This window comes from Cellulomonas composti (assembly GCF_007990245.1).
Taxonomy (GTDB): Bacteria; Actinomycetota; Actinomycetes; order Actinomycetales; family Cellulomonadaceae; genus Cellulomonas; species Cellulomonas composti.
The window spans coordinates 171763-228737 of record NZ_BJWG01000005.1; the positions used below are offsets into that span (position 1 = coordinate 171763).

The following is a 56975-nucleotide window of genomic DNA, read 5'->3' on the forward strand; positions in this document are numbered from 1 at the left end:
CCAGCACGACGACGAGCGCGGCACCGACCGCCGCGGGCCAGGCGCGGCGCCGGGGTTCTGCGCGGCGTCGCCGCACCGCGAGCACGACGAGCAGGACCGCGAGCAGCGCGAGCGCGACGACCGTCCACCAGGAGGTGAGCGGCGCGTCGACGACCCCGACCTCGAGGCCCAGCAGGTCAGCCGGGACCACGCGAACGACCGGAGGGCCGCAGGAACGGGAACGCGAGCGTGTCGCGGATCGAGCCTCCGACGAGCATCATCACGACCCGGTCGACACCGATCCCCACACCGCCGCTGGGCGGCATCGCGAACTCGAGCGCGTCGAGGAACTCCTCGTCGACCTCCATCGCCTCGGGGTCGCCCGCGGCGGCGAGGATCGACTGCTCGGTGAGCCTGCGGCGTTGCTCGACGGGGTCGACGAGCTCGGAGTACGCGGTGCCCAGTTCGGCGCCGAACGCCACCAGGTCCCACCGCTCCGCGAGCCGCGGGTCCACGCGGTGCGCGCGGGTCAGCGGCGAGGTCTCGACCGGGAAGTCGGTGTAGAAGGTCGGCGCGGTCGTCTCGGCCTCCACGAACCTGTCGTACAGCTCGGTGACCAGCGCACCGTGGGTCTCGGTCGCCTCGAACGCGATCCCGTTGACCCGGCACACCTCGCGCAGATCGGCGAGCGGCACGTCGGGCGAGATCTCGCGGTCGAGCGCGCGCGAGACCGCCTCGTGCACGGGGATCGTCGGCCAGGCACCGTCGAGCCTGACGACCTGTCCCCCGGGGCGGTGCGCGACCGGTTCGCCGTGCACCGCGATCGCCGCCGCGACGATGAGCTCACGCGTCATCTCGCGCATCGTCGTGTAGTCGCCGAACGCCTCGTACGCCTCGAGCGACGTGAACTCGGGGTTGTGCGTCGAGTCGGCACCCTCGTTGCGGAAGTTGCGGCCCAGCTCGAAGACCTTGCCGACGCCACCGACCATGAGCCGCTTGAGGAACAGCTCGGGCGCGATGCGCAGGTACAGGTCCAGGTCGTACGCGTTGATGTGGGTGGTGAACGGTCGCGCGTTGGCGCCGCCGTGGATGCGCTGCAGGATCGGCGTCTCGACCTCGATGAAGCCCCGTCCGACGAGCGAGGTGCGCAGCGACCAGACCGCCGCCGCCCGCGCGCGCAGGAGCTGTTCGGGGCGGTCCGCGAGCGCGAGGTCCATGTGCCGCAGCCGCGCGCGCGCCTCGGCGTCGACGAGGCCGCGGTGCTTGTCCGGCGGCGGCGTGAGCGCCTTGGCGGCCATGCACCAGGACGTCACCGCGATGCTGAGCTCGCCCGAACGGCTGTGGGTCAGCGCGCCCGTGACGCCGACATGGTCGGCGAGGTCCACCGCGGCCCGCCACAGCGCGATGTCGGCCGTGGTGTCGGCGGACAGCAGCGCCTGCACCTGCGCACCGCCCTCGCGCAGCACCGCGAACACGACGCCGCCGAGGTCGCGCAGCCGCACCACGCGTCCGACGACCGAGACCACCGGACCCGAGGCGTCGGGCGTCGCCGGGACGTCGAGCGCGACCGCGATCGTGTGCGTGCGCGGCACAGAGACCGGGTAGGGGTCCATCCCGGCGGCGCGCAGCACGTCGAGCTTCGCGTGCCGCGCCCGCTGCTGCTGCGTGAGTACCCGCGGCGGGGCAGTGACCGCGAGGACCTCCTGCTCCTGCGCGGCGACGGCCACGGCGAGCACCGCAGCCTCGTCGGGAGCGAGGGGCGTCACGGGCGCCTGCTGCGGCCACCAGCGCGGCCTGTTGAGGAACCCCTCGGCCTCGCCGAGCGCCGCTGTGATGCGCGTGAGCTGCGCCGCGGACTCGAAGCACAGGAGCCGCGGCTGCCAGTGCGGCAGGTACTTCTCGTTCGACCGGTACAGGGACTCGAGCTGCCAGAACCGGGACGCGAACAGCAGCACGCGCCGGTTGAACCGCTGCATCGGCGTCGCGCCGATGCGCTCGCCGAGCTCGAACACCTGGCGGAACATCGCGAAGTTCAGCGAGATGCGCTCGACGCCGAGGTCGCCGGATCGCCCGGCGAGGCTCGCGACCATGAACTCGGTGACGCCGGGAACGGCGTCCGGCGAGCGGCGCATCACGTCGAGCGAGAGCCCGCGGCGCTCCCACGGCACGAACGAGAGCAGCCCGCGCACCTCACCGCCCGCGTCGTGCGCGGTCACGACGACCTCGCGCGGGTCCTGCGGCGCCCCGAGCCGGTCGAGCGCCATCGAGTAGCCGCGCTCCTCGCCGTGCCGCCACGCCTCGGCGAACCCGACGAGCGTCGCGAGCTCGTCGGGCTCGATCGTCTCCTGACGCCGCACCTGCACGGTGTAGCCCGCCGCGGTGACCCGGTCGACCGAGCGACGCACGCCGTGCAGAGCGGGGTTGGCCAGGTCGAACGACCGAGTGACGATGACGGCCTCGTCGCCCATCGACATGGGGTGCAGGCCCGCGGCCTGGTACGCGCGAGCTCCCGCCTCGGTCGTCGAGGTCGCGGCGGGGACCCAGCCGTACTCGCGAGCCTCGGCGAGCCAGCGCTCGATCGCGTCGCCCCACGCCGCGGGGTCGCCTACCGGGTCGCCGGCCGCGAGGCTCACGCCGGCGATCTCGCGGTAGGACACCGCGGCGCGGCGGTTCGCGGAGAACCGGGCCGAGCGGTCGTCGCGGGTCGCGAAGTACCCGAGCGAGTCGTCGGACGGGAACTCGAGCAGCAGCCGGCGCACCAGGAGGCGGTCGTCGACCGACTCCTCGCTGACGCGCTCGCGCGAGCGCAGGAACAGCAGCAGGCCGAGGAGCAGCGCGACGCCGGAGATCACCGCGACGACGAACCCGACCCACCACGGCGCCGTCCCGTCGGCCGCCACGAGCCACGGCATGCCGATCGCGTGCGCGAGCGACCAGCGCACCCTGTCGGCCGCGGTCTGCAGCGTGTCGTCGACCAGCCGCAGCAGCACGAGCCCAACCGCCGTCGCCACGACGATGCCGCCCGCGATCACCAGCCCGGCCCGCCACCACGCGCCGCGCTGCAGGCGCGCACGGAACGCGCCGCGGGCCGCGACGAGCAGCACGACGGCGACGATCGCGACCACGCCCGCGGCGACGTCCAGCGGTGCCAGGCCCAGCTCCGTACGCGCCGCGTCGTCCCCGACCAGCCAGACGACCCCTGCGGCAAGCGTCGCCAGCGCGACCGGAAGCTGCCACACGAGCACGACGAACCACAGCGCGAACCGCAGCCCGCGCCGCAGCCCCGCTGCGACCGCCGCGACGAGCACGAGGCCGAAGAACTCCGGCTCGCTGGGCACGTTGAGCACCTCGAGCACGGTCGCGACGTCGTGCACGAACCCGGGCGCGACGAGCAGGAGCAGCAGCCCGACGAGCTGCCACACCGCCATCGCGGTGACGACGACCGTCGCGACCGCTGCGGTCCGCCGCGTGAACGGTGTCAGCCGCGCCCCGACCGGCGGCGCGGGCTCGTCGGGCGCCCGACCTGGCTCGACGGGTGCCGACACGCGCTCCTGCATGGTCGCCACGGTCGTGACGCCTCCTTCCGGCGGTTCGGTGCGTCCGGCGGACGCACCGCGGGCGCTCCCGAGCCTGCTCCCCCGGCGCGCGTGTCGCATGACCCGCCAGGGGTGACCTGTGAGGATGCTCCCATGCCGCTACCCGTGCCCGTCGACGCGCGCGAGCTCACCCGGCCCGTCGACCTCCAGCTCCCCGACGGGCGGCTGAACCCCGACGCGGTCGGCTGGTCGCGCTCGCCGCTGCACGACACCGCGCTCGTCGGACGCGTGCCCCGGCGCTGGGGCCGCGCCAAGCGCTGGGAGTACTGGGCGCTCCTGACCCCGACGCACGTCGTCGGGCTGACCGTGTCCTCGCTCGACTACCTCGGGCTGACCCAGGTGTGGGTGCTCGACCGCGCGACCGGCGAGGACGTCGACGCCGTCGTCGTCGCGCCGTTCGCACGCGGCACCACGCTGCCCGGCTCGCTCGGCGACGGTCCCGCGACGGCCTCGACCCGCCGCGTGCACGTCAGCTTCGACGAGACCGCGACCGGGACCCGGCTGCGCGCCCGCACCCCGCGCGTGCGGCTCGACGTCGAGGCGGCGCTGCCGCCGGGGCGCGAGCGGCTCGGCGTCGTCGTGCCGTGGGACGAGCGCACCTTCCAGTACACCGTCAAGGACGTCGGCCGTCCGGCGCTCGGCCGCCTGCGCGTGGACGACGTCGACGTCGAGGTCGGCCCCGGCTCGTGGGCCGTGCTCGACCACGGCCGCGGGTACTGGCCCCGCTCGCTCGCGTGGAACTGGGGGTTCGGCGCCGGCAAGGCCGGGGTGGGCGGGGTCGACGGGCGCGACGTCGCGCTCCAGCTCGGCGGTCGGTGGACCGACGGGACCGGGTCCGCCGAGAACGCCGTCGTCGTCGACGGGCGGCTGCACAAGCTGCGCACCGAGCTCACGTGGACCTGGCCGCCGGGCCGGTGGACCGACCCGTGGCACGTGACCGGCGACGGTGTGGACCTCACGTTCGTCCCGTTCCACGACCGCGTCGCGCTCACCGACGCGTGGGTCGTGCGCTCCTCGACGCACCAGTGCTTCGGGCACTGGTCGGGGTCGGTGATGCTCGACGACGGCGAGCGGCTCGTCCTCGACGGGTTGCTGGGCTCCGCGGAGGACGTCGAACAGCGCTGGTAGTCGCCTCAACCTGCTTCGGCGGGCAGCGCCGCGCGATCGACCACGAGCGCGACCTGGACGCGGTTCGTCGCGCCGAGCTTGCCCATCACCTGGGTCAGGTGCGACTTCACGGTCGCTTCGCTGACGAACGACCGGCGCGCGATCTCGGCGTTGGACAGCCCGTCCGCGACCCCGCGTGCGATCTCGAGCTCACGCTCCGTGAGGGCCTCCAGCATCGCGCGCGACTCACGCCGCCCGCGGCCCGTGGCGTCGGTCGCGACGCGCTCGACCATCGTCCGCGCGGCGCGCGGCGAGAGCGCACCCTCCCCCGCGGCCACCGCGCGCACGGCCGCGACGAGCTCGGCCGGCTCGGCGTCCTTCGCCAGGAACCCAGCTGCGCCGGCGTGCACGGCGGCGAGGATCGCCTCCTCCGTGTCGAAAGACGTCATCGCCAGGACGCCGGGCGGCTCCCGCATCGCGCGCACCGCCGCGGTCGCGCGGATGCCGTCGACGCGGGCCATCCGCAGGTCCATCAGCACGACGTCCGGGTGGTGCGCCTGGATCGCGCCCACCACCTCGTCGCCGTCGGCCGCCTCCGCCACGACGTCGATCCCCGCGGCGCCCAGGATGGTGCGCAGCAGTCGTCGGACCATCGCGTCGTCGTCGACGACCATCACCCTGACCACGGCAGCGACCCTAGCGCCGCGCACCCACACGTCAGTCGCCCGGCCCCGCCAGTCGCCCGGCCCCGCCAGCCACCCGGCCCCGCCAGCCACCCGGCCCCGCCAGCCACCCGGCCCCGCCAGCCACCCGGCCCCGCCAGTCACCCGGCCCCGCCAGTCACCCGGCCCCGTCAGTCACCCGGCCCCGTCAGGCGCTCGGCCGCTCCCAGGGCAGGTGCACGCGCACGACGAAGTCCTCACGCTCGATGCCGGCGTCGAACCGCCCGCCGAGCGCCTCGGCCCGCTCCCGCATCCCGGCCAGCCCCGCGCGCGCACCCGTCGCGTCGGCCGGGGCCGCCCGCAGGCGGTTGCGCACCACGAGGTCCACACCGGCGCCGGGCGCGGCTGTGAGCGACACGTCGGCCCGCGCACCGGGCGCGTGCTTGATGACGTTCGTCAGCGCCTCCTGCACGATCCGGTACACGGCACGCGTCAACGCCGGCGGCGCCTGCACCGCGTCGGAGACGAAGAACGTCGGCGCCACGTCGAGCCCGGCGGTCCGCGCCTCGTCGAGCAACCGCGCCAGGTCCGCGAGCGTGGGCACCGGGCCGTCGAACGTCTCACCCTGCGTGCGCAGCGACGCGATGAGGGCGCGCATCTCGTCGAGCGCGCGCCGTGCGGACGACCGCATCGACCGTGCGGCCTCACCGACCTCGGGATCGGGTGCCGTGACCTCGAGCGCCGAGGCGTGCAGCGAGACGAGCGAGAGGTGGTGGGCCACCGTGTCGTGCATCTCGCGCGCGATGAGCTCGCGCTCGTCCTGCCGCGAGAGCTCCGTGCGCAGCTCGTCGGCCTGCGTGCGCAGCTCGTCCGCGCGCCGCGAGGCGACCTGCGCGACAGAACGCTCGTACGTCAGCGTGCGCCGCACCATCCCGGCCGCGACCGCGACCACCAGGAACGTCACCCCGAGGGCCACGTAGCCGGCGGGCAGGAGGTAGGAGCGCTCGTCGGTCGTCGACGAGGTCACCGCGAAGACCACCGCCTCGCCCTCGCGCGCCGCGTCCCGCGCCAGCGAGACCCCGACGGCCGCGGCGGTCGCGAGGCCGCACAGCACTGCGGTGCGCGCCCGGCGCGTCGCGATCACCCAGCTCAGCGCGATCAGCGGCGCGAGCGCGTCCACGGGCACGACGACCGCCGCGGCCGCGGTCGCGGCGCAGATCACGACCGGGAAGCGCGCCCGCCACACCATCGCGGTCGCGTTGGCCCCGACCACCGCGAAGGCGATCACCCCGACGAGCGCGGCCCACGCCCCGTCGCCGCGCCCGAGCGAGTCGAACGCGACCGCGACGAGCCCCGAGAACGCGACCGCCGACACGGCCCCGACCGTCCCGGCCCGCGACCACGTCCGCCGGTTGTCCCGCGCCGGCCGCGCCGGCCCGTGCGGCGGCGGCAGCGGACCCTGCCGAGGCGGCCCGTAGGCGTACCCGGGTGCGGGACGCGCGGCACCCGGTGCCGATGGTGCGTGGCCGTACCCGGGCGGCGGGGGCCACGGCCGCGGGTGCCCCACCGGTGGCGGGTACGGACCCGGAGGCGGGGACGGCGAGCTCATGCCCGGACAGTACGCGCGCGCACCCACACGTCTCGCCGTCCAAAGGTCTCGACCCGGCGCCCACGACCTCGACCTTCGTCTACTGCGATCGAGCCGATCGACCGATCCGGCGCGCCCGGCCCGGTCAGGAGCATCGACACCGCAACGATCCCCGTCCCGTCAGGAGGACACCATGAGCACCACCGACCCGAGCGGCCAGCCGCTCCCCCCGCCCGCCGCCGCGCCCGAGCCGAAGCGCTCCTGGTTCGCCCGGCACAAGATCCTCACGGCGATCGGCGTCGTCGCCGTCGTGGCGATCGCGGTGAACGTCGCCCAGGGAGGCGGCGACGCGGCCGACGACGCCGCACCGGGCGCGACCACGTCGGCGCCGGCCCAGGACCCGACCGAGGCACCCGCCGACGACGCCACCGAGCCCGCCGACGACGCCACCGAGGACGCGCCCAAGGAGCCCGAGGAGCAGCCGGCCGGCGACTCCGCCGGCATCGGCACGCCCGTTCGTGACGGGAAGTTCGAGTTCACCGTCACGGCGGTCGAGACGGGTGTGCCGAGCGTCGGCGACGACATCCTCAGCCTCGACGCGCAGGGGCAGTTCGTCCTGGTGCACGTGACCGTCACCAACATCGGCGACGAGGCCCAGTACTTCGACGGCTCGAGCCAGGAGCTCGTCGACACCGAGGGCCGCACGCACTCCGCCTCGACCGAGGCGGCGATCTACCTCGACGACGCGAACAGCATCCTCGACCAGATCAACCCGGGCGTCAGTGTCGAGGGCACCGTCGTCTTCGACATCCCGGCGGACGCCACGCCGGCGACGCTCGTCCTCCACGACTCCGCCTTCTCCGGCGGCGTCGAGGTGGCCGTGTCCTGAGGCGGCCAGCGGGCGGGTGCGGTCGTTCAGGGGCGACCGTGCCCGTCCGCCCGCCCGCCTGTCGACGCACCGCACGACGAGGACGCTCGGCCTGGTCCACAATCGTCTCGACGCGTCACGACGAGCGGGAGGCACGCATGGCAGAGGAGCCATCGACGGTCCGGGTGGACGATCCCGGGCCGTTCTTCCACGGTACGAAGGCGGACCTGCGGCCGGGCGACCTGCTCGAGCCCGGGCGCTCCTCCAACTACGGCAGCGGTCGCGCGGCGAAGTTCGTCTACCTCACGGCGACGACCGACGCGGCGGTCTGGGGCGCCGAGCTCGCCGCCGGCACCGGACCGGGCCGCGTGTACCGCGTCGAGCCGCTCGGCGAGATCGAGAACGACCCGAATCTCACCGACAAGCGGTTCGAGGGCAACCCGACCCGCTCGTACCGCACGCTCTCCCCCGTGCGCGTGCTCGGCGAGGTCACGTGGCAAGCCCACCCGCCCGAGGTCCTGCAGACCATGCTCGACCACCTGCGCCGGCTCGCAGACGAGGGCGTCGAGGCGATCGAGGACTGATCTGAAGGCGTGCCCCCCGAGCACACGCCCCACAGCCTCCCCCGCGCGCCCTTCCCGTTCCCGCCGCCCCGCCGCGCCGACCTTCCCGCTCACGTCACCGCTCCCCACCCCCGCCCCGCCAGCCCCTCACCCATCCACGGACCCCCCGCCGCCTCCTGCCCGCTCGCGCCGGCCCCTGCCCGCACTGTCCCGCCCCGCCAGCCCCTCACCCATCCACGGACCCCGTGCACGTCCACGGACCCCGCGGACGCCTGCGGACCCCTCGTCGGCGAGGTCCGGCGACGCTCCAGCGGTCCGTAGACGACGAGCAAGTCCGCAGACGGCACGGACCCACGCACGCACGACCGCGCCAGCCACCGCCCACCGCCCCTCACGCGTCCACGCACCCGGGCGCCAGCCGCCCCATGACACCTCCACCACGCGCTGTGCCCCTCACCCATCCACGGACCCCGCGCGCGTCCACGGACCCCGCGGACGCCTGCGGACCCCTCGTCGGCGAGGTCCAGCGACGCTCCAGCGGTCCGTAGACGACGAGCAAGTCCGCAGACGGCACGGACCCACGCACGCACGACCGCGCCAGCCACCGTCCACCATCCCGCCGCGCACCCGCCCGGTCACCCGCCCCGCCCGGTAACCCGCCCCGCCCGGTCGCCGACCCCTCCCGTCCACAGCCGCCACGCCGCGTGTCAGTGGCCACTCGTACACTTGTTCGAGTGCTCGTGAGAGAGGGGGCGAGATGAGCGCAATGACAGACGGGGCGACGCCCGACGACGAACCGCGCCGAGCGCTCGTCGCGGTCTCCGACGAGACCTCGGGCGTCGGGCCGATCCCCGAGGTGGCGGCCCTGCAGCTCGCGATCGATGCGCTGGCGGGCCTGGTGCCGGGCGCGAGCACGAGCCTCGACGGGCAGTCCGCGACGGAGACGATGGTCGCGCTCGCCACTGCCGCGGGACGGCTCACGGCGATCGCGGCGGCGCTGCTGCCGGTCGTCGAGGCGGACGGATGGTGGGCGCTGCGCGGGGCGCGCACGGTCACGACGTGGCTCGCAGGTGCCGCACGCATGCCCTGGGCACGGGCGGCGGGGATAGTGCGCATGGGTCGGGCCTTCGCGTCCGATCTGCCTGAGACTGCCGCGGGCGCGGTGGCCGGCGAGATCCCCGTGGACAACGCGCTCACGCTCGCCCGGCTCGCGCCGACCACGAAGCTCCGACGAGAGGCGCTCGCCCAGCCTGCGGACGCGTGCGGCGAGCCCTTCCTCGCCGAGCACGCGCGCGGACTCGCGCCCGAGACGTTCACGCGACTGGTGCGGCGCTGGGCCGCCGCGGCGGACACCGGTGCCGATGAGCGCGGGTACCGCAAGGCCACCGACCGCGAGTTCTTCACGATCTCGCCGACCACCAACGGCATGCACCTGTCCGGGTTCCTGACCACCGAGCACGGCGCGAGCCTGCGAGCGGCGCTCGACTCGCTGATGGGCACACCCGCACCCGACGACCGCCGCACGACGACGCAGCGCCGAGCCCAGGCCCTGGCCGACCTGTCCCGGCTCGGTCTCGACCACGGGCTCGTCGGTACCGGCGCGGGCGCGCGGATCCGTCCGCACGTCTCCTGCGTCGTCGACCACGACACGTTCAGGCGCCTCGTCGAGGACGAGAGCACCCGTGACCCGTTCGACGCCAGACTCGACGACCCACCCGACGACCCCCCGGACAGTCGGCACAACGACCCACCCGACCGTCGACACGTCGACCCACCCGGCAGTCCGCACAACGACCCACCCGACCGCCGGCACAACGACGACCCGCCTAGGTGCCACCACGACGACCCGCTCGACCACCCGCTCGAGGACCCGCTCGACGACCCGCTCGATCACCCGCTCGAGGACCCGCTCGACGACCCGCTCGAGGACCCGCTCGAGGACCCGCTCGACGACCCGCTCGAGGGCCCGCTCGAGGGCCCGCTCGACGACCTGCTCGAGGGCCCGCTCGACGAGCGTCTCTACGAGCGCCTCGGCGCGAATCTCGACCAGCGCCTCGACGAGACGGCCGACGCCGACCCCGAGGATCTCGCGCGCCCGCGCGGCGTCCGGCTCGGGCGCCTGCGGCCGGTGTCCGACGAGGAACGTTTCGCCGTCACCGAGATCGTGGGCGCCGGACCCGTCCCCGGTCACGTGCTGCAGCGCCTCGCGTGCGACGGCGCGATCGGCAGACTCGTCTTCGGGCCGGCCTCCGAGCTCATCGACGTCGGGCGCTCGGAGCGGCGGTTCACGGCCGCCCGGCGGCGCGCGATCGTCGCGCGGGACCAGACCTGCCGCTACCCGAGCTGCGGTGCACCTGCCTCGCTCGGCGAGCTCCACCATGTCGTGCCGTGGAGCCAGGGCGGCAGCACCGACGCCAACGCCGGGATCCTGCTGTGCTACCACCACCACGACGTGGTCCACCGACTGCACCTGCAGATCCGGCGCCGCAAGTCGGGCGGCTGGCGGTTCACCACTGCCACCGGCCACCGCCTCGACGCCGGCTCCTGACACACGGCGCACCACGCCGGTGTGAGCAGCAGCGCCTGACGTCGTCAGGCCTCGTCGCTAGCGTGGTGCGGTGGCATCCGATCCGCGCACGGTCGACTGGCTGCTCGACTCCGACCCGGCGCTGCGCTGGCAGGTCGAACGCGACCTCGTCGGAACCCCGGACGAGACGTGGCAGGCGACGCGCGCCCGCGTCGCGACCGAGGGCTTCGGCGCGAGGCTGCTCGCGCGGCAGGACCCGGACGGCAGGTGGGCCGGCGGCGCGTTCTTCCCGGCCGGCTTCTTCGGCAGTCCCGAGGCCGACGAACCCGGGCAGCCGTGGATCGCGACGACGTGGGTCCTCAAGGACCTTCGCGAGTGGGGTCTGGACGCCGCGGTGCTCGCCGGCACCGCGGACCGGCTCGCGGCGAGCTGCCGCTGGGAGTACGACGACCTGCCCTACTGGGGCGGCGAGGTCGACGTCTGCATCAACTCGTACACGCTCGCGAGCGGCGCCTGGCTCGGCGCCGACGTCGCCGCCCTGGCCGCGTGGTTCCCGGCCCACCGGCTCGCCGACGGCGGCTGGAACTGCGAGGCGGAGGAGGGCCGCTCGACGCGGTCGTCGTTCCACTCCACGCTCAACGCGGTGCGCGGCATGCTGGCCTACGAGCGGCTCACCGGAGACTCCGCGCTGCGGGCCGCGCGGCACGGCGGCGAGGAGTACCTGCTCTCGCGTCGACTGCTCTACCGGGCGTCCACGGGCACTCTCGTCGGCGACTTCGCGACGAGGTTCGTCTACCCGAACCGCCACCGCTACAGCGCGCTCGCGGCGCTCGACCACTTCCGCGACGCGTCGCTGCTCGACGGGACCCCGCCCGACGAACGGCTCGCCGGCGCCATCGACGTCGTGCGAGCCGCGCGCCGACCGGACGGCACGTGGCTGCAGGGAGCACCGCTGCCCGGCCGCACCTGGTTCGAGGTCGACGCCCCGGAGGGTGAGCCGTCGAGGTGGCTCACCCTGATCGGCACCCGCGTGCTGACCTGGTGGGACGCCGCGCGGGCGTGAGCCGGGCGCGGCAGGACGACGTCACGGGACGCGGACGATGTCCTTGCCCAGCGGTGCCAGCGAGATCGGCACCATCTTGAAGTCGGCGATGCCGAGCGGGATCCCGATGATCGTCAGGCACAGCAGCACACCCGAGACGATGTGCCCGAGCGCGAGCCACCACCCCGCGAGGATCACCCACACGACGTTCCCGAGGAACGACCACGCACCCGCGCCCGGCTTGGGGACCACCGTGCGGCCGAACGGCCACAGCGCGTAGCTCGCCATCCGGAACGACGCGATGCCCCACGGGATCGTGAAGATCAGGATGCACAGCAGCACGCCGGCGAATGCGTAGCCGACGGCCAGCCAGAACCCGGCGAGCACGAGCCAGATGATGTTGAGCAGGGTGCGCACGCCGTCATCCTCGCGTGGGCCGGGCCGCGTTGTCGACGAACCGCTGCCAGCGCCAGTCGAGCAGGTCTCGATCCGGGTGGTCGGCGCGGCGGCGCGGCAACGTGATCTTTCGCCCGTGCATGTCCTGCAGACCGTGCCGGAGCATCGGCCCGTCGACCTCGTCGAGCAGATCGCGGTCGATCTGCACCACGTAGTCCGGGCTGACGCCCAGGAGGTCCTGGTCATAGGCCGCATGGTGGATCTTGCACAGCGCCAGCCCGTTCGTCGTCGTCGGAAGCCCGTGCTCCTCGCTGTCAGGGACGATGTGCGCGCCGTCCAGCAACGACCCGTGAGCGAGCCGGCAGATCGCGCACCGTGTCTCGTAGGCCAGCAGCACCCTGGTGCGGAACGCGGGCTGGTGCAGCCGCTGCTTGGCGAGCCGTCGCGCGTAGGCCCGCTGCTCGGCACCCAGCTCACGCAGGTCGCCCATGTACCGGAACGCCTCGTCGAGCGCGATGAGGAACGTCCGCTCCTCGGGGTAGTCGTCGACGACGTACACCGGGAGCACCGGCGTGTAGACGTTCGCGACCTCCTTGCGGAACAGGATCAGCGGCATCCCCGTGGTGATCGCGTTGCGCAGCTTGGCGTTGTCGCCCCCGAACGGGTCGCCGTCGCGGTACGCGTAGTGCAGCAAGCCGTCGTCCGGGTCCTCGGTGTCGTCGTAGGGACCGTCGACCGACGAGACGATCGCGAGCGTCGAGCCGAAGTCCGCCGGGTTCCGGATGCCGCGCGAGTAGTCGATGATCGGCAGTTTTCGCTCCCCGACCCGGAAGCCGAGCAGCTCGTCACGCCGCAGGAACCCCCCGTTGGCCTCGGCGCGCTCTCGCACCCACGCGAGGACGTGCGCTCGCAGCGCGGCTTCGGCGACGGTGTCCACGCCACCAGCTCACCAGCCCCGCCGGCCGCCGGGCAAGGGCCGTACGAGCGACCCGACGGTCAGCGCACGCGCGCGCGGGCCGCCGCGCGGCGCAGGACGGTGATCTCGACGCGTGAGGTGAGCTGTTCCTCCGGGAGCACGCGGGCCAGGTCGGCGAGCACGTCGTGGCAGGCACCGATCACGTCCGCCAGGTCGGCGTCGGGGTACGCGGTCACCCGCAGGCGCACGACGAGCCGCCCGCGCTCGGTCAGCACGGCGCCGCGCACGGACAGGATGCGCGGATCGTCGGAGAGCACGTCTGCCGCCGTCGCGACGGCCGGTCCGGGTTCGACCGTGAGCACGCCGGGCAGCGGACCCGCAGGCAGGCGCAGGGGTGCGACCCCGCGTCTCGGCAGGTGCGCGAGCAGCCACCACAGACCGAGCCCGACGAGCACGACGCCGACCGCCAGCGCGATCGCGACGAACGACGACGACCCCGTGACCCGCGACGAGTCGACGTCGACGGAGTCCGGCACGTCCGGCCAGACGTCAGCCAGGAACCCGGTCTGCCAGCCGATCGCCGCGACCCCGAGCACGACGAGCACGAGCCCGAGCAGGAGCACGAGCACGCGGTCGAGGCCGAGCACGCCGCGCCTCATCGCAACCCCGCCACGTGCCGGTTCTCGACCCGGACGGTCATGGGCGTCGCCAGCCGCGCGAGACGCTGCTCGACGAGCGCGCGCACCTCGTCGGCCACGTCGTCGCCCTCGAGCGAGGTGACGGTGACCTTCACTGACGTGCGCCGCGCCGACGACTCGGCGGAGAGCACGTACGGCACCGACTCGGCCGCCGCGGCGGCCAGGCGCGCCACGTCGGCGATGCCGATGCTCGCGCCGGGCACGTCCAGCGGCAGCCGGTTGCGCACGCGACGTCCGAGCGCGACGACGACGAGCCAGAGCCCGAGCAGCGCTACGACGCACCCGATCGCGGTGAGCGCGGGCGACGGCTCCACGCCGTCCGTCGAGTCGACGAGCGGCACCAGCCAGGTGCTCCCGTCGATCCGACCGTCGATCACCAGCGCGTCCCGGATCACCAGCACACCGAGCGCGACGACGAGCGCCGCGAGCACGACCCCGACCCAGCCGACCCGCCCGGCGCGCGTGGCCGGCGGCGCCGGAGCGATGCTCATCGGACCCTCGGCGCGGGGGCCGCCCGCGGCGGCCGCTCGACGTCGCGCACGGCGACGCTCACCGCGTCCAGCTCCTGCGCGGCCTGCCGCACCAGCTCGCGACCGACGGCCTCCTGCACCTCGCGGGTCACCACCGCGGCCGACGCGGGCCAGACGAGCGAGACCTCGAGCGACACCCGCGCGCGCAGGCCCAGGCGCTGCCAGTCGACCCTCGGGCTCGTCGGAGCCACGCCCGGCACGCCCAGCGCGACCTGACCGGCGATCCGGCGCAGCGCGTGGTCCGTGATCGTCAGCGACCCGCGGTCCGGCCGCACGTCGGCGACGCCCTCGTCGACGACCTCGGGCTCGACCTGGGGCTCGGGCTCGGGCTCGACGATGGTTTCGTTCTCGGCCACGGTCTCAGCCACGGCGTCGGCCGGAGACGACCCCGCTCAGGTCGAGGCGGCCGTCGAGCACGAGGGCGACGAGCACCCCGAGCGCACCGAGCACGAGGGCCAGCAGGAACATCGAGAACCCCCCGACCGCGGCGACCAGGGCAAGCAGGATGCCGGCGAACAGCCCCGTGGCGACAGACGACATGGTCAGCTCCTTCTCATGACACGTCGATGTCCTCGACGTGGACGTGCACGGGCATGGGGGCGATCGCCGACACGGCGCGCTGCACGCGCCCGACGGTGACCGGGACGGGGGCGACGCCCGAGACGACGACGTGCACCTCGGTGCCGGCCTCGTCGATGCGGACGCCCGTGACCCGCCGTCCCGGCAGGTAGGTGCCGAGCCCGCCGAACCGCCCGCCGTGGAGCCGGACCACGCCCGGCACCGCGAGCACGGCCGCTGCGACCTCCTCGGCGGGATCGCGCGGCTCGGGTCCGACGACGATGAGGGGCTCGGTCGGTGCCGTCCCGAGCGGAGGGCCGAGCGAGGGATCGCGCGGAGGATCGAGCGCGCCGCGCAGCGGCGCGACGCCCGGATCGGTCACTGGACCCGAGCCTCCACCGGCTCGACGACGACGTCCTCCTGCGGCAGGTGCACGTCGTTCACGACGACGTTGACCTCGACGACGTGCAGGCCGGTCATCCTCTCGACCGCCGAGATGACGTTGCGCCGGATACCGGACGCCAGGTCCGCGATCGACACCCCGTACTCGGCGACGAGGTCCAGGTCGACGGCCGCCTCGGTCTCCCCGACCTCGACCGACACCCCCTGCGCGCTGTTGGTCCGGGCGCCCGGGATGCGCTCGCGGATCGCGCCGAGCCCACGCCCGCCGCCCCCGCCGAGCGCGTAGACGCCGGTGACCTCCTTCGCAGCGATGCCGGCGATCTTGCTGACGACGGTGTCGGCGATCGTCGTGGTGCCCTCGGCGCTCACCAGGGCGCTGGCCGGCCGTGCCGTCGCGCTCTTGGCTGGCGTGCTGTCGTTCATGATGTCCTCGTTCTGGTCTGGGGTTCGGGACTCGGGTGCGGGCCGACGGGCGGTTCCCGTCGATCCCACCCTGCTCCCCGCGGCCTCCCCCCGCACCCCCAACCGACGGACTCTCGCCCGACGCTCCCGACCGATGTCGGAGGTCGCCCGTAGCGTCGCTGATCGCCGGAGCGGGCTGATCGCGGCACGCAAGGAAGGGTCGGAAATGGGATCGCGGGCGGGGATCGTCGTCATCGACGCCGACGGCGGCGTGGAGCTGTTCTACGACCACTGGGCCGCGCAGCGGCTGGCTCAGGATGCAGCGCTCGCCGGGTTCAGGTCGACGCTCGAGCGGGTGCGCTCCATGAGCCCGATGGGAGAGCCGAGCGTCGCGGAGTGGTCGAGCGCGACCTGGATGGAGGGCTCGATGCTGATCGACGTCCCGAACCATCGCCTGGTCTGGGCCGAGGAGGGTGACGGCCTCGTGCTCCCGCGCATCGCGAACCACCTGATCGAGCGGACCTGGCCGGGCTGGACCGCCATCTGGTCGCCTGCGGGAGTCGCCGGCATCATCCACCTCGCTGGGGCCGACCCGGCGCCGCTCTTCGCGCAGCTACGCACGCTGGAGCGTGAGCACGTCGCGGACAACCCCTGGTTCACGCCGCGCTCCGACCACATGTGTCCCGTACCGCTCTCTGTTCGCCTCGAGGACGGCGACGTCGTCCTGTGGGGTGCGGACACCGACCTGTCCGATATCGCGTGCTACGGCCCCGACGAGATCGTGGCCGTGGCACGCCGGGCTCGCGACGACGGCTCGGTCGGCGACGGATGGGGCAAGCACTGGCTCCCGGCCGAGATGATCGCGGACGACGACTGGCCGGGCTGGGGGCTGCACCTCGACACCCAGAAGCGCGAGCTGTTCTGGTGGGCGACCTGGGAGCACAGCCCGCGTTCGCGCGAGTTCGCGACCTACTGGCCTGGTTGGGACGTGCACACCATCGGCGACGCATGGGAGCAGCACGAGAGTGAGCTCGATGGGGTCCAGCTCGAGCAACCGTGGGCCGGCCACGTCGCTGAGGCCCGCCGCAACCTCCTGCAGCTCCACGCGGAGGGTGTGCGTGAGAACCCGTTCACTCGCGTGGCACGCGGTCTCACCGCACAGGGGCACGACGCCGCCCCGCTCCCGGCCGTCCTCGAGTTCGTTCCGAACCGCGGGTTCGCGGGGCTGGACCTGGTCCTCTCCGCTCTCGACGATCTGGCGGCGGGTCCGCCGCTCCGTCCCGCGCGCTTCGTCGACCTCCAGGGCGTGATCCACGATCCATAGTCGGAGCACCCGGGCCGCGTGGAGCGCGTCGGACTGAACGACGAAAGCCGGGCACCGCTTGCCGGGCTCGCTCCCTCGCGGATCGCCGGAGCTCACCCAGCACACGTCGCCGCGCTGCGTCACCAGTCGTCCTCTGAGACAACCGCGCCGGCCGCGCGCCGGAACTCCTCGGCTTCCTCGCCCGGCCCGGCGAGCGCGAGCGCGATCGCGTCGTCGATCCGCCGCGTCAGGTTCGCGCCCTCGAGCTCGTCCACGTACCGCTCGGCAGCGATGCGATCGGACTCCGACCGGGTCATACCGCGTCGGTCCGACGCTCACGATCACTCTGCGAGCAGTGCGCGCACGTCGTCGGAACTGATCGCGCGGGAGAACGCGTGCTCGTCGTCGCCGAGCACCGCATCGAACACGGCGCGCTTGCGCCGGGCGAGCGCCATCACCTTCTCCTCGATCGTCCCGCGGGACACCATCCGGTTCACCATGACCTTGCGCGTCTGCCCGATGCGGTGCGTGCGGTCGATCGCCTGCTGCTCGACGGCCGGGTTCCACCACGGGTCGAGCAGGTACACGTAGTCGGCCTCGGTCAGGTTCAGCCCGAACCCGCCCGCGCGCAGGCTGACGAGGAACAACGGGGCGGACCCGCTTCGGAACCGGTCCACGACGTCCGCGCGTCGCCGCGTGCTCCCGTCCAGGTACTCGAACGCCAGCCCGGCCGCCCGGCACCGGTCCGCGACGAGCCCGAGATAGCTCGTGAACTGCGAGAACACCAGCGCCCGGTGCCCCTCGGCCGCCACGGGTTCGAGCTGCTCCATGAGCGCGTCGAGCTTGCTGGACGGCACGGACGCGTACTTCTCGTCGACGAGCGAGGCGTCCAGGGCCAGCCGCCGCAGGATGTTGAGCGAGCGGAAGATCGCGAGCCGGTTCGCGTCGAAGTCGTCCAGCAGCCCCAGCAGCCGCGAGCGCTCGCGGTGCAGGTGCGTGTCGTACGCGCGCCGGTGCGCCGGCTCCAGGTCCACCAGGTGCACCTGCTCCTGGCGGTCCGGCAGCTCCGGCGCCACCTGCTCCTTGGTGCGCCGCAGCAGCACGGGCCGCAGCCGCCGGCGCAGGCGCTCCAGCACCTGCCCGGCGTGGGTGCGCGCGTCGTCGTCGGCGGACGGCCGCGCGGCGGCCTCGATCGGCCGCGCGACGTCGTCGCGGAACCTCGTCGCCGACGGGTACAGGCCGGGCGCGACGATCGCGAGCGTCGACCACAGCTCCATGACGTCGTTCTCCAGCGGCGTGCCGGTGATCGCGAGCTTGAACGGCGTGCGCAGCGCGCGTGCGTGCTGGTTGGCACGCGTCGCATGGTTCTTGACGAACTGCGCCTCGTCGAGCACGAGGCCCGCCCAGTCCAGCGCGCTCACGTCGTCGTGCTCGATGCGGAACAGCGCGTACGACGTCACGACGACGTCGGCGCCCGCTGCCGCCTGCTCCCACGGCACGCCCGAGCGCCGCGCGGTCTCGGTCACGGCGACCACCTTCAGGTCCGGCGTGAACCGTACGGCCTCGGACTGCCAGTTCCCGACGACGGACGCGGGCGCGACGACGAGGAACGGCGCAGCCCCCGGCTCCCGCTCACGCGCGTGCGCGACGAGGGCCAGCGTCTGCAGCGTCTTGCCCAGGCCCATGTCGTCGGCCAGCACGCCGCCGAGCCCGTGCTCCCAGCACATGACGAGCCACGCCAGCCCCTCGCGCTGGTAGGGCCGCAGCTCCGCGTGCAGCCCCGCGGGCGGCGGGCGGTCCGCATCCGGCGCCGCGCCCTCGCGCAGCAGTCGGACGAACCCGTCCACCTTGCGCTGCCACGACTGGGACTGCTCCACCTCGTCGGCCAGGTCCTCGAGGTCCGCCCACAGGCTGGTCCGGTACGGGTTGATCCGCAGCCGCCCGGGCCGGTCCTCGAGCCTCGCGGCCTCCTCGATGAGGCGCCGCAGCTCGTCGAACACCGGCTGGTCCAGCCGCAGCCAGCCCCCGTCCGCGAGCAGCAGCCGCTCGTGACCGACCGCGAGCGCCCGGAACAGCTCCGCGAACGGCACGTCCCGGCCCTCGACGCTCACCGTCACCGCGAGGTCGAACCAGTCGGCGTCCTCGGTGTCCCGCGCGGCGACACTGATCCGCGGCGCCTCCTCGAGCGCCACGTAGTCCGGGACGTCACCCGTCTCGACCCGGACACCGTCCAGCTCCGCGAGCCGGGGCAGGAGCACCTGTGCGACGTCGAGCGCCGCGATCCCCGCGAACTCCCGCTGCCCGTCGACGCGGAAGGCCTCGAAGCCCGGCACCCGACGCACGTCGTGCTCGAGGCGCGCCACCGTGGCGCGCTCGGCCTCCAGGTCACGCACTCCCGCGTCCTGCGCCGTCGCGACGAGCGGGCGGCGTGCGCGCGCCTCGCCCGTGGCGTACTCCCAGTCCCACGCCAGGCGCACCAGGTTCACGGCGGCGAAGTCGGCGGTGGCGACGAACACCGGCCGCTCCGGCTCGGGCAGCCGCACGCTCGCGTCGCTGCTGGTCACCGGCACGGCGCGGCGTAGCCGCGGGTACTCGTCGGCCATCAGGTCAGGCACGTCCCGCGCCGGGACCACGACCGCCGGGAGGTCCAGCAGCGCCCGCACCGGCTCGGTCAGCGGCGCCGACTGGCCCAGCGTCAACGTGCGCGGCGAGCGCTCGTCCCAGGCGAACAGTCCGCTGCCACCCACCGCCCCGACGACCGGCGTGCCCGCCACCGCGCCGCCGAGCTCGAGCCGCGGCCCTACCCGCACCGAGCCGTCCGGCAGCTCGACGAGGTCGAGCTGCAACGTCGCCTGGTCCACCAGGCGCACCTCGTCGGACTTCGCGCCTCCGACGAACGCGATCCCCGACTCCGCCGCGGACCCGAGGTGCGGCCACAGCCACCGCGAGCAGTCGTTCAGGTCGAGCCACGCGGTGCCCCCGTAGTACCGCTCCGCGCTGCGCAGCGAGTACAGGTCGCGGAACCAGGCCCGCTCCTGCGGCCGCAGCGTCGTCCGCCGCCAGCTGTACTCGTACCGGATCGCCTCCCACGACACGTCCTGCCCGCCCGTCCACGCACCCTTGGTGTTGCGCTTCGCGGGCCGCACGGACAGCGACAGCCCCGACGGCGACCACCCCGCACCCGGCTGCTTGGGCAGCCCGTTCACGCGGAACTGCAGCGCCACGTTCGCAGGCTCGTCGGCGACGCTCGCCGTCGGCACCGCAGCCGTCCGCACCAGCCTCTCGAGGCTCCCTCGCCACGCGGCCGGCGCCGACGCGGCAGCCCTGCCCGAGGACCGACCACCGACGGGTCCGTGCGTCTGCAGGAGCGTCGCGACGACGTGCTTGCACGCCCCGCCCAGCGGGCACGAGCAGTGGTCGCGCACCACGTGCTGCCGCGCGTCGAGCACCACGATGCAGCGGTACGCCCGTGCACCGCTCCCCCGCACCAGCGACGTCAGCGTGCGGTTCGCGGGCTGCCAGTCGACCGAGACCACCCGGCCCTCGGCGTAGTACCCGCGCCCCCGCTCGAACGCGCCCTCGTCGACCCAGTCCTCGATCACCTCGAGCGGCACGCGCGGCGGGACAGCTGCGGGACTGGGCACGCCCGGAATCGTGCCACGGCGCACCCACGCGCGGTTCGTGCGATCCACAGCCGTCAGCCGACCGGCCCGGCGTCGTCGACCGCCTCAGCTTGCCCCACGCGACGTAGGGTCCTCCGGCGGACGCTCAGACCGTCGGACCGCGATGCCCCAGACTCGTCGTCGCCAGCCAGTCGACGTCGGGCAGGTCGTCGAACCGCGCCCTCGCGTCCGACGAGACGACGATCCGGCCGTGCTCGCGCGCTGCGGCCGCGATCAGCAGGTCGTGTGCTCCACGGGGGCGACCCGCACGCCGCGTGTGCGCGATCAGCCGCGCGTGCGCCGCCGCCGTAGCCGCGGTGTAGTCGAGCACGGGCACAGCGGCGACGATCGCCGCGAAGACCGCCTGACGCGCCGCAGCACGCGCGGGCGTGTCGGCAAGCTCGATCCCCGCGCGGAACTCTGCCACGGTGACAGCGGCGATCGCGATGTCGTCCTCGGCCAGCGCCGCCCGGTCCAGCGTCCCGCGCTCGAACGCGATGAGTGCGGTCGTGTCGAGGATCAGGCGTCGCGCCACGGGTCGCTCTCGGCCACGAGCAGCGCCGTCGCCGCCGCCACGTCGCGCTCGACATCGTCGTCGAGCGTCGCGCTCACCTCGTCCAGCGCGAGCGCGAGCTTGTGGCCGGTCGCCGCGGGAACCGGCCTGATCTCGGCGATCGGCACACCACCTCGAGTGATCGTGATGGTGTCGCCGTGCTCGACCGCATCGAGCACCTCGGAGAACCCGCGTGACGCGTGGGTCGCTGTCATGGTGCGCACTCCACAAGAGTATCCGATTATCTGATCGCATCGTCGAGTTGGGAGCGCGTCAGAGACGACGGCACTACACGCCGTCGAGGGTGTCTGCGGCCGAACCGCTCGCGAGCCCCGTTGGTCGGTTCCATGAGCGCATGTAAAGTGCATGCATGGTCGCACTCCAGATCCGCGACGTCCCCGACGACGTGCGCGACACCCTCGCGGCGCGCGCCGACGCGCAAGGGCAGTCGTTGCAGGCGTTCCTGCTCGCGCTGGTCAACCGCGAGGCGGGCTTCGCGCGGAACGCCGCCCTGCTGGCGGACCTGAGCTGGACAAGCGGCAGTACCGCGACGGCGGTCGACGTGGTCACGGCGCTCGACGAGTCACGCAGCGAGCGCGGCCCGGCGTGATCGTCGTCGACGCGTCGGCGGCCACGCTCCTGTTCTGCGACCCGACGAGCGAGCCACGAACGGCCCGTGCCCGCGAGGTGCTCAGCGACGACCCGGCCTGGCTGGTGCCCGAGCACTGGCGCGTGGAGGTCTGCGCGGCGCTGCGCGGCCTGGACCGCGGCGGCAAGCTTCGCGACGCGACGCGAGCGGTCCGGCTGCTCGGCCGGCTGACGGTCGCCACCGTCCCCACCGAGGAGCTGCTGGCGCGGATGTGGCAGCTGCGCGGCACGCTCAGCACGTACGACGCGGCCTACGTCGCCGCCGCCGAACGGGCGGGCCTGACACTCGTCACCGCGGACGCCCGTCTCGCACGCTCGTCGGCGCACCGCTGCCCGATCACGGTGATCGGCTGAGGCCGAGGTCGGCGATGCGGCGGTCGAGGAAGCGGGCCTCGGCCGGAGAGCGGACCTGGGCGCGGGCGGCGCGCAGGGCGAAGAGCGCCTCGGCCGGGCGCCCCGCACGACGCAGTAGGTCACCGCGCACGGCGTCGAACCAGTGCGTCCCGGCGAGCTCGGCGGGACGGCCGAGCGCGTCGAGCGCCGCCAGCCCGGCGTCGGGTCCGTCGCGCATGCCCACGGCGACGGCCCGGGCCAGGAGCACGGTCGGCGACGGACGGATCGCCACGAGCTCGTCGTAGAGGCCCACGACAGCCGCCCAGTCCGTTGAGGAGGCGCTGCCCGCCCGCGCGTGCTCGGCGGCGACGGCGGCCTGCAGCGCATACCACCCGGCCGAGCCGTCACGCCGCGCGGCGTACGCCAACGACAGCCCCTCCCGCACGGCGTCGGAGTCCCACAGCGAACGGTCCTGGTCCTCGAGCAGCACGACGTCGCCCGCGGGGTCGAACCGGGCGGCTCGTCGGGACCACTGCAGCAGCATCAGCGCCAGCAGGCCCGCGGTCTCGGCGTCGTGCGGATGCTCGGCGCGCAGCAGACGCCCGAGGCGGATGGCCTCGGCCGCGAGGTCGTCGCGCACGTCCGCGCCGCCGGTGGGCGCGTACGCCTCGGTGAAGACCAGGTACACGACGACGAGCACGCCGTGCAGCCGGTCCTCGCGCAGCCCCTCGGGCGGGACGCGGTACGGGATGCCCGTGTGCGCGATCCGCTGCTTCGCACGCAGGATGCGCTGCGAGACAGTCGACTCCCCGACGAGGAACAGCCGCGCGATCTCGGCGGTCGTCAGACCCAGCACGGCGCGCAGGGTCAGGGCCACGCGGCCCTCCAGCGGCAGCGCGGGGTGGCAGCACGTGAACACGAGGCGCAGGAGCTCGTCGCCGGGATCGGTCGCCGCGCCGTCGTCGGAGGCGGCGGAGGAGGCGGAGGAGGCGGCGGCGACTTCGAGGGCCTCGAGACGGGAGCGTTCGGTGCGACGACGACGAAGGACGTCGATCGCGCGGTTGCGCGCCGCCGTCACGAGCCACGCGCCCGGCCTGGCCGGCACGCCGTCGCGCTCCCACGCGTCCAGGGCCCGGACGAACGCGTCCTGCGCGCAGTCCTCGGCCAGCGACCAGTCGCCGGTGAGCCGCACGACGGTCCCGAACACCACGCCCCAGTCGCTGCGGTGCGCGCTCGCCAGGGCGGCGCGCACCGCAGCGGCGCTGGCCGGGGTCAGGTCACGCCTCCTCGTCGAACGGCCACACGGGCCGCAGCTCGATCGCGCCGAACCGCGCCATGGGGTGCCGGGCGACGAACTCGATCGCCTCGTCGAGGTCGGTGCACTCGAGCACGTCGTAGCCCGCGACGAGCTCGGTGAGCTCGGCGAACGGACCCTGCGTGACGAGCACCTCGCCGTCGCGACGCGCGACCACCTGCGCCTCCGCGACGGGCCGCAGCCGGTCGCCGCGCAGCAGGATGCCGCGCTCGGTGCCCTCGCGCACCCAGTCCTGGATGTTGTCGAGCGCCGGGTCGTACGGCTCGGCGCTGGGGTCCTCGATGACCAGGGAGATGAACTGCATCGTCTCGCTCCTCACGCCTCAAACGGCCATGCGGCCCGGACCTCGACGCACCCGTCGGCGGCGCCGGGGTGCCGTGCGGCGATCACGATCGCGTCGTCGCTCGTCGGGACCTCGAGCACGTCGAAGCCCCCGATCCACTCGGTCGTCTCGGCGAACGGCCCGGCGGTGACGAGCACCTCGTCGCCGCGCCGCCGCACCACTGTCGCGTCGGACGGCAGCCGCAGCCGCGCGCCGAACACCCGCACGCCCTCGACGGACTCCAGCCACGCGACGTGCTGCGCGAGCAGCTCCCCGGTGGGTTCCGCCTGCGCCTCGTCGTGGTCGATCACGAACATGACATGTTCCACGGTGTCCTCCTTCGCGTTGTTCGCACCGTACGAACTCACGACGAACGGCGACACCCGGAATCCGACACCCGTCGAGATGTCATCACGTCGAACCGACCTGTGCACAGGCACGCCACGGTCTCGCCGCCCGACACCGCGGCCGGCCGGTGCCGAGAGTCGGCCGGGTGCGCTACACCTGACACATGCCTCGCCTCTACCCCGACGAGCCGGACTTCCGCGACGGCGGCACGGCCGAGCGAACGCTGTGGGAGGCGCTGCGCGACCAGCTGCCGGACGACGCGATCGTCTTCGCGAACGTCGCCCTCCAGGACGAGAACGAGGAGCGCGAGATCGACCTGGTGGTCGCCTGGCCCGGCGTCGGCCTGGCGGCGATCGAGGTCAAGGGCGGCCACGTCACACGTCAGGACGGCCGCTGGTGGCAGGGCAGCGGAGCGGACCGGCACCCGATCGACCCGGTCTCGCAGGTCCAGCGCGCACGCCACCTCCTGACGGACCTGCTCCACCTCAACGGGTTGCAGGCCGCGCGGGCCAGGACGGCGCACCTCGTCGCGCTGCCCCACACCCCGGTCCCGCGGGACCTCGACCAGCCCGACCTGCCCCGCACGATGCTCATCGACCGCGACGACGTCGACCACGCCGCGCCGCTCGTCAAGCGCGCGATCGAGACGCACGGTGCGCACCACACCCCGCTGCAGCCGCAGGACGCGGACGCGCTCGTCGAGTACCTGTGCGGCCAGTTCCCCTCGCAGGTCGAGGTGCTCGCCACGGCCGCCGAGCACGAGGACCACCTCGAGCAGCTCACGCGGGACCAGGCCAAGATCCTCGACCACCTGCGCGCGTTCCGGCGCCTGCAGGTCGTCGGCGGCGCGGGCACGGGCAAGACGTGGCTGGCGCTCGAGCAGGCCCGACGACGAGCCCGCGAGGGCGACCGGGTCGCGCTGCTGTGCTACTCGCGCGGCCTGGCCCGCTACCTCACGCGCGTCACGCAGACCTGGCGCCGCGACGAGCGTCCGGCGTTCGTCGGGCTGTTCCACGAGCTGCCGATCGCGTGGGGCGCGCCCCGTGGGGACGACGACGACAGCGCCTACTGGGAGGTCGAGCTCCCCGCGCACCTCGGGCGGCTGGCCGACGAACGGGCGCGCGACGAGCTGTTCGACACGGTCGTCGTCGACGAGGCGCAGGACTTCGGCGAGGCGTGGTGGACCTCGCTGATGCGGTGCCTGCGCGACCCGGACGCGGGCCGGCTGTACGTGTTCCTCGACGAGGCGCAGCGGGTGTTCGCGCGCGACGGCGTCGCCCCGATCGACGTCGCTCCGGTCGTGCTCGACGAGAACCTGCGTTCCACCAAGCAGATCGCGCAGCTGTGCGGATCGATGCACGACGGCGTGATCCGCCCGCGCGGCTGGCCGGGGGCGCCCGTGCGGGTGGTGGACGTCCCGGTCGAGGCGGCGATCGGTGCGGCGGACGACGTCGTCGAGGCGCTGCTGGCCGAGGGCTGGGAGCCGGGGCGTATCGCGCTGCTGGCCACGGGCCGGCGCCACCCGCTGCAGGTCGAGCTCACGAGCGGCGGTTACGACGCGTACTGGGACGAGTTCTTCGCCGAGGCCGACGTGTTCTACGGACACGTCCTGAACTTCAAGGGGCTCGAGCGCAGCCTCGTCGTCGTGGCGGTCAACGGCTTCCGCGACCTCGAACGCGCGCGCTCGCTGCTCTACACGGGTCTGTCGCGCGCCCGGATGCTGCTCGTCGTCGTCGGGCCGCGCGTGCTCGTCGAGGAGCTGGGCGGCGAGGCGACCCGTCGCCGGCTCGCGGACGCCCAGGCCTGGACGCCGGGCGGCTACTGAGCCGAGTCGGCGATCTTCGCGCGGACCAGCGCGAAGACGCGTCCGAGGTTCACGGTCCAGCCGACGCCGAAGACGTGCGGGCTGAACAGGTGGGCACCCTCGGGGTCCCACAGCCGCTCGCGGACGCGCTCGAGCGTCGGCATCCGGAAGTCGTACGGCACGAAGCCCGCGACGATCCCGTTCCAGGTGCGCTCCTCGGCGGGTAGGCGCAGCTCCTTGACGATCGCGGCGATCGTGAGGGTGGCGACGATCAGGCGGTACAGGCTCGGCCTGCGACGCCGACGTTCGTCCTTGCTGTGGTCGGACCCCATCGTGGACTCCTCCTCGTCGCCTCCCATCATGGTCCTCGCAGGCCCCTCCGCGCGCGGGAACCAGCCCACGAGAAGAGACGACACCAACGTGGTGTTGTCGTGACACCAGCCGTGGTGTCATAGTGATGTCATGGACCTCGACCCGTACATCACCGATCTCCAGGAGCGCCTCGTGACCGCCGCCGCGGCCGGCGGCGACGACGCCCGACGGCTCGCCGAGCGCCTGACCGCACCGCTGGAGGCCGCCGTCCGCCTGACGCTGCTCGACGCGCTGTCGGCCGCCGCCGGTGAGATCTCGGCGGAGCTCGCGCCCGGATCGGTGGACGTGCGGCTGCGTGCCGGCGACCCCGAGTTCGTCGTCGCGCTGCCGCAGGCGCCCGCGTCGGCGCCGACCGCCTCGGTCCCCGTGCCGGCCCCTGGCTTGGCGCCCGTCGCCGGGACCGACGACGGCTCGAGCACCCGCACCACGCTGCGCCTGCCGGACCATCTCAAGACGCAGGTCGAGGCGGCCGCCACGCGCGACGACGTCTCGGTCAACACGTGGCTCGTGCGCGCAGTGGCCGGCGCCCTCGGCCAGCCCACCCGCGCTGCCCAGGCCGGACCCGATCAGCGCAACGACCACCACGTCACGGGCTGGATGCGCTGACCGCGCCACCCGCCCTCACCCCGACCGACCCGCACCCGGAGGACCCCATGCCCACCTTCCCCGCCCCCTCACCCGTCCCGGTCGTCGTCGACGTCCCCTTCGGCAACCTGCAGCTCGTCGCCGGTGAGCGCGACGACGTCGTGGTCACGGTCACACCCGCCGACCCCGCGAAGTCCGGCGCGGTGCGTGCCGCCGAGGCCACGCGCGTCGAGCGCGACGGCAACACCGTGACCATCACCGCCCCCGCGGCCTGGAAGCAGTACGTCCTGCCGTTCGCCGCAGGCGGCGCGATCGTCACGATCGAGCTCCCCGCGGGCTCCGACCTGCGCGGCAAGGCCGGTGCACTGCACGCCGAGGGGCGGCTCGGCGCGGTCGACCTCGCGCTCAACGGCGGCGACGCCCGGCTCGACGAGGCGGCCCGCCTGGACCTCAAGGTCACCGCCGGGTCGGTCACGGTCGGCCGCGTGACAGGTCCGACGAACGTGCGCGCGAGCGCCGGCTCCGTGCGCATCTCCGAGCTCGTGGGCGACGGCACCATCCGGGCGAGCAACGGCACGACGAACGTCGGGCGGCTCGTCGGATCGCTGGAGGTCGTCGGGGCGCACGCCGAGGTCGCGGTCGGCGTCGTGCACGGCACGCTCACCGCCCGCAACGCGCACGCGGGGATCCACGTCGGATCCGTGGCGTCCGGCACGGTCCGGCTGACGTCGTCGTACGGGTCGATCGAGGTCGGCGTGCCAGAGGGCACCGCCGCGTGGCTCGACGTCACCTCCGAGCACGGCACCGTCCGCAACCGGCTCACACCCGGCGAGGGCCCGGTGGACGACGAGGCCACGGCCGAGATCCACGCCAGCACCGGCTACGGCAACGTCGTCGTCGGCCGCCCCTGAACCGCCCGATCCCGGCCGCAGACAGGAGACCACGAGGACCGGCGACCGGACGGTGCTCGACGACGTCGACCTCGCAGTCCGACCGGGCACGGTGACCGCCCTGGCGGTACCAACGGCACCGACCCGACGCGTCGACGGCGGCCGTCGCCGTGGGGGTATTGCGCTGTTTCGTCGGAATCGTCAGGCTGGGGGGCGGCCGCCGGGTCCCCGGCCGCCGCAGCGACACCCGTCATCCGACAACGACGTAGGAGACATCAGTGACTCGCCTTCGTACCCCCCTGGCCGCCGTCGCGCTCGTGGGAGCGCTCCTATGCATGACGGCGGTGCCTGCCTCGGCCCACGGGTCGGGGCACCCGCGGCCCCCCGCCGCCACCCGGCTGTACACCCCGCCGCCCGACAAGGGCGCCGCCAAGCAGGTCGTCGACCTCCTGCGGCACCGCCAGTGGGCCGACGCCGCCTCGATCGGCAAGATGCTCGCCACGCCGCAGGCGGTGTGGTTCACGAAGGGCACGCCCAAGCAGGTCCGCACCTCCGTCGAGTCGACGATGCGCTCGGCGAAGGCGCAGAAGGCCGTCCCCGTGCTCGTCGCGTACAACCTGCCGTACCGCGACTGCTCGCAGTACTCCTCGGGCGGCGCCGCTGACACGGCGTCCTACCTCGCCTGGATCGACGGGCTGGCCAAGGGCATCGGCTCCGGCAAGGCGATCGTGCTCCTCGAGCCCGACGGCCTCGGGATCATCCCCTGGTACACGACGATCAACGGCGCGCAGGAATGGTGCCAGCCCGCCGACGCCGACTCCGCGACCGCGGCGGCCAACCGCTTCGAGCAGCTCAACGGGGCCGTCGACCGGCTCGCCGCGCTGCCGAACGTCTCGGTGTACCTCGACGGCACGCACAGCGCCTGGCTCGGTGTGGGCGACATCTCCGACCGCCTGCACAGGGCCGGCGTCGAGCGCACCGACGGCTTCTTCCTCAACGTGTCGAACTACGAGGTCACCGAGCGTCAGGTGAAGTTCGCGAGCTGGATCTCGCAGTGCCTCTGGTACGGCACCAACACCGCCGAGGGCGGCTGGCGCGTGGGTCACTTCGACTACTGCGCGAGCCAGTACTACCCGGCTGACCCCAACGACTTCGGCACCTGGGGCCTGACCGACCAGTGGTACGTCGACAACGTCACCAACGGCCCCAACCCGCCGTCGGGTCCCGAGGTCCTCGCGGCCGCCGTGATCGACACCTCGCGCAACGGCCAGGGCCCGTGGACGCCCCCGGCCGACCACCCGGCGGGCGACCCGCAGGTCTGGTGCAACCCGCCGGACCGCGGTCTCGGACTGCGCCCGACGACGAGCACCGGCGAGTCGTACGTCGACGCGTACCTGTGGGTGAAGATCCCCGGTGAGTCCGACGGCCAGTGCACCCGCTGGGCCGACCCGGCCGCGGGCATCGACCCGGTCCGTGGCACCGCCGACCCGGCTGCCGGCGACTGGTTCCCGCAGATGGCCCTCGAGCTCGTCCGCAACGCGAACCCGCGACTGTGACCGGTGCCGGGTTGCGCGCCCACGCCGGGAACCCCGGCCGTGAGCGCGCAACCCGGCCGACACCGGCAGCCGTGCGGCAATGCGCTCAGTCGGAGGCCTCGAAGGCGGTCACGGCCCCGGAGAAGTGGTCGTAGATCGAGTCCGCGGGCAGGCGCTGCCACAGCTCGTACCGCGTCAGGGTCTCGACGAGCGACGGGTCGGCTCGCGCGATCGCGAAGTGGATGCCACGTGCCTCGACGAACTCGATGAGCCCGACGAGCGCGAGCCCGGCGGAGTAGTCGACGTCGCCGATGCCCGACGCGTCGAGCACCAGCCAGCGCACGGGGTCGGGGGCGTGCGTCACGACGCTCTCCACGTCGTCGACGAACCGGCTCGCGTTGGCGAAGAACAGCTCGGAGTCGTAGCGGTAGATGATCAGGCCGGGCCGGCTCTGGGCGCCCGGCTCCGCGTCCTGGTAGACGTGCGAACCGTCGTCGCGCAGCCCGACGACGAACCCGCGCGTCCCGTACTGCCGCCGGATCACGTCCGCGATCGACAGGAACACCGCGACGCCGATGCCGGCGCCGACACCGATCCCGACGACCGTGAGCGCGGTGACCAGCGCGATCCAGAACTCGCCCCGCCGCCGGCTGATCAGCCGGCGCAGCCCGGTGACGTCCACCAGTCCGATGCCGATCACGAGCACGATCCCGCCGAGCACGGACTTCGGCAGTTCTGCCAGCAGGTCGGTGAAGAACAGCAGCACGACGAGCGTGATCGCGACCACCACGAGGTTCGCCACCTGGCTGCGGCCGCGCTGCCGGTCGACGATCGCGGTCTTGGTCGGCGACCCGTTCACGACGAACGCGCCGGTCAGCCCCGCACCGAGGTTGGCGGCGGCGAGCCCGACGAGGTCGCGGTCGATGTCGGCGCGGTCGCCGCGCTTCATGGCGTAGCTGCGACTCGTCGCGGCGCTCTGCGCGAGGATGATCACCGCGCAGCCCAGCGCCATCGCGAAGACCTTGCCGACGTCGCTCCACTCGAGACCGCTGGGCAGACCCAACGGCGGCAGCCCGCCCGCGATGGAGCCGACCACGTCGACGCCGTGGCTGGACGCGTCGGTGATCGTCGCGACCACGAGCAGCCCGACGACCGCGACGATCGCGCCGGGGACGCGGGGCAGGAACCGCTCGAAGCCGACGATGAGCACGATCGTCGCGAGCCCGTACGCGAGCGTCGCTGGGTGGACGTCCGCGAGGTGCGTCATCCAGTGCCACTGCTGCGCGAACCAGCCGCCCTCGTCCTTGTCGGTGCCGAGGATCTCGGGGACCTGACCGCCGGCGACCTGGACACCGACCCCCGTGAGGAAACCGATCAGCACGGACGCGGACAGGAAGTCGCCCAGGAACCCGAGCCTGAACAGCCGCGCGACCACCAGGAGCAGACCGGCGACGACCGCGGTGAGGCTGCACAGTGCGAGCCACTCGCTCGAGCCGGGCTGCAGCCCGACGATGCCGACCCCGGCCACGCCCGCGCCGAGGATCGCGGCCGTCGCGGAGTCGCCTCCGACGACGAGCAGACGCGACGACCCGAGCAGCGCGAACAGCGCCGTCGGGACCAGGATCGTGTACAGACCGGTGACGATCGGGGTGCCGGCGATCGACGTGTAGCCCATCACCTCGGGGATCGCGACCGCCGCGAGCGTCGCGCCCGCGATCAGGTCGGGCCCGAGCCAGGACGCCCGGTACCCCCGCATCGACACCGGCACCGCTCGTGCGAGACCGCTCGTCACGTGGGCATTCGACCACGTGAGCGCCCCCGGCGACGACACTCTCGTCCATTTCGCGCCCGCGGCGTCTACCGTGGCGCCATGGTGCGCATCGAGAACTCGAAGCTGACCGTCGTCGGAGCCGGCAGCGTCGGCGTGGCCGTGGCGTACGCGGCGCTGATCCGCGGGTCGGCCCGCACGATCGCGCTGTACGACATCGACGAGCCGAAGGTCACGGCCGAGGTGCTGGACCTCGCGCACGGCACCTGGCTCAGCGGGTCGAGCCAGGTGATCGGCGGCGCCGATCCGTCGGTCGCGGCCGGGTCGCACGTCGTCGTCGTGACCGCGGGTGCCAAGCAGAAGCCGGGCCAGACGCGGCTCGACCTGGCGAGCACGAACTTCGAGATCCTGCAGACCCTGATGCCCACCCTGCTCGAGCACGCCCCGCACGCCGTCTACTGCATCGTCACCAACCCGTGCGACGTGCTCACGGTCGCCGCGCAGCGGATCAGCGGCCTGCCGGCCTCGCGCGTCGTCTCGTCGGGCACGGTGCTCGACACCGCTCGCCTGCGCTGGCTCGTCGCGGAGCGTGCCCAGGTCTCCCCCGCGAGCGTGCACGCCGACATCGTCGCCGAGCACGGCGACACCGGGTTCGCGCTGTGGTCACAGGCGCGGATCGGCTCGACGCCCGTGCTCGACTGGCAGGCGCCCGACGGGCACCGCTTCACCCCGCGCGAGCTCGACGAGATCACGCAGTCCGTCCGCGACGCCGCCTACCGCGTGATCGAGGGCAAGGGTGCGACGAACCTCGCGATCGGGCTCGCGGGTGCACGGGTCGTGGAGGCGATCCTGGAGGACCAGCACGACGTGCTGCCCGTGAGCACCGTGCTCGACGGGTTCCGCGGCCTGCACGGCGTGGCGCTGTCCGTGCCCAGCGTCGTGGGCGCGGCCGGCGTCCTGCACGTGCCCGACCTGACCATGACGGACGCCGAGGCGGACCTGTTCCATGCGTCCGCCGACGCGCTGCTCGCCACGCAGCGCACGCTCGGCATCGACTAGCGCCCGCCGGTTCGGCGCCTGCGGGCGGTTACCTACTGCAGCACCGGGGCCAGCGCCGAGATGAGCGCGTGGCTGTCGGAGTCCTGGCTCAGCTCCCACGCCATCGCACCGCGCAGGTGCAGCGCCCGGATGAGCTTGGCCCGTTCGCCGATCGAGCGCGGGCTCGAGTAGGCGATGAACGTCGGCACGGTGGCGGGACCGGTGGTGAGGTTCGGGTGCGCGGCGGCCGGGCTGAACAGGTACGGCTCACCTGCCAGCGGGTTCCAGTGGGCCGTGTAGCCCGCGCCGCCGACCGTGCCCGCGTCGTTCACGTAGCCGCCCTCGTCCACCAGCGCGTGGTAGCTCGGCTGCGGCGCCACGTCGACCGTGAGCGAGTTCGGGTCCGTACCGGTGTTGTCGAACGCGCTGTACAGGCCGTTGTTCCTGGTGCTGGTGCGCAGGTACTGCTGCGCGTAGAACGGCACGCCGACCACGATCTTGTTCGCGGGTACGCCGTTGGCCAGGTAGTGCACCACCGTGCCGACGGTGTTCCAGGTCAGGTTCGAGGCGTTCGGGTCGCGCGGATCCCGCGTGAACAGCGTGTTGTGCGAGGCCTTCGGGCCGCTCGCCACGTTGAAGTCGTACGTCATCACGTTCACCCAGTCGAGGTACGACGAGAACTGCTTCAGCTCGTAGTACTTCGTCGAGCTCGTCGCCGCCGGCAGCGCAGCCGTGAGCAGGTAGTGCTTGCCCGTCGTCCTGCCGTACGCGTCGAGCTGCTTGCGGAACTCCGCGGCGAGCAGCGTGGCGTTGTGCCGGTCGGCCGCAGTGGGGTTCACGTTGCCGTCGGCGACCTGCGTGGGGTACTCCCAGTCGAGGTCGATGCCGTCGAAGAGGCCCGCCGCGGCGCCCGCGCCGCCCGCGTTCTCGGGCCAGCCGCCACCCGGAAGGTCGCCCTTGATGAACGTGTCGATGCACGACGAGACGAACGCCGTGCGCAGCTGCGGCGTCGAGGCGAGCGTGGAGAACCACGTCGACTTCGTCCAGCCACCCAGCGAGATCTCCACCTTGAGGTGAGGGTTCGCGGCCTTGAGCTTGCGGAGCTGGTTGAAGTTGCCGAACACGTGCTGGTCGGGGTTGCCCGGGTCGTCGGCGACACCGTCCACGGTGTTCTCGCCGGTCCAGTAGACCTGCTGGTAGTCGGCCCACGGGTCCAGCACGTCGCAGCTCGCCTTGCCGGTCGCGGCGTCGTACCCGGGCACGCCGAACGCGTACTGGATGACGTTGAGCTTCGTGGCGGGGATGTCCTTGACGTAGTAGCCGCGACCGTAGACGTCCCAGTCCGCGAAGTAGGCGGTCAGGACCTTGTTCGGCACGTCCGGGGAAGGTCTCGACGAGCCGGCCTGTGCCGGGAGCGGTGCGACGAGCGCGGCGCCCAGACCGAGGGCGACGACGGCAGCGGTGGTGGTGGCGGTACGACGAGATCGACGCATCTGGCACTCCCGGGGGATGGCTGACTCAGTGGCGGCTCTGACCTGAGCATTTAGTAAGTAGCCCTACCAAATTGCCTGACTGTGATCCTATGCCGAGGTGTCCGTTTCGCGTCAAGTGCCCGCTTCGACTTCGCTCCGCAGCCGACGACACGCGCGCGTCGTCGAGCGGGCGGCCGAGGTCCCGACGGCCTCCTGATCGGCCTCGCCGGATCGCCCGGTCGAACCTGGTCCGTGCGTTCAGCCACGGTTGGCCGGTCCGACCCGAGTGGCGCGCGGGAGTTCGTCACGGGACGTTGGCGCCGCCGTTGACGTTGATGACCTCCCCCACCACGAAGCTGGACTCGGGCGAGGCGAGGAACACGTACGCGGGCGCCTGCTCGACGGGCTGGCTTGTCCGGCCCAGCCACGACGACTCGCCGAACCCCTCCAGCTTCTCCGCCGGCTGACCGTCCGTGACCTGCAGCGGGGTCCACACCGGGCCCGGCGCGACCGCGTTCACGCGGATCCCGCGCGGCGCGAGGTCGGCCGCGAGCGCCTTGGTGAACCCGATGATCGCGAACTTCGTCGACGCGTAGTTGATGATCATCGGCGACGGGTTGTACCCCTGCACGGACGTGCTGTTGATGATCGTCGCGCCGGGCGGCAGGTGCGGCAGCGCGTCACGCGTGATCCAGAACATCGCGTACAGGTTCGTCTGGACGGTGCGGTCGAGATCCTGCTCGTCGAGCTCGTCGAACGAGCGGTGGTACACCTGGTGCGCGGCGTTGTTCACGAGGATGTCGAGCCCGCCGAGCCCCGCCACCGCCTGCGCGACCATCGCGCGGCAGAACTCGCGGTCGCGGATGTCCCCCGGGATCAGCACACAGGTGCGCCCCTCCGCGCGCACGAGCGCCGCGATCGCGTCGGCATCCACCTGCTCGGCCGGCAGGTAGCTGATCGCCACGTCCGCCCCCTCGCGCGCGAACGCGATCGCCACCGCGGCGCCGATCCCCGAGTCACCGCCGGTGATCAGCGCCTTGCGGCCCGGCAGCCGTCCCGTGCCGCGGTAGCTGGTCTCGCCGTGGTCGGCCTTCGGGTCCAGCTCCGCGTCGAGCCCGGGCAGCGGCTGCCACGACGCATGCGGCTTGATGTGGGCATGCCGCTCGACGGGGTTGTCGAACGTGAGCTGGTCGGCCATGGTCGCTCTCTTCGCTCGGGTGCGGGACGCCCGGCCGCGGCGGAGCGGCGTCGGTCCCCTCCCGCGACGATATCCGCGAGCTCACAGCAGCGCTCACGGCTGCGTGTCGTCGTGCAGGACGACGCGGGACAGCTCGACGAGGTCGCCACGGCGCCAGTAGTGCAGGCGGCGCGCCGACGGCGAGCTGCGCTGCAGCGCGACGCGGAAGCACCGGGCCCCGTCGTCGCGGACGACCGCGGGTGCGTTGCCGCCCTCGCCCGTGCGCAGCTCGTGGTGCTCGCGCGACCCCAGCCGCGCGGGGTCGGCGACGACCACGTCCACGATCACGTCGGCCAGCTTGCGCCACGAGACCGTGCCGAGGTTGTCGAGCGACCCGACGAACCGCTCCCCGATCGTCCAGTCCCCCAGCGGCTGGCCGGCCTTCTCCCCCGCGGGCACGCGCCGCGCCCAGGACAGCGCCACCGCGAACCGCAGGTCCTCCTCGGGGTCGGCGAACCACCCGCGCGTGTCCTCCTCGGCCACCGCACCGGCCGCGCCCTTGAGCCGGCGCTCGAGCTGCTGTCGCCGCACGTCCGCCTTCCGGTACTTGTCGCGGTAGGCACGCCGGTCCTTCTCGATCGCAGCGAGCTCGTCGCGCAGCTCGGCGGCGTCGTCGCGCACGCGGGCGAGCTCGCGCGCGGCGCCGCGCTCGTGCGTCAGCTCGCGCTCCAGCCGGGCGGCCTTCGCCCGCTCCGCCTCGAGCGCGAGGCTCAGGTCCTTCACCGCCCCGCGCGCCGGCGCCGGGGCGGGTCCATGTGTCACCACAGGCGTCGGTGTCGCTACAGGCGTCGGTGCCGGTCCCGGCGCGGGGACGAGCGTCGGTCGCGGTGCGACCGGGCCGGGACGCCGACCCGCGACGAGGTCGAGCGGCGTCACACGCACCGGCGCCGGCGCGATCGGCAGGGCAGGCTGGTCGGGCAGGTCGGACCCGACCGCGGGCGCCGGCGGGGCCGCCTCGACGTCGGGCGCCGGCAGGGCCGGCTCGGCGTCGGGCGCCGGCAGCACGCGCGCGGCCTCGTCGGACGCCGGACGTGCGGGCGGCGCCGGACGTGCCGGCGGGACCGGGACGACGACCGTGGCCGGGCCGACCTCCGGCTCGGGCGGAGGCTCGAGCCAGGGCGGACCGCCCGCCAGCAGGCTCGGCGCCTCGAGCACCGTCTCGTCGTCGTCGAGGTCCAGCAGCGACAGCGCGAGCGGGTGCGTGGACGAGATCCGCGCGACGACCACGTCGCCCTCCGAGAACAGGGCGTCCAGCCGGTCGAGCTCGTTCGTCGTCACCGCTGAGACGGGGACCTCGACGTCGAGCCCGGGGCGTAGCCGCAGCACGAGCCCGTCGACGCGCGCGCTCGCGACCGCCGCGAGCACGGCCGAGCCGACGCCGTACCCGGCGGGCAGCTCGCCGGTCACGCCGCCGGGCACGGTACGCAGGTCGAGCCGTCGGGCGTCCGCGTCGAGCTCGCCCTCGACCCGCTGCCCTGGCCGCACCACCCGCACGAGCGGCACGTCGAAGCCGGTGAGCTCCTCCCACAGCGTCGCCATCGCGCCGTCGTCGAGCCGCACGAGCGCCCGGGTCCCGACGATCTGCCCGACGACCCCGCCGACCACCGGGCGGGCCGACGTGCCCGTGCTCGAGTACAGCCCTGCGGCGAGCGCCGCCGCCATGCCGTCGGAGACGAGGTGCTCGGTCACCGCATACCGCTCGCGCAGCGAGTACGCGAACCGCAGTCGCGCCAGGCGTGGAGCCGACACCCAGCCGAGGTCCACCGGGTAGACCCGCGACGCTCCGCCGTACACCTGCGTCATGTCCGGCATCGCCGACGAGAGCGCCCAGGACGTGTCCGTCGTCGGCAGCACGACGACCTCGACGAGCCCGCGCAGGTCGTCCGCGAGCACCTCGACGTCGACGAACGGCTCGGTCTCACCGCTCGCAACGCTGACGACGGCGACAGGCCAGCGCCGTCCCGGCGTCAGCAGCCGGTGCCCGAGCTCACGCGCCTCCTCGTCGGACTCGACGCGCCGCACCCCGACAGGGACGCGAACCTCGGCCGCGGCCCCGGCCGGCGCCGGCGTCGCGCCCGGCTCGTCGGGCCCAGCTCCTCCCGGCCCCGACCTGCGAGCGATCTCGCGCGCACGATTGCGTCTGACCACGCCACCCCCTCGTCCGGAACCCTGCCAGCATCGATGACGACCTGCGACGAAGCGCGCCGACGCGCTGGGTCGCGTCGCCGCTCCCGGGCCAACCCCGCCTGGCACTCGCTCTCGGGGCGCCACGTCCACCTCTCGGAGGGCAACGAGCTGGCCCGCCGCTACCTGTCCGACGTCTCCGTCTTCGCGGCCGTGCGGTCGTGTCACGAGCCGGGCGTGCTCGATGCGGTCGTGGACCTCGTCGGACCCGGCGCGGTGTTCCCGTACTCGGGTTCCTTCCCCGACCTGCCCTCCGGCTGGGCGGTCGACTGGCAGGGCGAGGGCGTCCAGCTCGTCGAGACCCCCGTTCTCGAGACCCGGCCCGACGACGACGCCGTGCTGCTCGGTGCCGACGACGTGACCCAGTCACGGAGGTGGACGATCCTCGAGTGCTCACGGCACGGCGGACGGCTCCAGACCCTGCGGCTTGTGCTCCGTGTACTGCACCCAGCCTTCGGGGAATGGTTTGGGCGGTGCCACCTCCACCCGCGGTGATCGCGTCGAGGTCCGCTTGGGCGTGTGCCTTCCGGCCCGCGTTGCTGCACCTCCGTGGCGTCTCGGCGGGGGTTCCGACGAGCCCGACCGTACAAAGACACCCCGAACCCCCTGCGAAAGTAGCGATCGAACGCTGGCACAGCGCCGAACACACCGAGGACGGTCTTCGTCACGAGGGTGTCCGTTGCCGAGCCGGGCAGAGCGGCCCTGACTCGTTCGCACAGAGCCAAGACGTCGTCGAGGCGGGACTCGTAGACGTCCACATCGAGCTCCCACGACGACCGCGGCTCCGACGCGATGCACTCGACGACGGGAACCAGACCCCAAAGACTTCGGTGGAAGAGCTCGCCGGAACCCCGAAGCATCCCCCAGCTGGCCAAGTAGAAGCCGAGGTGGAGGCACGAAGTCTCCAGCGCCGTCCCGGCGGCCAAACCCGCCGTATCGCCGACCTCGCGAGCGTGCTGGAAGTGGTTGTGGCAGTAGTCGAAGGACGCGTACCGCGCCGCTCGATCGCGCGTCGCCAGGTAGGACCAGAACAGGGACTGCAGGCTCTCCTCCGGCACGTTCACCGGTCGCGTGGACTCGCTCGTCGACGCATTCCCGGAGCCGCGACCAGCGGGGACTGCGGGTGCCGACGAGCCGTCCCGGAGCCGGTAGAGCCCGCGCGCGACGCGGATGAGCAGGACTCACTCCGCAAGGATCCGAATGGTGTCCTGACCCCGCTGTCGGAGACCCTCGGGAAGGAGCAACCAAGCATCCTGCTGCGGGTCCGCGAGCGCGTCTCGGAGTCGGAGCAGGCGCTTCCGATCGGACCCCTGGAGCCGTGCGAGCTCGCGAAGATGGTCGGTGATGAGTGCGGCCAGGAGCGCTGCGTCACGCAGGTGCCGCCCGCGATCACGGCTGTCCGCGGCGTGCGCGGCGGCCTTCAGAACAAGCGCTCCGAGCAGATCAGGCACGGCCAGCTCGACGTGCGTGTCACCGTCGATGACGGTGACACGTTGCGTCCGTGCGAGCGCCTGGGCGCCGCCCTCAGTCGCCAACACCGCACGACCCGCCAACTGCGGCCGCTTGTGCTTGGGCAGGTGGTCTGCGACGAGAAGATCCACGACGTCGGTACCGCGCCGGAGCCGGTGAGCGGAGGCGTCGTCCCAACCCGGTTCGACGACCTCGAAGCCCAGGTCGCGAAGACGGCTGGCGACGAACAGCACGGTGACACCCGTGCCCATGACGTCGACGAGCGCGTCCACGTCATCCGTAGTCCGCACCTCGTCGATGCCGGCGGCGCGTGCCTGAAGCTGCACCATGAGGCCACCGACGAGCACCCACGAGCCGACGGGCAACGCTGCGGAGACCTCGACGACAAGCGGCCAGGGCGGCCCCCAGCCCCCCGGTGGCGCGACGATCGTGAGATCACTCACCCGAGCATCTCCTGTAGGGCGCGCAGGCCCGCCGCCCGTTCGCGAGGTTCATACGACTCTGCGAGGTCGACGGCGACCACTGCACTCGGCATCGTCGTGTACCCGCCGCGCAAGACGCTGGACTGCGTCGTGACTCGGATCGTCGCGTTGCCCCTGGCGTCGTCGACAAGCCTGAACTGGGAACGGATCGCTGTCCACGCCGCCGAAGCGCAGTAGCCCTCGACCTTCGACGTCTCGCCCACGAGGCCGAACTGTCCGGCGGCACTTGTTCCCGACAGAACGAGACCAGTCCTGAGCTCGTCGAGGAAGGACTCGCTCGCGCGGCACCGCCAGACCTCAGCCCTGCGACGGCACGCATGCACAAGAGCCTCCGCGTCCATCGCCTTGAGGCGGCTCGACAGGCGCGTCCGCGTCCGAGCGTCGATCCGAGCGGCATCGAGCCCCGAGAGCATCCACAGGGCGCCCCAGGCGGACTCTGACGACCAAGGCCGTCCCTGTGACGGGCGCGATCGCGACAAGGCGTTGACGGCGAGCGCGTCGAGCACCCAGGCATCGCCGGCCGTCCGACGTGCGGGCAGCTCCCCGGAGCGGATCAGGCGCTGGACCTGCCGCTGCGACACGTGCAGCCGCTCGGCAGCGTCAGACGTCGTCATCTCGCTCATGCCATTAATAGTCGCCGATGCGACCCAATATCTCCAGTGCTCGCCGACCGTGCCCGGACAAGGCCGGAGACCTCGACAGTCGGCCGGCCCCGGACAGACGTGGGCGCGTCCATGGCGCGCCCACCGGCGTCTGAACGGGTCGAGTCGTCTACAGGCCGTGGCGCGTCCGGGCCTCCTGCTCCTGGGCCTTGAACAGCCCGAACCGCGGCAGGAACTTGTCCCAGTCGATGAGGTGCGAGTCGATCTCGGGCCCGTCGATGCACGCGTGCTTGCGGACGAGCTTGTCGTCGATCACCACGGGCACCATGCACGCCCCGCACATGCCCGTCGCGTCGACCATGATCGAGTTGAGCGACGCGACCGTGCGCACGCCGAACGGCTTGGTCAGGTCCGAGACGCCCCGCATCATCAGCGGCGGGCCGATGGTGACGACCTCGGCGATCTTCCGGCCGGCCTCGAGCATCTCCTGCAGGGGCTTCGTGACGAAGCCCTCGACGCCGTACGAACCGTCGTTCGTCGCGTAGACCACCTCGATGCGGTCACCGAACTCGGCCTGGAGGGCGGCCACCCGCTCGCCGTCGGCCGTCCAGAACATGAGGTCCTTGGTGCGGAACCCGGCGATGAGCGTGACGTGGTTCCCGAGCCGCAGGTGCTCGCGCATGATCGGGTACACCGGTGGCAGGCCCAGCCCGCCGGCGGTGAACACGACGGTCTCGTCGTCCGGGTAGCGGTGCAGCTCCGACGGCCGGCCGAGCGGGCCGGCGATGCCCGCGAGGACGTCGCCGGGCTCCATCGCGTTCATCTCGATCGAGCTGACGCCCATCGCCTGCACGACGAGGCAGACGGTGCCCGCCTCCGCGTCCCAGTCCGCCAGCGTGAGCGGGATGAGCTCGCCGCCCAGCCGTGGGAACACCCGAACGAACTGACCCGCCTGCGCCGACCTCGCGACGACCGGTGCCCGCACGACGAGCTCCTCGATGCCCGGCGAGAGGTTCCGCTTGGCGAGGATCACCGCGTCCGACGCCGCCATGTCGGTATAGGCGTGGGCGGCCTTGACCATGCGCTTGACGTCGGCGAACGGCACGTCGACGTCGCCGATGATCTCGCGTGCCGCCGCCTGGCCGTCGCCGGCCGCGTTGATCGCGGTGGACCCGCCGCGCGTCGCGTCGCCGCCCGAGTAGACGCCCTCGAGCGTCGTCTCCTGCGTCCCGGACGCGGCGAGGTTGATCGTCCCCCACTTGGAGACGTCGATGCGCGGTTCGGAGTCCTTGATGATCGGGTTCGACGAGTTGCCGAGCGCCATGATCACCAGGTCGGCCTCGACCTGCTCGGTCCTGCCGGTCGACAACGGACGACGACGGCCGGACGCGTCCGGCTCGCCGAGCTCCATGACGTCGAGCGTCGCCGCCTTCACGAACCCGGTGTTGCCGTCACCGAGGAACTCCGACGGCGACCGCAGCGGGAGCAGGCCGATGCCCTCCTCGAGCGCGTGCTCGAGCTCCTCGACGCGGGCCGGCATCTCGGCGCGGGTGCGCCGGTAGACGAGAGTCACGTGTCCGCCGAGGCGTCGCGACGTGCGCGCCGCGTCCATCGCGGTGTTGCCGCCGCCGATGACCAGCACGTTCTTGCCCTGCACGAACGGCAGCGGCGTCTCGGTGCTCTCCCAGTCGGCGTGCATGAGGTTGACGCGCGTGAGGAACTCGTTCGCGGACATGACGTTGAGCAGGTGCTCGCCGGGCACGTTCATGAACATCGGCAGGCCCGCGCCGGTGCCGACGAAGATCTTCCAGAAGCCCGCGTCGCGCAGGTCCTGCAGCGAGGCCGTCTTGCCCACGACGAAGTTCGTGACGAAGCGGCCGCCGAGGAGACGGATCTTGCGCACGACGTCGTCGATGAGCTGGTTCGGCAGGCGGAACTCGGGGATGCCGTAGCGCAGCACTCCGCCCAGCTCGTGGAACGCCTCGAACACGGTGACCGGGAAGCCCTCGGCCGCCAGGAGGTAGGCGTTGATGAGCCCGGACGGGCCGGACCCGACGATCGCCACCGGCGGCTTGGCCGCCATGGTCCACGGGTTCGGGAAGGAGGAGAACCGCGCCGCGTCGGCGCCCGGGTTGACGAGCTTGTCGCGCTCCGGCAGGAACCACTCGAGCTGGCCGATCTGCATCGACGTCTTGTGCAGGCAGGCCGCCTGGCACTGCAGCTCCTGCGGGCACACGCGGCCGGTGACGTTCGGGAGCGGGTTGCACGACTGCAGCAGCTCGAGCGCCTCCTGGAACCGACCGGTGCCGATGAGCTCCATCATCGTGGGGATGTGGATCTTGACCGGGCAGCCGTACTTCGGCGGCTTGTGCGCCTCGAGGAACACGCCGAGCTCGCAGGGCGCGTCGGAGCACTGCTTGTCGCGGATCGCCTCGAGCCAGACGAGCAGGTCGACCTCCCGCCGGGTGTAGCCGAGGTCCATGTAGCCGAGGAAGCCCTTGTTCACCAGGCCGAAGTCCTCGGCGCGGTCGTCGGCCTCGCGGACGTACGGCTGGATGGTGCTCTCGGCGGGCCAGCCGGTCGACAGGCCCTTGAGCATCGGGTAGCGCTCGGACAGGTGCGCGTCGACCGCCTTGATGAACAGGCGCTTCTTGCCGAGCGGCAGGTCCCAGACGAACCGCATGAGCAGCGTCGAGACGTCGTCGTCCCGCAGGAGCATGTCCCACAGGCGCACGACGAAGTCGCGGCCGAGCTCGGGCTGCCGGAACTCCCAGGCGACGGCCGCCATGCCGTCCGCGATGAACAGGTCGCGGAAGGCGCGCGGGTCGGCGACGAGCCGGCGCTGGAGCAGGTCGAGCTCGTTCCGGAAGGTGGCGACCCCGGGGGTCGCGTCGAGAGCCTCGACCTCGTCGCGCGTCGCGTCGAGCGCGGTGCGCGCCCCGACCCAGCGCAGGACGTCGTCCTGGCCGGCCGGCCGCGGCGGGGTGTCGGTGGCGCTCATCAGTGGATGATCTCCGCGTCGCAGGTGGCCTTCACTCGGGCGATCCGCTTGGCCAGCTCTGGGGTGACCTCGAGGCCGTCGAGCGCACTCACCTTCAGTCGTCCGACGACGCGCGCTTCTCCGTCGATGACGACCGTGGCCTTCTCGAACAGCGCCGGGAGCTCCTGGTAGCAGGTGCCGCAGTCGTTGCACAGGTGCTCGTCTGCCGGGTCCAGCCAGACCGGCCGGTCCGCCAACGCCGTCGCCGCGCCCGCAGCGGGCGCCGCGGCCGGAGCAGCGGCAGCGCCGCCGCCGAACGAGAACGCCGGCAGGCTCGCCGGGGCCGCCGAGGACGAGGCGAGCTCGGCCATCGCCGCGGCGATCTCGTCGAGCGAGGCCTCCCGGGCCGTGGACGCCGTCTGGTACTTGGCCGTGAGGTCGGCGAGCTCGGCCCTGTGCTCCGCGGACAGCCGCGCCTCGCCGAACCCGGCGAGGTACTGCAGCGTCTGCCAGTGGTGCTTGCGGTCCTCGACGAGCGCCACGATGCCCGATGCGCAGGCGACCTTGATCAGGTGCTTGTCCGCGTCCGTCGCGTGGACGAACGGCACCTTGCCGGCCCGCTCGTCGGCCGGCAGCTCGACGAACTCGGCGATCGGGACCAGGTGGGCGTCGTCGGCGTCCGTGAGCCTCGTGAACTGCTTGGCGAAGCGCACCTCGCCGAGCGCGAACTCGGCCGGCGTCAGCGGCCCCTGCAGGAGCTGCAGGTTCCCGCTCTCGTCGACGTACTCGAGGGTCGAGGTGCTCCACAGCGCGTCCACGTCCGGGTTGCCGTCGAGGTTGAACCGCTCGGGCAGCGTGCCGCCCTTGCGCGGGTCGTGCACGAACAGCGGGCTGACCCGGCTCTCGACAGCGAGCCGCGAGCGGCGGTTCGACAGGTCCTCGGCGATCCCGTTCTCCGTGCCGCACGGGGCGTAGATCTCCATGATCGCCGCACCCTCGTCGAACTCGAGCATGTTCATCGCCGCGGCGAGGAAGTGCCCGTGCAGCGCCGTGGCGGTGGTGGCGACGAAGACGTTCGGGTGGAACGCCGCGATGACACCGATCTCCTTGCGCACCTCGCGCTTGCCCGCGTGGGCCTTGCCGTAGCGGGCGAGGTCGGCGTCCTGGCCGGTGAGCGAGGCCGTCGAGGCCTGGCCGCCGGTGTTGGAGTAGCCGCCGGTGTCCAGCACGAGCGCCTTGATCGGCGTGCCGCTGGTCAGCACGCGCGACATGGCGCCGAAGCCGATGTCGTAGGACGCGCCGTCGCCACCGATCGTCAGGACGTTCGGCAGGAGCGTGCGCTCCTGCGTCGTGAGCTCGTGCCACGTCAGCGTCGCGCCGGCCTTGCCGTGCACCGCCGGGTCGTAGGCGTCGGCCAGCTCGAGCGCCGCGTCGCGCAGCGCCCGGACCTCCGGGACGAGCTGCGAGGCGAGGCCCTCGTAGATGCCGACGGCCAGCGGCTGCGCGTCCTGGAACAGGCTGTTGACCCACGGGTCGAGGTACGGCTGGAACGGCATCGTCGAGGCGTAGACCGACGAGCAGCCGGTCGAGTTCGCGATCACCGTCGGCGCCGGCCCGCTGCCGGTGGGGCCGCCCTCGTACAGGTACAGCGCCTTGTCGAGCGCGCCGACGAGCGAGCCGAGGTGGTCGCGGCGGTCGGCGTCCTCAACCGTGGCGAGCTTGGCGGTGAGCTGCTCGATCGTGTCCTCGAGCTCCGCGACGTGCGCCCGCTTGCGCTCCTCGCCGAGGGCCCTGGACAGCGCGGTCATCAGGCGGATCGCGGTGACCTCGCCGCAGCCGCGGCAGCCGCCGTGGCCGCCGACCATCGCGTAGTAGTTCGCGTGGTCGAGCACCATCCGCTTGATGTCGCCGTCCGGCGTCGCGGCGTCCGCGACGAACCGCTTCGGCGTGTTGGGCAGCGCGGCCATGGTCTCGAACCGCTGCTCGAGCAGGTCGACCAGACTGGCGTCCTGCTCCGCGGCGACCAGCGCGTGCGGGCCGCAGACGTCCACGCACTGCAGGCAGCCCGTGCACTTCCACGGGTCGACGACGGCCGAGAACAGCGCACCCGTGCCCGGCGTCTCCTTCTCCATCGAGTCGAAGAACGGACGCGTCCGGGCGACCGGGAAGGCCGCGAGCGCCGCGACGACCGCGTCGGCGTGCCGGGCGAGCGCCCGCTGACCGGTGTCCGGGACGGTCTTGGCGGCGACCGCCGCGAGCGACGTCGCGCCGCCGTCCGCCCGGAACCCCGCGCGGATCTGCTCCGCCCAGACGTAGGCCACCGCGCGCAGCGCCTCGCGCTGCGGCTCGGGCGCGTCCACCTGGTCGATGGCCGACAGCACGAGGTCGTGGATCTCGTGCAGCGTGTTCGGGATCGCCGCGTCGGGGCAGGCGATGCCGCACTCGAGGCAGCCGGTGCAGGCGGTCGGGTCGAACACCGGCACCGTGCGCCGGAAGATGCCCTTGTCCTTGTTGAGGCCCGTGCCGACCGGCATGAACAGGCCGGCGCCCGGCAGGACCGGAGACTCGCCCACGGTGCCCTCGCGGAACGGGCGGGCGGCGAGGTCCTCGTAGTACGCCGGGTCGAAGAGCGCGGTGGCGCGCGGCTCCGCCGCGACGGGGCACATCGACGCCGACAGGGCCACGGACCGGGTCCGCACGGCGGCCGGCTCGGCGTCGACCGCGACGAGCTCGTCGGTCTCGTAGTCGATCGGGCTGATCGCCGCGATCGCGTCGGTGATCACCGCCATGTTGGAGCTGACGATCCGGTCGCCCTTGCGGCCGAACTTCTTGGTCAGCTCGTGGCGCACCTTCTCGAGGATCTCGTCGCGCGTGGCGCCCTGGGAGATCCGGTCGACCCAGCCGACGACGGCGCCGATGAATGCGATGCCCATCATGCGGGTCTCGAGCTCCGGCGTCGGGGCGTGCTTCTTGGCGACGCTGAAGGCGTCCATCACGAGGAGCGTGATCTTCTTCTCGCGGATCGTCCGCCGCGCGTGCGCCGGCAGGCTGCGCCACACGTCGACCGGTGCCAGGTCGGACTGCATGATGAACGTCCCGCCGACCACCAGGCCCTTCAGCGGGTTGGTGTGGATGAACGCCTTGTGGTCCGGGGAGACGACGACCTCGACGTCCTCGAGCTCGGCGTTCGTGAGCAGCACCGGCTCCGGCGACAGGGTGATGTAGAAGTTCGTCGCCGCGCCGCTCTTCTCCGAGCCGTACTTGGGCGCCGACTTGGAGTACATGCCGAGCACGCCGGCGAGGATGTCGGTCAGGAGCTTGCCGGTGGCGATGGTCCCGTAGCCGCCGACCGAGTGGAACCGGATGCGCAGCGCCTCGTCGGGCAGCACCTGCGGGTTCGGCTCCGTGACCAGCGCCATCAGCTCGGTCTCCGGGTACGCGGCGCGCAGCCGGTCCTGGATCCCGGCGAGCTCGCCGGACGGGGCGTCGCTGAAGAACTGCGAGCCGATGTAGACCAGCGGCGAGCCGGTCGGTGACACCATGTTCCGGAACGCGGCGACCATGTGCCGCGGCTGCACGTCGTGCCCGCCGAGGCCGAAGATCGCCGTCGTCAGGCGCGGGCTCGCGGTCAGCGCCGGGACGCCGGGGAACTCGTCGGGGTGGGACGCGTTCGACCGCGCGTGGAACAGCGCCTGCGTCACCAGGCGGGTCAGCGCGTTGTCGTCGGACCGTTCGAGGACCGTGACGGCCTTGGCGCTCGCCAGCGCCGCGACCAGCTCGGCCTCGGGGAACGGCTGCAGCATCTTGACCGAGACGACGCCGACCTTGAGCCCCTGCGACCGCAGGTAGGGCAGCACGGCGCGGACGTCGTCGGTGATCGAGCCGAGGCCGACCATGACGTAGTCGGCGTCCTCGCAGTCGTACGCCATGACCGGGGAGTACTCGCGGCCGGTCAGCTCGGCGTACTCGGCCATCGCCTGGCGGGCCAGCGACGGCACCGCGGAGACGAAGTGCGTGCGGTGGTCCACCGCGCCGGCCTGGAAGTCGGGCTGGTTCTGCACCGGACCAGTGAGGCCCGGGTTGTGCGGGTCGACGAGCGCCGGCACCAGCTGCCGCGTGCCCTTGGACCACGCGTTCACCCACGCGCGACGCCACTGCGCCTGCAGGTCGTCGGGCACCCAGACCGCCGTCTCGCCGACGAGGTCGCCGGCGTCGTCGGCCTCGATCTTGTCCGCGATCACCGCGAGGTGGGCGCGCAGCGCCGCCAGGTCGTCGGGCGCGAAGTCCACCGCGTGCCGATCGAGGTACTGGCCCAGCTGGAAGACGCGTCCCTTGGCGCCGAACAGGATCTCCTGCGCCACGGTCGGCGAGGGGATCCGCCCGGCCGGGTCGCCCAGGTACTCCCCGAGGAGCTCCGGCTCCGGCAGCAGCACCTCGCTCATGACGTGGCTCGTCGCGAAGCCGTCGAACGTGTTCGCGACGGGGATCAGCGACAGCGACGACGTCCGGTACGCGATCGCCGCCAGGTCGGCGGCCTCCTGCGGGTTGGACCCGAACAGGATGGTGTAACCCGCCGGGAGCAGCGCGTAGATGTCGTCGTGCCCGGCCATCACGTTGAGCGAGTGCTTGCTCACCACGCGGGCGGCGACCTGCAGCACGAAGCCGCCGATCTTCTTGCCCACGGTGACGTAGTGCGACTCGAGCGCGTACAGGATCCCCTGGCTCGACGAGGCGTTGGAGATGAAGTTCGCGCCGGTGAGCGCCGCACCCAGCGCGCCGCTCTGCGCCGAGTGCTCACCCTCGGCCTCGACGAAGAACGGGTGCTTGCCCCAGACGTTGAGCTGGCCCTCGGCCCGGGCCGCCTCGAACGTCTCGGAGATCTCGGTCGAGGGGGTGATCGGGTAGCCGATGACACCGCCGCACACGTGCTTCATCACGTGGGCCACGGCACCGTTCCCGTTGATGACGTCCGGAAGGCCCGGGTACTTCGGCTGATCAGCAGTCACTGTGCGCGTCCAGAGGGCGAGTCGTGGACTGGACCGTGCGGACGGCTCCGGGACGGCCACGACTTGCGGCTCCGACGACGTCGTCGCAGGTCGGACGGCTGGCGAGGGGCTTCGTTGCATTCCTCACAGGCCCAATAGGGTCACTCGCAGAGTAAGTTCGCCCAAGGGCCAGATGAGGGGACTGAAGTCCCTCCGAGCCCGCCGCGGCCCCCGCCGGCCGCTCAGACCATGCCGCGGGACGTCACCGCGACGTCCGCGAGTGCGCCTCGAAGATCGCCGCCACCGCGTCCGCGGCCACCGTGTCCTCGTGGTAGGTGGTGCACCGCTTCTCGGGCCAGGCCACGTTCCCGGGTCCGTACACGACCGGGTTCGTGAGGGTGTACTCCAGGCAGTCCAGCACCGCGGTCACGAGAACCGGATCCAGACAGCACCCCGGTCCCTCGACGAGCCCGACGACCGTGCGCGCGAAGTGCTCCCGGTCGAACGACGAGCCCCACTCGTCGCGAGTCCAGAAGGACCGGTCCAGCTCGTCGCACACGTTGGCGAGCACCACGTCGAACGGCGTGCCGAACCGGCACAGCGCCGCCGCCCGCCGGGCAGCGGCCGCCTCGAGGCGGATCTGCCAGCGCAGGCACTGCTCCTCCGCCGGGCTGAGCGCTGCGGGGAGGTGGGTGTGTGGCGGGCCGGCGTCTGGCGTCGGCCGACAACGCTCCGGCCCTGCCCCGTCCATGCTGTCGACCTCCACGCCGTCGCCGGCCGAGATACTGACGCGCACACCGTCATTGGTACGTCCGAGCGTAGCCACTGGTTCGACCGCGTGGTGTCGATTCAGGGCGCGAACTCATGCAGAGCGGACACGCCGCCGCGCTCGGGCTCGAGCCGGCTGGCGCGCCTCGGACGGTCGCGCCAGCATCACCAAGGTCTACGCACGCGGTGGCATTGCGCGCGGCCTCAGTCGCGGTCGGGCGCCGCGACGAGCTCGCTCGCAGACGAGGTCACACCCGACCACCGGCCCATCAGGCTCCGTCCAACTCTCGGCGTCCTGGCGCGAGGCGAACCGGCGACCGTGAGCCAGCAGGACGCGGAGGTTGATCTGCTCGCGCAGGTCCACACACGCGACCGTCTCGGGCATGGCAGCCTCCCCGGATCACGAACGCCAGCAACGCTCGTTGGGATGACAAAGGCCGCGGCACTGGGTTCGCGGGTGGTGGAATCGGCGCGTGCGCGCCACCTGGGATGCAACGCTCGATCGGTGTCGCGCAGAACCGTGAACCCGGTCAGACGCAAGACGTGATGACCCTGTGAGACTGGATCAGGGTCTCGTCGGCGAGCGATCCCGAGTGCATGAGTTCGGTGCCAGAGGCCGACAGCAGCGACTGGAAGTCGATCGCGAGAACGGCGAACTGGGCGGCGGCCACCTCGACAAACTCGTGGTAGCGGACACGCTCGACCTCGCCGAGCGTGTCCCAGTCGAGCGATCCTGCCCCAACCTGGGCTTGCCACCTGCCGAGAGCGTGCCCGGCGTGCACGGCGATGTAGTCGAGCACTGAAGTTGCGCGGGGCATGAGGCTAGAAAGCGCCTCGACTCGAGGCCGAGTGGCGGCTAGCTCTGCTTCTACCTGGTCCAGTCTCACCGCCAGTTCCCGCAGCTGGCTGCGATTGCGCTGCTGCACGAACAGGATCAGACCGCTGGCGGCGCCGATGGCGAACGGTGCCACGAGCCCAGCAAGGATCGCGGCACCACCGGCCGTGGGAGCTCGGCGAGTGGACAGTGCCGCAACTCGTGACGCGGCAAGGACACCGCCGGCCGCCGCTGCTGCCGTCAGACCGTCGGTCGTCGTCCCAGTGAAGGTCCCGCCCGCTACCGCTGCCGTGAACGCTGAGAAGACATCGGGGGTCGTGGCTTCCCGCGGAGCTCCTAGACCGGGAATCGTGGCAAGCGCCTGGGCAACGCCGAACTTGGTGAACCGAAGGCTGTATGTGGCTTCTGCCTCGGTGGCGTTCGTATCGGGGATGGGGTCGCCCAGGAGTTGGCCCGGGTCCGGGCGTGGGGCTCCGCTCAGGCGAGTAGCGGTGTCGACGAGCCTGAGAAGAAACTCGTCCCTCGCTCGGTCATGGGCGTCGTTGAACTCCTGTCCCAGGTGTTCGACGAGGTCGGCGCGGCGGTGCAACTCGCTCTGGATTCGAGTCCCGCGCTCCCTGAGGTTCGCGGCGTTGGGCTGCGCGCCGTCCTCATGGGTCGACGTCGCCGCCGCCGCGAGAGCAATCAACTCTTCCGGGCTGAGCGCTAGCGCCTCGGCAACACCCGAGAACCGCTCCGCGCTTGGCTCGAGTTGCCCGCTCTCCAGGCGCGAGATCGAGACGCCGGCCCCCCTTCCATAACCCGAAGCCCGTCCAAGCTCCTCCTGGGTGAGGTTCGACCGGCGCCGAGCGTCGCGGACGACGAGTCCTAGTGCCTCAAGTGAGTAGCTCGCCATGGCGCAACTGTAGCTCAGCTAGCCTTGACCCATCGCGTCTTAGTCACTAAGTTGCTCGCAAGGCGACTAACCTAGCCCGCTGCCGAACAAGGAGGTTCGTCGTGTCCATGTCCATCCCCCTACCCCGGCTCTTGCTGGAGATTCCCGACGCACATGCTGCAGACTTCGCCTCCGGCAAGGTTCTGCTGATGGGTGGCGCGCTGACGACGCGGCTGGTTGATGCCCACACCAAGCAGGTTGTCAGTGGCGCGCGGATCGTTCCGACGTCCGGCGTGCACATCGAGAGCGTTCCCGCGCGTGAAGCGGGGGCGGCTCAAGCGGTAGCCCGCGCAGCGCAGGGGCACCCCCTCGTCACTGCAGGAGTTGTTGTGCTCGTCCTCGCCTCCGGCATGACCTGGTACGTGCTTCACCGGCGCGGAAGGGCCGCTCAGCGCGCTGAGGCTGAGTTGTCGCTAGGTGCGGAGATGGCTCTCGCCGACGCCAACCTAGTGGTCGACGCCGAGCTCGGACGCCTGCGCAGTGCGGCATCACACACTCGGCGCGAGGGTGCACCCAACCGCGCCAGGTAGTCGGACACGGTGTTGCGCATCAATCTCGGTTCGTTCATTATGGAGCAGTGTTCAATCAGACTGAACAGGTGGCTCAGATGAACGCTCTCGTTCTCGACGTCACCACCGCCCTCAGGCACGCCGGCATCGCCGGCGTCACCCGCGAGCCGACAGTCGCCGAGTCGTATGTGCCGGAGCTCCGCGTCCGGATCGATGCCGGCTCGGGACGACACGCCACATATCCAGCGGTCGTGAGGCTCGGGCGCCTCGACACGCGGCTCGCGACTGCCCTAGATCTGCCCACGGTCCGTCCGCTGCTGCTGCTCGCACCCCACATCAGCGACGCCGTAGGTGAGGTGCTGCGCGCCAGGGGCGTGGACTACGCCGATGCCGCGGGCAACACCCGACTCGCCTGGGACGGACTACTGATCGACGTGCGGGGACGCCCGCCACGGACGTCCGTGCCCCCTCGCATCGCCGATCGCACCGCCGCCCGCGCGTTCAGCCGTGCTGGCTCGATGGTGACCTTCGCGCTGCTCAGCTGGACGGATCTGCCAAGCCGACCCGTGCGGGAGATCGCCGCGACGTGCGGCGTCGCCGTGGGCACGGTGCACGGCGTGCTTCACGACCTTGCGGCGGCCGGCTACCTCAGTGACGGCGCGCAAGGGCGGGCCTTGAACCGAGGTGGCGAGCTGCTTGGCCGGTGGGCGGAGGCCTACACCGTCACGCTGGCACGGCGGCTGGCGATCGCGTCATTTGGGATCGCTGACCTGGACCGGATACCCGCTCTTGAGGCCGACCTGCTGGGCGTGGGGGCACAGCTCGGAGGCGAGCTGGCCGCGAGCAGGCTCGACGCCCACCTGCACCCGTCGACGTCCACGTTCTACGTCGACGAGCTGCCGAGCACGCTCGTCGCGAGATACCGCTTGCGTCCGGACGAGGCGGGTGTGGTTCGCTTCCGCTCACGCTTCTGGCACAGACCCGACGACACCGGCGAGCGCGTCCCGTCGCCGCTGATCTACGCGGACCTCGTCTCGTCGGGCGACCCCCGTCAGCGCGAGCACGCAGAGAGGATCCGGGCAGTTGACGATCGACTTGTCGAGCTCGACCGAACCTAGGATCGCCGTCGCCAGCCACGTCATCGCGGAGGTCCAGGCGGCGATCGCCAGCCCCGGGACAGCACTCATGGTCATCGGGGCGACCGCTCGCGACATCCTCTCGGTCGGCGTCACGGGCGAGCCCCCGAGCCGGGCCACCGCTGACGTCGACATCGCGATCGCAGTCCCGTCCTGGGCGGCGTACGCTCCCTGGCGGCGCGTCTCGACCGGGTCGGACGCCGTGAGCACACCTATCGCGTCGCGGGCTTCCCCGTAGACGTCGTTCCATTCGGAGCGATCGAGACGCCGGCGCGGACGATCGACTGGCGCGACGGCGGGAGCATGAGCGCGTTCGGGCTGCGGGAGTCGTACGACGCGGGTGTCGAGGTGGCGCTCCCCGGCGGCGTTCGCGTGCGCGTGCCTTCGGTCGCGGGTCTCACGCTGCTCAAGCTCATGGCATGGTCTGACCGGCGCCTGGAGACGAGTCGTGATGCCGTCGACCTCCAGACGATCATCGGGTGGTACGGGCGCGGCACCTTGCTCGACGAGCTGTACGAAACCGACATCGCGTTGCTCGAGGCCTACGACTTCGACCCCGATCTCGCCTCGGCCCATCGGCTCGGCCGCGACGTCACGGGCGTCCTCGGCACAGGGACGACCCGGCTGACATCGGTGCTGCACGACGACAACCTGTCCCGGCTGGTCGCCGACATGCCCACGACGGTCGCCGATACCGCCGGAGTCCTGCACGCGTTTCGCGCCGGGCTGGACGACAGCGCCGACCGCCGTCATTGACGACTCGCCCCTTACGCGTGGGTGCGAGTTCGAGGTTCTGGTCGCCAATCGGAGCCAGAACCTCGAACTCACGGGGAGGCTCGACGACCTGCTCGTCGGGCTACGTCCTCGCGCGAGGCGAAGCGGCGGTCCACCAGGCGGCCGTTGGCCGGCAGCACGGAGAACTCGATCTGCTCACGCGGGCCACCCAGCCACCGTCTCTTCGCACCCGCGGATGAGCGCGACCGCCTGACCTGCACGTCTGCTGAGGCGGATCGGCGCCCGGCGACGTCACAACGCGGCGAGTGGGAACGCCCGGTCCTCGAGCCACGACGCGATCTTGACCAGCTCCGGATGCACGTCCCCCGCCAACTCGCGGATGAAGTCGTCCCCTTCTTCAGGGCCGATGACGAGATCGAGCCCGTTGATCCGGTAGAGCAGCATCACCAGCACGACCGGCAGTCGCTTGTTGCCATCGACGAGCGGGTGCGAGCGGTTGACCGCATCCAGCAGAGCAGCGCCCTTCGCGTGGACTCCCACGTAAGCCTCCTCGCCCCACACCACCTGCGCGGGGCCGTCGATCGCAGAGGCCAGTGCGCCGACGTCGCGGATGTGCAGTCCGCGCTTCTCGCAGACGTCGAGCGCGTCGGCGAGCTCGGGGTGGACGACGGGCGTGGCGGTCATCGAGAGAGCCGCTCCAACAGTCCACGGTTGCCCTCGATGAGCTCGCCAATGACGGCCCGGCGCTCGGTTCGACGCGTCACGGCGGCCGCGCGGTACCGGATCGCCCGAACGGTCACATCATTCTTCTAGCGATGCCGGAGCGAGGCCGGCCGTCACGCCGGCGGTGAGCCCCCGGACTCCACGCCGTCGGCGCGCATCTGGAGGCCTGGGTCGGGCGGGTAGCCGCAGCAACGGAGCATGCGGACGCGGTCCAGCGGGCCGCCGAGCGGTGAGTCCATGACCGCGCGGACGGGCGGTTCGAGCAGCAGGCGGCTGGGATGCCCGCTCTCGTCGGACGCGCGGACCTCGCCGCCCAGCGGGAGCGCGTCGCGGATCCATTCGGCCAGCGCCGGCCAGCGCGTGGACAGCACGGTCCACAGCGCGAGCGTGGCCGGCTCGATCGGCTCGGGCTCGGTGATCCGCGCCGCGAACGCCACGTTGTAGGACATGAGGAACCGCTTGGTGGCGCGAGGGTTCGGCTCGAGCAGGTGGGCGTACTGCTCGAGCAGGTGGCGTTGGCGCTGCGTCCGGTGCGTGTCCGAGCGGCGCGTGCGGAGCACGGCGTCCGCGAGCTCTTCGCGTTGCTGCGCGGGGAGGTCGGTGGCCTGCGACATCACGTCCGAGAGCAGGGCGTCGAGCGACTGTGCCTTCGTCGTCGCAACCTCCGGAGCCGCCGAGATCTGGGCGGCGAGGTTCGCGGCGCGACCGGCGGTGTCGGTCGCCTCCTCGCGCAGGTCGAGAAGCCGGGTCAGGTAGCCCGAGACCTGCGACCCGCTCAGCCGCGGAAGCTCGATCCGGAGCTGGAACAGCTTGTCGAGGAACAAGTGCCCGAGCGGGCGGCCGGGCTCGCTGACGTACGGGGAGAACACCTCGTACGCGTGCTCGTACGCGGCGCGCAGCCAGCGGCCGTCGCCTACTGCGAGCACGATGAGCGCCTCGGGCTGGTGGTCCGGCCGCCGTCGGGACGGCGCGTGCCGCAGGAGTGTCTGCACAGCGTCGAGCAGCTCGACCGCGAACACGTCGTTGCAGCGGTCCAGGTCGTCCAGCACGAGCAGGATCGGCCGTGGCGACGAGCGGCGGATGGACCAGATCTGGTCGGCGACTTCGTCCATCGGGTTGTCGGTCAGCCGCTCGTGCACGCGCGCGCCCTGCACGGAGCCGAGCGACAGGAACCTGCTGCCCAGACCGCCCATGGCGGCGGCGAACGCGACGACCGCAGTCACCACGCTCATCGTCGCGCTCACGTCCACCGCGCGGGCCCACAGCACGCCGAGCACGACGAGGACGACCATCGGCGGCAGCCAGATGCGCCACAGCCGCCGTAACGCCTGCGCGAACCTGGTCACGTCGAAGCGCCGGCGCGCCCAGAACCCGAGCGACGAGCGCACGTCGGTACGCAGCTGCCCGAGCAGCGCCCACCACGCCGGCGAGAGCTGGGACGAGCGCCAGGCGTCGAGACTGACGATCGTCCACGGCTGTGGTCCCGTGCGCAGCGCGTCGGCGAGGAAGCCGACGAGCGTGCTCTTGCCCGCGCCCCAGGGTGCGTCGAGGTGCGCGGCGAACGCCTCGGGCCGGTCGTGGGCCGCGGCGAGCTCGCGGAAGAGGCTCGCGAGCTCGTTCGCGAGCGAGGCTCGACCGAGCTCGTCGCTCGACGCCGGCTGGTCGTGCACGAGGTTCGTCAGACCCGCGGCGACCTGCGCGGGCTCGGGTGCCAGGGTCGGGTCCGGTGTCGGGGTCGAAGCCGGTTCGCGGGCGGGGTCCCGAGCCGCGGTCGGGTACAGCTTCGCCAGCTCGTCGAACGCGGCCTCGTCGTCGACCACGACCAGGAGGCGTGCGTCGTCGGGCGCGGAGGAACGCCAGCCCTGCTCGAGCGACCGCATCCAGGGCACGGCCGAGGCGCCGGGCAGGCTCATCACGAGGTCGGGCGTCGCCACGGTACGCAGGCCACGGTCGGCGAGGTGCCGGCCGAGTGCCGCCCCGACCTCTTCGATGGCGTTCAGCGTCACCCGGCCTGCGACCCGATCGGGCGGCACCGTGCCCGCGAGCACGACGAGTTCGCGACCGGAGTCGGGAGCGACGTCGACCGGCACCACCTGCCCGGACCGAACCCGGCCGGGAGGATCCGATACCCCAAGCCGGCCGACGACCCTCTCCCACTGGCCCGCGACCGGCCCGTCCTGGAACGCCGGGACCACGAGGACGTCGGCCGCGGCCGCCACGACGTCGCCGAGCGACACCTCGATCCGGAGTCGATCCCGCGCGGTGTCTGCAGCCTGCGGTGCGCGCTTCGTCCGGCGTGACCTAGCCGTGGGCTCGGGTGCGGGGCTCTCGATCGGTTCGCGGGACGCCCGCTCCTGCTCGTCGGGCGCGGCGCTGGAGCTCGGGGTCTTTGTCGCCATCGCGCGTCCTCTCGGCCGGCCGCCATCACCAGTGTGGCCCCGGAGCGCCACGACGTCACTCGCCCGATCCCCTTCGCTCCTGCTCCGACGTGCGGAGCCCGCCGGCGCCGGGCGCCCAGGCTGGCCCCGTGCCAGCGCAGCCCGACGCGTGGGGGCGAGTTCGAGGTTCTGGTCGCGGATCGGAGCCAGAACCTCGAACTCACGGAAGGGCGAGGCCTGTCAGACGGCGCACTCGCAGACGAGCTTGTACTCGACGACCTGCTCGTCCGGCTGCGCCCAGCGCTCCGCGTACTCACGCGAGGCGAAGCGGCGGCCCGCCAGGCGGCCGTTGGCCAGCAGCACGGAGAACTCGATCTGCTCGCGCGGGTCCACCCACGCCACCGTCTCGGGCATCACAGCCTCCTTGGAACACCAACACCAACGGCCCTCGTCGGGATGACGAAGGCCGCGGCGCTGACAGAAGTGGAGGTGGCGGGATTGGAAACTGCCTGGCGGCGTCGTCGGGTGGGTCCGCTATCGAACTGACCAGTGGGTCTACCGGACGGTCAGATTGGGTCCAAAGCCCTCAGGAGACGTGTTGTTGACGTGGTCAACGCTCGCCCGGCGGAGTGGAGGCTGGCACCCTCCCACGCTGAGCCGTTCGTCTGGAGGTCGCTGCGGACCGCCCTCGCCCTCATACGCTACGCCCCTGCGATCCGCTCCTTGGCGATGAGCGCTGCCCTCGACAGAGTGCACCGGTTGAGGTCTCCGCGGCTCTGGGGGACCGAGCCGGCACTCGCTGGCCGTCGCTTCCAGCGCGCTTGCCAGGTGCAGCGCAGCTCGGTGGATCCGCTGATCCACGCGAGGTCAGTGACGAGTGTCAACGACGGCCCAAAGTGAACCCCCTGGCGACGGGCGGGTTCGAGGGTTCGTCGCAACACTCCTGGTAGATCACGGGGTGTGGAGATGGGACGTCGCGGTCGGGTGATCTCACGCGCCGTCGACAACGAGATCCTAGACTGCTTCGGATGGCGGTTCGCATGGCGGTCCGCTCTCGTCCTTCGTGCAGAACACACGAGCGACCCGGAATCTGAAGCTTGTTCCATCGCCAGCGTCTCGACCTGGCGGAGAGGTTCGCTCGTGACTCCGTCGACCGCGCCGACCTGCCGGAGCGTCTAGCGTTCGCATCTCTCAGACCAACCGCTTCGAGATCACCCCGAAGCGTGACCCGGGCC

Annotated in this window: 50 protein-coding genes (1 of these 50 running past the window's edge); 17 read left to right on the forward strand and 33 right to left on the reverse strand. The window is 72.5% G+C overall.

The window, feature by feature from the left end; all coding sequences use genetic code 11:
• Positions 1 to 190: the 5' portion of an alpha/beta hydrolase gene (locus CCO02nite_RS07410; protein ID WP_146842484.1), read on the reverse strand. The gene continues 959 nt to the left of window position 1, outside the view; the window shows 190 of its 1149 coding nt (coding positions 1-190); the start codon lies at positions 188 to 190; the stop codon falls past the left edge of the window.
• Positions 177 to 3536, reverse strand: a complete 3360-nt coding sequence (gene lysX, locus CCO02nite_RS07415) for a bifunctional lysylphosphatidylglycerol synthetase/lysine--tRNA ligase LysX (protein WP_246117419.1) — start codon at positions 3534 to 3536, stop codon at positions 177 to 179. Before lysX ends, CCO02nite_RS07410 begins: the two co-directional genes overlap by 14 nt.
• 132 nt (positions 3537 to 3668) lie before the next feature.
• Here lysX and CCO02nite_RS07420 point away from each other — a divergent pair, with 132 nt between their 5' ends.
• Positions 3669 to 4703 carry a DUF2804 domain-containing protein gene (locus CCO02nite_RS07420; protein WP_146842486.1) on the forward strand — a complete coding sequence of 345 codons (1035 nt, stop codon included), beginning with the start codon at positions 3669 to 3671 and terminating at the stop codon, positions 4701 to 4703.
• A 5-nt stretch (positions 4704 to 4708) separates the two neighbouring features.
• Here the strand turns inward: CCO02nite_RS07420 and CCO02nite_RS07425 are convergent, their stop codons facing one another.
• Positions 4709 to 5368: a response regulator gene (locus tag CCO02nite_RS07425; RefSeq protein WP_246117413.1), complete on the reverse strand. Its 660-nt coding sequence runs from the start codon at positions 5366 to 5368 to the stop codon at positions 4709 to 4711.
• A gap of 184 nt (positions 5369 to 5552) precedes the next feature.
• Positions 5553 to 6719, reverse strand: coding sequence for a sensor histidine kinase (locus CCO02nite_RS16215; RefSeq protein WP_146842487.1), 1167 nt, complete (start codon positions 6717 to 6719; stop codon positions 5553 to 5555).
• A 406-nt stretch (positions 6720 to 7125) separates the two neighbouring features.
• On the opposite strand from CCO02nite_RS16215, the gene CCO02nite_RS07435 reads away from it, so the two are divergent.
• The 4 genes from CCO02nite_RS07435 (at position 7126) to CCO02nite_RS07450 (ending at position 11953) form a co-directional block, all read left to right on the forward strand.
• On the forward strand, positions 7126 to 7821 hold the full coding sequence (locus CCO02nite_RS07435; RefSeq protein WP_146842488.1) for a DUF4352 domain-containing protein: 696 nt from the start codon (positions 7126 to 7128) through the stop codon (positions 7819 to 7821).
• Positions 7822 to 7958: 137 nt separating this feature from the next.
• Positions 7959 to 8384, forward strand: coding sequence for an NAD(+)--rifampin ADP-ribosyltransferase (arr, locus tag CCO02nite_RS07440; protein WP_146842489.1), 426 nt, complete (start codon positions 7959 to 7961; stop codon positions 8382 to 8384).
• Positions 8385 to 9120: 736 nt separating this feature from the next.
• Entirely contained in the window at positions 9121 to 10911 is a 1791-nt protein-coding gene (locus tag CCO02nite_RS07445; RefSeq protein WP_146842490.1) for an HNH endonuclease signature motif containing protein, read from the forward strand.
• Between the two features lie 70 nt (positions 10912 to 10981).
• A complete protein-coding gene (locus CCO02nite_RS07450; protein WP_146842491.1) occupies positions 10982 to 11953 on the forward strand; it encodes a squalene cyclase in 972 nt (323 codons plus the stop codon).
• A gap of 21 nt (positions 11954 to 11974) precedes the next feature.
• On the opposite strand, the gene CCO02nite_RS07455 is transcribed toward CCO02nite_RS07450, so the two are convergent.
• The 8 genes from CCO02nite_RS07455 to CCO02nite_RS07490 are packed head-to-tail and all read right to left on the reverse strand — an operon-like array spanning position 11975 to position 15855.
• The gene (locus tag CCO02nite_RS07455) at positions 11975 to 12349 is read right to left on the reverse strand and encodes a YccF domain-containing protein (protein WP_146842492.1); all 375 of its coding nucleotides are present in this window, start codon (positions 12347 to 12349) and stop codon (positions 11975 to 11977) included.
• A gap of 4 nt (positions 12350 to 12353) precedes the next feature.
• Positions 12354 to 13265 carry an HNH endonuclease gene (locus CCO02nite_RS07460; protein WP_146842493.1) on the reverse strand — a complete coding sequence of 304 codons (912 nt, stop codon included), beginning with the start codon at positions 13263 to 13265 and terminating at the stop codon, positions 12354 to 12356.
• A gap of 59 nt (positions 13266 to 13324) precedes the next feature.
• Positions 13325 to 13891 carry a hypothetical protein gene (locus CCO02nite_RS07465; RefSeq protein ID WP_146842494.1) on the reverse strand — a complete coding sequence of 189 codons (567 nt, stop codon included), beginning with the start codon at positions 13889 to 13891 and terminating at the stop codon, positions 13325 to 13327.
• A gap of 8 nt (positions 13892 to 13899) precedes the next feature.
• Positions 13900 to 14433: a DUF6286 domain-containing protein gene (locus tag CCO02nite_RS07470; RefSeq protein ID WP_146842495.1), complete on the reverse strand. Its 534-nt coding sequence runs from the start codon at positions 14431 to 14433 to the stop codon at positions 13900 to 13902.
• On the reverse strand, positions 14430 to 14828 hold the full coding sequence (locus tag CCO02nite_RS07475; RefSeq protein ID WP_146842496.1) for an Asp23/Gls24 family envelope stress response protein: 399 nt from the start codon (positions 14826 to 14828) through the stop codon (positions 14430 to 14432). Before CCO02nite_RS07475 ends, CCO02nite_RS07470 begins: the two co-directional genes overlap by 4 nt.
• 4 nt (positions 14829 to 14832) lie before the next feature.
• On the reverse strand, positions 14833 to 15012 hold the full coding sequence (locus CCO02nite_RS07480) for a hypothetical protein (RefSeq protein ID WP_146842497.1): 180 nt from the start codon (positions 15010 to 15012) through the stop codon (positions 14833 to 14835).
• Positions 15013 to 15025: 13 nt separating this feature from the next.
• Positions 15026 to 15412, reverse strand: a complete 387-nt coding sequence (locus CCO02nite_RS07485) for a hypothetical protein (RefSeq protein WP_246117414.1) — start codon at positions 15410 to 15412, stop codon at positions 15026 to 15028.
• Positions 15409 to 15855, reverse strand: coding sequence for an Asp23/Gls24 family envelope stress response protein (locus CCO02nite_RS07490; RefSeq protein WP_146842498.1), 447 nt, complete (start codon positions 15853 to 15855; stop codon positions 15409 to 15411). The genes CCO02nite_RS07485 and CCO02nite_RS07490 overlap by 4 nt, the downstream gene beginning before the upstream one ends.
• Positions 15856 to 16060: 205 nt before the next feature.
• Here CCO02nite_RS07490 and CCO02nite_RS07495 point away from each other — a divergent pair, with 205 nt between their 5' ends.
• Entirely contained in the window at positions 16061 to 17158 is a 1098-nt protein-coding gene (locus tag CCO02nite_RS07495; protein ID WP_146842499.1) for a hypothetical protein, read from the forward strand.
• Between the two features lie 119 nt (positions 17159 to 17277).
• On the opposite strand, the gene CCO02nite_RS07500 is transcribed toward CCO02nite_RS07495, so the two are convergent.
• The 4 genes from CCO02nite_RS07500 to CCO02nite_RS07515 all read right to left on the reverse strand — a co-directional run bounded on the left by CCO02nite_RS07500 (position 17278) and on the right by CCO02nite_RS07515 (position 21567).
• Positions 17278 to 17454: a hypothetical protein gene (locus tag CCO02nite_RS07500; protein ID WP_186812611.1), complete on the reverse strand. Its 177-nt coding sequence runs from the start codon at positions 17452 to 17454 to the stop codon at positions 17278 to 17280.
• 24 nt (positions 17455 to 17478) lie between these two features.
• Positions 17479 to 20781, reverse strand: coding sequence for a DEAD/DEAH box helicase (locus CCO02nite_RS07505; protein ID WP_146842500.1), 3303 nt, complete (start codon positions 20779 to 20781; stop codon positions 17479 to 17481).
• A 124-nt stretch (positions 20782 to 20905) separates the two neighbouring features.
• Positions 20906 to 21334: a type II toxin-antitoxin system VapC family toxin gene (locus CCO02nite_RS07510; protein WP_146842501.1), complete on the reverse strand. Its 429-nt coding sequence runs from the start codon at positions 21332 to 21334 to the stop codon at positions 20906 to 20908.
• Entirely contained in the window at positions 21319 to 21567 is a 249-nt protein-coding gene (locus CCO02nite_RS07515) for a type II toxin-antitoxin system Phd/YefM family antitoxin (RefSeq protein WP_222593163.1), read from the reverse strand. The genes CCO02nite_RS07510 and CCO02nite_RS07515 overlap by 16 nt, the downstream gene beginning before the upstream one ends.
• 155 nt (positions 21568 to 21722) lie before the next feature.
• On the opposite strand from CCO02nite_RS07515, the gene CCO02nite_RS15650 reads away from it, so the two are divergent.
• On the forward strand, positions 21723 to 21962 hold the full coding sequence (locus tag CCO02nite_RS15650; RefSeq protein WP_186812612.1) for a FitA-like ribbon-helix-helix domain-containing protein: 240 nt from the start codon (positions 21723 to 21725) through the stop codon (positions 21960 to 21962).
• Positions 21959 to 22354: a type II toxin-antitoxin system VapC family toxin gene (locus CCO02nite_RS15655; RefSeq protein WP_186812613.1), complete on the forward strand. Its 396-nt coding sequence runs from the start codon at positions 21959 to 21961 to the stop codon at positions 22352 to 22354. Before CCO02nite_RS15650 ends, CCO02nite_RS15655 begins: the two co-directional genes overlap by 4 nt.
• Here the strand turns inward: CCO02nite_RS15655 and CCO02nite_RS07525 are convergent.
• From CCO02nite_RS07525 to CCO02nite_RS07535, 3 genes are read right to left on the reverse strand one after another with little or no spacing between them, the layout of a single operon-like run.
• A complete protein-coding gene (locus CCO02nite_RS07525) occupies positions 22338 to 23585 on the reverse strand; it encodes an RNA polymerase sigma factor (RefSeq protein ID WP_146842504.1) in 1248 nt (415 codons plus the stop codon). The genes CCO02nite_RS15655 and CCO02nite_RS07525 overlap by 17 nt on opposite strands.
• A gap of 25 nt (positions 23586 to 23610) precedes the next feature.
• Entirely contained in the window at positions 23611 to 23952 is a 342-nt protein-coding gene (locus CCO02nite_RS07530) for a YciI family protein (RefSeq protein WP_146842505.1), read from the reverse strand.
• A gap of 11 nt (positions 23953 to 23963) precedes the next feature.
• Positions 23964 to 24299 carry a YciI family protein gene (locus tag CCO02nite_RS07535; protein ID WP_146842506.1) on the reverse strand — a complete coding sequence of 112 codons (336 nt, stop codon included), beginning with the start codon at positions 24297 to 24299 and terminating at the stop codon, positions 23964 to 23966.
• A 182-nt stretch (positions 24300 to 24481) separates the two neighbouring features.
• On the opposite strand from CCO02nite_RS07535, the gene CCO02nite_RS07540 reads away from it, so the two are divergent.
• On the forward strand, positions 24482 to 26143 hold the full coding sequence (locus tag CCO02nite_RS07540; RefSeq protein ID WP_146842507.1) for an NERD domain-containing protein: 1662 nt from the start codon (positions 24482 to 24484) through the stop codon (positions 26141 to 26143).
• Here CCO02nite_RS07540 and CCO02nite_RS07545 read toward each other — a convergent pair.
• Positions 26137 to 26454: a DUF5808 domain-containing protein gene (locus tag CCO02nite_RS07545; protein ID WP_186812614.1), complete on the reverse strand. Its 318-nt coding sequence runs from the start codon at positions 26452 to 26454 to the stop codon at positions 26137 to 26139. The genes CCO02nite_RS07540 and CCO02nite_RS07545 overlap by 7 nt on opposite strands.
• A gap of 130 nt (positions 26455 to 26584) precedes the next feature.
• Between CCO02nite_RS07545 and CCO02nite_RS07550 the strand changes: the two genes are divergently transcribed.
• The 3 genes from CCO02nite_RS07550 (at position 26585) to CCO02nite_RS07560 (ending at position 29525) form a co-directional block, all read left to right on the forward strand.
• Entirely contained in the window at positions 26585 to 27100 is a 516-nt protein-coding gene (locus CCO02nite_RS07550; RefSeq protein WP_146842508.1) for a histidine kinase, read from the forward strand.
• Positions 27101 to 27147: 47 nt separating this feature from the next.
• Complete coding sequence (locus CCO02nite_RS07555) at positions 27148 to 27990, forward strand: DUF4097 family beta strand repeat-containing protein (protein WP_146842509.1); 843 nt, start codon at positions 27148 to 27150, stop codon at positions 27988 to 27990.
• A 257-nt stretch (positions 27991 to 28247) separates the two neighbouring features.
• Positions 28248 to 29525, forward strand: a complete 1278-nt coding sequence (locus tag CCO02nite_RS07560; protein WP_246117415.1) for a glycoside hydrolase family 6 protein — start codon at positions 28248 to 28250, stop codon at positions 29523 to 29525.
• Between the two features lie 85 nt (positions 29526 to 29610).
• On the opposite strand, the gene CCO02nite_RS07565 is transcribed toward CCO02nite_RS07560, so the two are convergent.
• A complete protein-coding gene (locus tag CCO02nite_RS07565) occupies positions 29611 to 31296 on the reverse strand; it encodes a SulP family inorganic anion transporter (RefSeq protein ID WP_222593164.1) in 1686 nt (561 codons plus the stop codon).
• 78 nt (positions 31297 to 31374) lie between these two features.
• Between CCO02nite_RS07565 and CCO02nite_RS07570 the strand changes: the two genes are divergently transcribed.
• On the forward strand, positions 31375 to 32331 hold the full coding sequence (locus CCO02nite_RS07570) for an L-lactate dehydrogenase (RefSeq protein ID WP_146842511.1): 957 nt from the start codon (positions 31375 to 31377) through the stop codon (positions 32329 to 32331).
• 32 nt (positions 32332 to 32363) lie between these two features.
• Here CCO02nite_RS07570 and CCO02nite_RS07575 read toward each other — a convergent pair whose 3' ends face one another.
• From CCO02nite_RS07575 to CCO02nite_RS07585, 3 genes are all read right to left on the reverse strand, one after another.
• Positions 32364 to 33803 carry a glycoside hydrolase family 18 protein gene (locus tag CCO02nite_RS07575; protein ID WP_146842512.1) on the reverse strand — a complete coding sequence of 480 codons (1440 nt, stop codon included), beginning with the start codon at positions 33801 to 33803 and terminating at the stop codon, positions 32364 to 32366.
• A gap of 283 nt (positions 33804 to 34086) precedes the next feature.
• Positions 34087 to 34980 carry an SDR family oxidoreductase gene (locus tag CCO02nite_RS07580; protein WP_146842513.1) on the reverse strand — a complete coding sequence of 298 codons (894 nt, stop codon included), beginning with the start codon at positions 34978 to 34980 and terminating at the stop codon, positions 34087 to 34089.
• A gap of 93 nt (positions 34981 to 35073) precedes the next feature.
• On the reverse strand, positions 35074 to 37041 hold the full coding sequence (locus tag CCO02nite_RS07585; protein WP_146842514.1) for a hypothetical protein: 1968 nt from the start codon (positions 37039 to 37041) through the stop codon (positions 35074 to 35076).
• Between the two features lie 159 nt (positions 37042 to 37200).
• On the opposite strand from CCO02nite_RS07585, the gene CCO02nite_RS07590 reads away from it, so the two are divergent.
• Positions 37201 to 37698, forward strand: coding sequence for a hypothetical protein (locus CCO02nite_RS07590; RefSeq protein WP_146842515.1), 498 nt, complete (start codon positions 37201 to 37203; stop codon positions 37696 to 37698).
• A 686-nt stretch (positions 37699 to 38384) separates the two neighbouring features.
• Here the strand turns inward: CCO02nite_RS07590 and CCO02nite_RS07595 are convergent.
• From CCO02nite_RS07595 to CCO02nite_RS07625, 6 genes are all read right to left on the reverse strand, one after another.
• Positions 38385 to 39020, reverse strand: a complete 636-nt coding sequence (locus CCO02nite_RS07595; RefSeq protein ID WP_146842516.1) for a hypothetical protein — start codon at positions 39018 to 39020, stop codon at positions 38385 to 38387.
• Between the two features lie 92 nt (positions 39021 to 39112).
• Positions 39113 to 39778: a helix-turn-helix domain-containing protein gene (locus CCO02nite_RS07600; RefSeq protein WP_146842517.1), complete on the reverse strand. Its 666-nt coding sequence runs from the start codon at positions 39776 to 39778 to the stop codon at positions 39113 to 39115.
• A gap of 148 nt (positions 39779 to 39926) precedes the next feature.
• The gene (locus CCO02nite_RS07605) at positions 39927 to 42758 is read right to left on the reverse strand and encodes a sulfide/dihydroorotate dehydrogenase-like FAD/NAD-binding protein (RefSeq protein ID WP_146842518.1); all 2832 of its coding nucleotides are present in this window, start codon (positions 42756 to 42758) and stop codon (positions 39927 to 39929) included.
• Positions 42758 to 47743, reverse strand: coding sequence for a 2-oxoacid:acceptor oxidoreductase family protein (locus tag CCO02nite_RS07610; RefSeq protein WP_222593165.1), 4986 nt, complete (start codon positions 47741 to 47743; stop codon positions 42758 to 42760). Before CCO02nite_RS07610 ends, CCO02nite_RS07605 begins: the two co-directional genes overlap by 1 nt.
• Positions 47744 to 47984: 241 nt before the next feature.
• Positions 47985 to 48473, reverse strand: coding sequence for a hypothetical protein (locus CCO02nite_RS07615; protein ID WP_146842520.1), 489 nt, complete (start codon positions 48471 to 48473; stop codon positions 47985 to 47987).
• Positions 48474 to 49020: 547 nt separating this feature from the next.
• Entirely contained in the window at positions 49021 to 50220 is a 1200-nt protein-coding gene (locus CCO02nite_RS07625; RefSeq protein ID WP_146842522.1) for a helix-turn-helix domain-containing protein, read from the reverse strand.
• Between the two features lie 101 nt (positions 50221 to 50321).
• On the opposite strand from CCO02nite_RS07625, the gene CCO02nite_RS07630 reads away from it, so the two are divergent.
• From CCO02nite_RS07630 to CCO02nite_RS07640, 3 genes are all read left to right on the forward strand, one after another.
• On the forward strand, positions 50322 to 50789 hold the full coding sequence (locus tag CCO02nite_RS07630) for a hypothetical protein (protein WP_146842523.1): 468 nt from the start codon (positions 50322 to 50324) through the stop codon (positions 50787 to 50789).
• A 230-nt stretch (positions 50790 to 51019) separates the two neighbouring features.
• Positions 51020 to 51886 carry a type IV toxin-antitoxin system AbiEi family antitoxin gene (locus CCO02nite_RS07635; protein WP_186812615.1) on the forward strand — a complete coding sequence of 289 codons (867 nt, stop codon included), beginning with the start codon at positions 51020 to 51022 and terminating at the stop codon, positions 51884 to 51886.
• Positions 51887 to 52207: 321 nt separating this feature from the next.
• Positions 52208 to 52660, forward strand: coding sequence for a hypothetical protein (locus CCO02nite_RS07640; protein WP_146842525.1), 453 nt, complete (start codon positions 52208 to 52210; stop codon positions 52658 to 52660).
• Between the two features lie 270 nt (positions 52661 to 52930).
• Here CCO02nite_RS07640 and CCO02nite_RS07645 read toward each other — a convergent pair whose 3' ends face one another.
• The 3 genes from CCO02nite_RS07645 to CCO02nite_RS15660 form a co-directional block, all read right to left on the reverse strand.
• Positions 52931 to 53323: a type II toxin-antitoxin system death-on-curing family toxin gene (locus CCO02nite_RS07645; protein WP_146842526.1), complete on the reverse strand. Its 393-nt coding sequence runs from the start codon at positions 53321 to 53323 to the stop codon at positions 52931 to 52933.
• A 152-nt stretch (positions 53324 to 53475) separates the two neighbouring features.
• Complete coding sequence (locus CCO02nite_RS07650) at positions 53476 to 55761, reverse strand: P-loop NTPase fold protein (RefSeq protein ID WP_146842527.1); 2286 nt, start codon at positions 55759 to 55761, stop codon at positions 53476 to 53478.
• Positions 55762 to 55980: 219 nt separating this feature from the next.
• The gene (locus CCO02nite_RS15660; RefSeq protein ID WP_186812616.1) at positions 55981 to 56154 is read right to left on the reverse strand and encodes a hypothetical protein; all 174 of its coding nucleotides are present in this window, start codon (positions 56152 to 56154) and stop codon (positions 55981 to 55983) included.
• Between the last annotated feature and the right edge of the window lie 821 nt (positions 56155 to 56975).

Excerpts from the sequence above, each read along its gene's own strand:
- lysX (WP_246117419.1), bottom strand. The coding sequence starts at position 3,536 with ATGCAGGAGCGCGTGTCGGCACCCGTCGAGCCAGGTCGGGCGCCCGAC.
- CCO02nite_RS07420 (WP_146842486.1), top strand. The coding sequence starts at position 3,669 with ATGCCGCTACCCGTGCCCGTCGACGCGCGCGAGCTCACCCGGCCCGTC.
- CCO02nite_RS07435 (WP_146842488.1), top strand. The coding sequence starts at position 7,126 with ATGAGCACCACCGACCCGAGCGGCCAGCCGCTCCCCCCGCCCGCCGCC.
- arr (WP_146842489.1), top strand. The coding sequence starts at position 7,959 with ATGGCAGAGGAGCCATCGACGGTCCGGGTGGACGATCCCGGGCCGTTC.
- CCO02nite_RS07445 (WP_146842490.1), top strand. The coding sequence starts at position 9,121 with ATGAGCGCAATGACAGACGGGGCGACGCCCGACGACGAACCGCGCCGA.
- CCO02nite_RS07470 (WP_146842495.1), bottom strand. The coding sequence starts at position 14,433 with ATGAGCATCGCTCCGGCGCCGCCGGCCACGCGCGCCGGGCGGGTCGGC.
- CCO02nite_RS07480 (WP_146842497.1), bottom strand. The coding sequence starts at position 15,012 with ATGTCGTCTGTCGCCACGGGGCTGTTCGCCGGCATCCTGCTTGCCCTG.
- CCO02nite_RS07490 (WP_146842498.1), bottom strand. The coding sequence starts at position 15,855 with ATGAACGACAGCACGCCAGCCAAGAGCGCGACGGCACGGCCGGCCAGC.
- CCO02nite_RS07495 (WP_146842499.1), top strand. The coding sequence starts at position 16,061 with ATGGGATCGCGGGCGGGGATCGTCGTCATCGACGCCGACGGCGGCGTG.
- CCO02nite_RS07500 (WP_186812611.1), bottom strand. The coding sequence starts at position 17,454 with ATGACCCGGTCGGAGTCCGATCGCATCGCTGCCGAGCGGTACGTGGAC.
- CCO02nite_RS07515 (WP_222593163.1), bottom strand. The coding sequence starts at position 21,567 with ATGACAGCGACCCACGCGTCACGCGGGTTCTCCGAGGTGCTCGATGCG.
- CCO02nite_RS15650 (WP_186812612.1), top strand. The coding sequence starts at position 21,723 with ATGGTCGCACTCCAGATCCGCGACGTCCCCGACGACGTGCGCGACACC.
- CCO02nite_RS07530 (WP_146842505.1), bottom strand. The coding sequence starts at position 23,952 with ATGCAGTTCATCTCCCTGGTCATCGAGGACCCCAGCGCCGAGCCGTAC.
- CCO02nite_RS07540 (WP_146842507.1), top strand. The coding sequence starts at position 24,482 with ATGCCTCGCCTCTACCCCGACGAGCCGGACTTCCGCGACGGCGGCACG.
- CCO02nite_RS07545 (WP_186812614.1), bottom strand. The coding sequence starts at position 26,454 with ATGGGGTCCGACCACAGCAAGGACGAACGTCGGCGTCGCAGGCCGAGC.
- CCO02nite_RS07550 (WP_146842508.1), top strand. The coding sequence starts at position 26,585 with ATGGACCTCGACCCGTACATCACCGATCTCCAGGAGCGCCTCGTGACC.
- CCO02nite_RS07555 (WP_146842509.1), top strand. The coding sequence starts at position 27,148 with ATGCCCACCTTCCCCGCCCCCTCACCCGTCCCGGTCGTCGTCGACGTC.
- CCO02nite_RS07570 (WP_146842511.1), top strand. The coding sequence starts at position 31,375 with ATGGTGCGCATCGAGAACTCGAAGCTGACCGTCGTCGGAGCCGGCAGC.
- CCO02nite_RS07575 (WP_146842512.1), bottom strand. The coding sequence starts at position 33,803 with ATGCGTCGATCTCGTCGTACCGCCACCACCACCGCTGCCGTCGTCGCC.
- CCO02nite_RS07580 (WP_146842513.1), bottom strand. The coding sequence starts at position 34,980 with ATGGCCGACCAGCTCACGTTCGACAACCCCGTCGAGCGGCATGCCCAC.
- CCO02nite_RS07590 (WP_146842515.1), top strand. The coding sequence starts at position 37,201 with ATGACGACCTGCGACGAAGCGCGCCGACGCGCTGGGTCGCGTCGCCGC.
- CCO02nite_RS07600 (WP_146842517.1), bottom strand. The coding sequence starts at position 39,778 with ATGAGCGAGATGACGACGTCTGACGCTGCCGAGCGGCTGCACGTGTCG.
- CCO02nite_RS07605 (WP_146842518.1), bottom strand. The coding sequence starts at position 42,758 with ATGAGCGCCACCGACACCCCGCCGCGGCCGGCCGGCCAGGACGACGTC.
- CCO02nite_RS07615 (WP_146842520.1), bottom strand. The coding sequence starts at position 48,473 with ATGGACGGGGCAGGGCCGGAGCGTTGTCGGCCGACGCCAGACGCCGGC.
- CCO02nite_RS07625 (WP_146842522.1), bottom strand. The coding sequence starts at position 50,220 with ATGGCGAGCTACTCACTTGAGGCACTAGGACTCGTCGTCCGCGACGCT.
- CCO02nite_RS07640 (WP_146842525.1), top strand. The coding sequence starts at position 52,208 with ATGAGCGCGTTCGGGCTGCGGGAGTCGTACGACGCGGGTGTCGAGGTG.
- CCO02nite_RS07645 (WP_146842526.1), bottom strand. The coding sequence starts at position 53,323 with ATGACCGCCACGCCCGTCGTCCACCCCGAGCTCGCCGACGCGCTCGAC.
- CCO02nite_RS07650 (WP_146842527.1), bottom strand. The coding sequence starts at position 55,761 with ATGGCGACAAAGACCCCGAGCTCCAGCGCCGCGCCCGACGAGCAGGAG.
- CCO02nite_RS15660 (WP_186812616.1), bottom strand. The coding sequence starts at position 56,154 with ATGCCCGAGACGGTGGCGTGGGTGGACCCGCGCGAGCAGATCGAGTTC.